Annotated in this window: 38 protein-coding genes and 4 pseudogenes; 19 read left to right on the top strand and 23 right to left on the bottom strand. The window is 60.0% G+C overall.

The window, feature by feature from the left end:
* The first annotated feature begins 134 nt into the window (after positions 1-134).
* From I6F37_RS34705 to I6F37_RS34670, 8 genes are all read left to right on the top strand, one after another.
* A complete protein-coding gene (locus tag I6F37_RS34705) occupies positions 135-518 on the top strand; it encodes a hypothetical protein (RefSeq protein ID WP_225130062.1) in 384 nt (127 codons plus the stop codon).
* 598 nt (positions 519-1,116) lie between these two features.
* The gene (locus I6F37_RS34700) at positions 1,117-2,979 is read left to right on the top strand and encodes a P-loop NTPase fold protein (RefSeq protein WP_225130064.1); all 1,863 of its coding nucleotides are present in this window, start codon (positions 1,117-1,119) and stop codon (positions 2,977-2,979) included.
* A gap of 208 nt (positions 2,980-3,187) precedes the next feature.
* Positions 3,188-3,826 carry a Qat anti-phage system associated protein QatB gene (qatB, locus tag I6F37_RS34695; RefSeq protein ID WP_225130066.1) on the top strand — a complete coding sequence of 213 codons (639 nt, stop codon included), beginning with the start codon at positions 3,188-3,190 and terminating at the stop codon, positions 3,824-3,826.
* Entirely contained in the window at positions 3,823-5,097 is a 1,275-nt protein-coding gene (gene qatC / locus I6F37_RS34690; RefSeq protein ID WP_225130068.1) for a Qat anti-phage system QueC-like protein QatC, read from the top strand. Before qatB ends, qatC begins: the two co-directional genes overlap by 4 nt.
* Positions 5,094-5,882, top strand: coding sequence for a Qat anti-phage system TatD family nuclease QatD (qatD, locus tag I6F37_RS34685; RefSeq protein WP_225130070.1), 789 nt, complete (start codon positions 5,094-5,096; stop codon positions 5,880-5,882). Before qatC ends, qatD begins: the two co-directional genes overlap by 4 nt.
* Positions 5,882-7,438, top strand: a complete 1,557-nt coding sequence (locus I6F37_RS34680) for a DUF2235 domain-containing protein (protein ID WP_225130072.1) — start codon at positions 5,882-5,884, stop codon at positions 7,436-7,438. The genes qatD and I6F37_RS34680 overlap by 1 nt, the downstream gene beginning before the upstream one ends.
* 59 nt (positions 7,439-7,497) lie before the next feature.
* Positions 7,498-7,671, top strand: coding sequence for a hypothetical protein (locus tag I6F37_RS34675; RefSeq protein WP_225130074.1), 174 nt, complete (start codon positions 7,498-7,500; stop codon positions 7,669-7,671).
* 29 nt (positions 7,672-7,700) lie between these two features.
* On the top strand, positions 7,701-7,970 hold the full coding sequence (locus I6F37_RS34670) for a DUF2235 domain-containing protein (protein ID WP_225130076.1): 270 nt from the start codon (positions 7,701-7,703) through the stop codon (positions 7,968-7,970).
* Between the two features lie 453 nt (positions 7,971-8,423).
* On the opposite strand, the gene I6F37_RS34665 is transcribed toward I6F37_RS34670, so the two are convergent.
* Complete coding sequence (locus I6F37_RS34665; RefSeq protein ID WP_225130077.1) at positions 8,424-10,229, bottom strand: S8 family serine peptidase; 1,806 nt, start codon at positions 10,227-10,229, stop codon at positions 8,424-8,426.
* A gap of 156 nt (positions 10,230-10,385) precedes the next feature.
* Between I6F37_RS34665 and I6F37_RS34660 the strand changes: the two genes are divergently transcribed.
* The 5 genes from I6F37_RS34660 to I6F37_RS34640 all read left to right on the top strand — a co-directional run bounded on the left by I6F37_RS34660 (position 10,386) and on the right by I6F37_RS34640 (position 27,163).
* On the top strand, positions 10,386-17,498 hold the full coding sequence (locus I6F37_RS34660) for a methyl-accepting chemotaxis protein (protein ID WP_225130080.1): 7,113 nt from the start codon (positions 10,386-10,388) through the stop codon (positions 17,496-17,498).
* A gap of 27 nt (positions 17,499-17,525) precedes the next feature.
* On the top strand, positions 17,526-24,188 hold the full coding sequence (locus I6F37_RS34655; protein WP_225130081.1) for a hypothetical protein: 6,663 nt from the start codon (positions 17,526-17,528) through the stop codon (positions 24,186-24,188).
* A gap of 83 nt (positions 24,189-24,271) precedes the next feature.
* Complete coding sequence (locus I6F37_RS34650; protein ID WP_225130083.1) at positions 24,272-26,107, top strand: hypothetical protein; 1,836 nt, start codon at positions 24,272-24,274, stop codon at positions 26,105-26,107.
* 23 nt (positions 26,108-26,130) lie between these two features.
* Positions 26,131-26,778: a hypothetical protein gene (locus I6F37_RS34645; protein ID WP_225130085.1), complete on the top strand. Its 648-nt coding sequence runs from the start codon at positions 26,131-26,133 to the stop codon at positions 26,776-26,778.
* 73 nt (positions 26,779-26,851) lie between these two features.
* Positions 26,852-27,163, top strand: coding sequence for a hypothetical protein (locus I6F37_RS34640; protein ID WP_225130087.1), 312 nt, complete (start codon positions 26,852-26,854; stop codon positions 27,161-27,163).
* A gap of 79 nt (positions 27,164-27,242) precedes the next feature.
* Here the strand turns inward: I6F37_RS34640 and I6F37_RS34635 are convergent.
* The 9 genes and pseudogenes from I6F37_RS34635 to I6F37_RS34595 form a co-directional block, all read right to left on the bottom strand.
* Positions 27,243-27,458: pseudogene (locus tag I6F37_RS34635) on the bottom strand (nucleotidyl transferase AbiEii/AbiGii toxin family protein); the annotation flags it as partial.
* Positions 27,448-28,039 (bottom strand): annotated as a pseudogene (locus I6F37_RS34630) (DUF6088 family protein). The pseudogenes I6F37_RS34630 and I6F37_RS34635, both read right to left, overlap by 11 nt.
* Before the next feature lie 472 nt (positions 28,040-28,511).
* Complete coding sequence (locus I6F37_RS34625; protein WP_225153944.1) at positions 28,512-29,093, bottom strand: DUF6036 family nucleotidyltransferase; 582 nt, start codon at positions 29,091-29,093, stop codon at positions 28,512-28,514.
* 50 nt (positions 29,094-29,143) lie between these two features.
* Entirely contained in the window at positions 29,144-29,530 is a 387-nt protein-coding gene (locus tag I6F37_RS34620; RefSeq protein WP_225130090.1) for a hypothetical protein, read from the bottom strand.
* Between the two features lie 1,389 nt (positions 29,531-30,919).
* Positions 30,920-31,246 carry a hypothetical protein gene (locus I6F37_RS34615; protein WP_225130092.1) on the bottom strand — a complete coding sequence of 109 codons (327 nt, stop codon included), beginning with the start codon at positions 31,244-31,246 and terminating at the stop codon, positions 30,920-30,922.
* Positions 31,247-31,287: 41 nt separating this feature from the next.
* Complete coding sequence (locus I6F37_RS34610; protein WP_225130094.1) at positions 31,288-31,761, bottom strand: hypothetical protein; 474 nt, start codon at positions 31,759-31,761, stop codon at positions 31,288-31,290.
* Between the two features lie 24 nt (positions 31,762-31,785).
* Positions 31,786-33,162 carry a hypothetical protein gene (locus I6F37_RS34605; protein WP_225130096.1) on the bottom strand — a complete coding sequence of 459 codons (1,377 nt, stop codon included), beginning with the start codon at positions 33,160-33,162 and terminating at the stop codon, positions 31,786-31,788.
* A gap of 621 nt (positions 33,163-33,783) precedes the next feature.
* On the bottom strand, positions 33,784-34,446 hold the full coding sequence (locus I6F37_RS34600; protein WP_225130098.1) for a hypothetical protein: 663 nt from the start codon (positions 34,444-34,446) through the stop codon (positions 33,784-33,786).
* 97 nt (positions 34,447-34,543) lie between these two features.
* On the bottom strand, positions 34,544-35,842 hold the full coding sequence (locus I6F37_RS34595; RefSeq protein WP_225130099.1) for an AAA family ATPase: 1,299 nt from the start codon (positions 35,840-35,842) through the stop codon (positions 34,544-34,546).
* Between the two features lie 324 nt (positions 35,843-36,166).
* Between I6F37_RS34595 and I6F37_RS34590 the strand changes: the two genes are divergently transcribed.
* Positions 36,167-37,525 carry a hypothetical protein gene (locus I6F37_RS34590; RefSeq protein WP_225130101.1) on the top strand — a complete coding sequence of 453 codons (1,359 nt, stop codon included), beginning with the start codon at positions 36,167-36,169 and terminating at the stop codon, positions 37,523-37,525.
* Positions 37,526-37,885: 360 nt separating this feature from the next.
* Here the strand turns inward: I6F37_RS34590 and I6F37_RS34585 are convergent.
* Positions 37,886-38,503: pseudogene (locus I6F37_RS34585) on the bottom strand (transposase); the annotation flags it as partial.
* Between the two features lie 529 nt (positions 38,504-39,032).
* Between I6F37_RS34585 and I6F37_RS34580 the strand changes: the two are divergent.
* Positions 39,033-39,227, top strand: a complete 195-nt coding sequence (locus I6F37_RS34580) for a hypothetical protein (RefSeq protein WP_225130102.1) — start codon at positions 39,033-39,035, stop codon at positions 39,225-39,227.
* 570 nt (positions 39,228-39,797) lie between these two features.
* Here I6F37_RS34580 and I6F37_RS34575 read toward each other — a convergent pair.
* A pseudogene (locus I6F37_RS34575) lies at positions 39,798-40,122 on the bottom strand (integrase core domain-containing protein); the annotation flags it as partial.
* A 191-nt stretch (positions 40,123-40,313) separates the two neighbouring features.
* Between I6F37_RS34575 and I6F37_RS34570 the strand changes: the two are divergent.
* Positions 40,314-40,739 (top strand): SET domain-containing protein, encoded by a 426-nt coding sequence (locus I6F37_RS34570; protein ID WP_225130104.1) that lies wholly within the window; start codon positions 40,314-40,316, stop codon positions 40,737-40,739.
* Positions 40,740-41,406: 667 nt separating this feature from the next.
* Here the strand turns inward: I6F37_RS34570 and I6F37_RS34565 are convergent.
* The gene (locus tag I6F37_RS34565) at positions 41,407-41,667 is read right to left on the bottom strand and encodes a hypothetical protein (protein WP_225130135.1); all 261 of its coding nucleotides are present in this window, start codon (positions 41,665-41,667) and stop codon (positions 41,407-41,409) included.
* A 926-nt stretch (positions 41,668-42,593) separates the two neighbouring features.
* Between I6F37_RS34565 and I6F37_RS34560 the strand changes: the two genes are divergently transcribed.
* Positions 42,594-42,821: a hypothetical protein gene (locus I6F37_RS34560; protein ID WP_225130106.1), complete on the top strand. Its 228-nt coding sequence runs from the start codon at positions 42,594-42,596 to the stop codon at positions 42,819-42,821.
* 238 nt (positions 42,822-43,059) lie between these two features.
* Here the strand turns inward: I6F37_RS34560 and I6F37_RS34555 are convergent, their stop codons facing one another.
* From I6F37_RS34555 to I6F37_RS34540, 4 genes are all read right to left on the bottom strand, one after another.
* On the bottom strand, positions 43,060-43,434 hold the full coding sequence (locus I6F37_RS34555; protein ID WP_249782217.1) for a tetraacyldisaccharide 4'-kinase: 375 nt from the start codon (positions 43,432-43,434) through the stop codon (positions 43,060-43,062).
* A gap of 468 nt (positions 43,435-43,902) precedes the next feature.
* A complete protein-coding gene (locus I6F37_RS34550; protein ID WP_225130107.1) occupies positions 43,903-45,075 on the bottom strand; it encodes a peptidogalycan biosysnthesis protein in 1,173 nt (390 codons plus the stop codon).
* Positions 45,072-45,845 carry a class I SAM-dependent methyltransferase gene (locus I6F37_RS34545; protein WP_225153942.1) on the bottom strand — a complete coding sequence of 258 codons (774 nt, stop codon included), beginning with the start codon at positions 45,843-45,845 and terminating at the stop codon, positions 45,072-45,074. Before I6F37_RS34545 ends, I6F37_RS34550 begins: the two co-directional genes overlap by 4 nt.
* A 119-nt stretch (positions 45,846-45,964) precedes the next feature.
* On the bottom strand, positions 45,965-46,288 hold the full coding sequence (locus tag I6F37_RS34540; RefSeq protein ID WP_225130111.1) for a hypothetical protein: 324 nt from the start codon (positions 46,286-46,288) through the stop codon (positions 45,965-45,967).
* A gap of 1,078 nt (positions 46,289-47,366) precedes the next feature.
* On the opposite strand from I6F37_RS34540, the gene glmS reads away from it, so the two are divergent.
* Entirely contained in the window at positions 47,367-49,199 is a 1,833-nt protein-coding gene (gene glmS, locus I6F37_RS34535; protein WP_225130113.1) for a glutamine--fructose-6-phosphate transaminase (isomerizing), read from the top strand.
* Positions 49,200-49,205: 6 nt separating this feature from the next.
* The gene (locus tag I6F37_RS34530; RefSeq protein ID WP_225130115.1) at positions 49,206-49,634 is read left to right on the top strand and encodes a hypothetical protein; all 429 of its coding nucleotides are present in this window, start codon (positions 49,206-49,208) and stop codon (positions 49,632-49,634) included.
* Between the two features lie 150 nt (positions 49,635-49,784).
* Here the strand turns inward: I6F37_RS34530 and I6F37_RS34525 are convergent, their stop codons facing one another.
* The 6 genes from I6F37_RS34525 to I6F37_RS34500 all read right to left on the bottom strand — a co-directional run bounded on the left by I6F37_RS34525 (position 49,785) and on the right by I6F37_RS34500 (position 57,504).
* The gene (locus I6F37_RS34525; RefSeq protein WP_225130131.1) at positions 49,785-50,447 is read right to left on the bottom strand and encodes an MIP/aquaporin family protein; all 663 of its coding nucleotides are present in this window, start codon (positions 50,445-50,447) and stop codon (positions 49,785-49,787) included.
* 140 nt (positions 50,448-50,587) lie between these two features.
* The gene (locus I6F37_RS34520) at positions 50,588-52,621 is read right to left on the bottom strand and encodes a methyl-accepting chemotaxis protein (RefSeq protein WP_225130117.1); all 2,034 of its coding nucleotides are present in this window, start codon (positions 52,619-52,621) and stop codon (positions 50,588-50,590) included.
* A 297-nt stretch (positions 52,622-52,918) separates the two neighbouring features.
* A complete protein-coding gene (locus tag I6F37_RS34515) occupies positions 52,919-54,178 on the bottom strand; it encodes a Glu/Leu/Phe/Val dehydrogenase (RefSeq protein ID WP_225130118.1) in 1,260 nt (419 codons plus the stop codon).
* Between the two features lie 418 nt (positions 54,179-54,596).
* Positions 54,597-55,994 carry an NAD(P)(+) transhydrogenase (Re/Si-specific) subunit beta gene (locus I6F37_RS34510; RefSeq protein ID WP_225130120.1) on the bottom strand — a complete coding sequence of 466 codons (1,398 nt, stop codon included), beginning with the start codon at positions 55,992-55,994 and terminating at the stop codon, positions 54,597-54,599.
* Positions 55,995-56,033: 39 nt separating this feature from the next.
* Positions 56,034-56,351: a proton-translocating transhydrogenase family protein gene (locus I6F37_RS34505; RefSeq protein WP_014492434.1), complete on the bottom strand. Its 318-nt coding sequence runs from the start codon at positions 56,349-56,351 to the stop codon at positions 56,034-56,036.
* Positions 56,352-56,373: 22 nt separating this feature from the next.
* The gene (locus tag I6F37_RS34500) at positions 56,374-57,504 is read right to left on the bottom strand and encodes a Re/Si-specific NAD(P)(+) transhydrogenase subunit alpha (protein WP_225130122.1); all 1,131 of its coding nucleotides are present in this window, start codon (positions 57,502-57,504) and stop codon (positions 56,374-56,376) included.
* Between the last annotated feature and the right edge of the window lie 167 nt (positions 57,505-57,671).

The raw sequence follows: 57,671 nt of genomic DNA, 5'->3' as shown, positions 1-57,671 counted from the left end.
TCCAATGGAGCCGGTGACCTCGTCTGAATGCCCAATCCGATCGCGCAGAAATACCGCAGATGAACGACCCTCTACGCTGATTATCATCATGGCCGCCATGCTAACGCAGGCCTGCTACTTGCTCGGGGCCAACATTGTCGTCACAGGAAATTTCCACCCAGTCGACTGCTGCAGCCGATCGGGATCTAACCTTCGTAGTGATTGAGCGTCATCGCGAGCTGTCGGCGCATTACGATGCGGCCTTGTCCGTATCGGCGAAGCTCGATGGGCCCGAGTTTGATGCCGCCGACGAAATCAGCAGTCAAAGGACCCATGCTCTCGCGGAGCATGCGAATGTGCTCATCCGTTCAACGCCAACCTCGATCGCGGGCGTTATTGCTCTGACCCGTTACGTCGGCAGCCTACGAGAGTGGGAACTTCCCGATGATGATGCATGGTATCGGGTTTTCTTAGGAGGACTGGCAGACGCGATCGATGGAATTGCGATGGCGCAGCGGCTTGGGCGAGACGGCGATTAACATGGCGCTCGCTTTCATCTTCCGCGGCATACTTTTCTGGGGGGCCATTGCTGCGCTTCTCTATTTCGTGTGGAATTTGCCCTTCTGAAGCCCGACGACTAGGGGCTCGCCAGAACCAGTGTCGAGGCAATGAGGAGCGGCGGCTTTTCAACCACGGTAATCGCCCACTACAATATCAGTTTCGGTCGCCCTGCCGAAGCTGATCCGTCTTGAAAAGCTCTCAGGACGTAGTCGCGGGGGCATACTCGGCCTTTGTGCTGGGGAGAACGCTCATCAGCCGCCCCTTCACTGAGCTCGACAAGCTTGCCCTGGCAGCCAAAGGCGGCCTCAGCTGGGAGCATTGGAGCTGGAGTCAATGGATTGGCTACCACTTGGACATCCGTCTTACTTTGGGATATGTGACGATTTTCTTGTCTGCACGATATGATTCCCTCAACCTTGACGCGTAAGAAGAAGGGTCGTGGTCGCGTTTTTCGGCAACCCTGCGGTACGATGTGCTGCATTTGGCGGCTCCGCCAGGCTCTCCCTGAGGCACGTCCGCTTTTTGTGAGGCCGGATCGCAAGGTGAGAGCTGCCATGACAACGCGCGAGATTGCTGATGTGGCCCGATAACGAAACCGAACGCGACTTCCTGAACTTCTCCGGCGTGGCTGACACGGTCGCCGAGATCATCGTCCAGGCCAAGAGCAGACCAATTTCCATCGGTGTCTCGGGGGCTTGGGGTATCGGCAAGTCGTCGATGATCAAGCTCACCCGCTCCGCGGTCACGGCCCGCGAAAAGAAGAGTGGCGCGAGCAAATACGTGTTCGTCGAGTTCAACGCATGGCTATACCAAGGCTACGATGATGCACGTGCGGCTCTTATGGACGTCATCGCCGATAGGCTTGAGGAAGAGGCCAAGACCCGTGCAACCGCGCTCGACAAGGTGAAGTCGCTCGCCAAGCGGATCAAGTGGTTGCGGGCTGCCAAGCTCCTCGCCACCTCGCTTTACTTCGGAGTACCTCCTGTCGGAGCCGCCGGCGAGATTTTCGAGCTCGGCAAGAAGGTTTTGGCCGAGGGCCTTGGGAAGGACACCGCCGCCGACGCCAAAAAAGCTGCAGCGGATGTGGCAAAAGAGGGTAGCGAGCTCCTGAAGCCGCAGGACGAAACGTCTCCACCGAAGGAAATTCAGGCGCTACGCGATGCCTTCGAACAAACGCTGGAGGAGCTCGGGATCACGCTAGTTGTGTTGATCGACGATCTTGATCGCTGTCTGCCCGAAACGACGATTTCGACGCTGGAGGCGATCCGCCTCTTCCTGTTCCTCAAAAACACCGCCTTCGTCATCGCGGCCGACAACGACATGATCAAGCACGCGGTGAAGAAGCATTTTGTCGGCGTCAACGACGACCTCCTAATCACCAACTATTTCGACAAGCTCATCCAGGTTCCGATCAGGGTGCCGCAGCTCGGCACCCAGGAGGTCCGCGCTTACATGATGCTCCTGTTTGTCGACAACAGCGAGCTCTCTGACGACCATAAGGAGAAGGTCCGGGTTGCTGTGATTGGGCAGCTCAGGCGGACTTGGCAGGGGAAAAAGGTCGATCGAGCCTTCCTTCAGAGTCTCGGAATTGCGTTCCCGGAATCTCTCGTCGGTCAGTTCGACACGGCCGAACGACTCGCTTCGCTGATGACGACCGCCTCCGGCATTCTCGGTAATCCGCGACTGATCAAGCGGTTCCTGAACGCTCTCTCGATCCGCTTGACGATCTCGAAAGCGCAGGGCGTCGGCGTTGATGAGGCCGTGCTGGCCAAACTGCTTTTGTTCGAGCGTATCGGCGACACTGCTGCTTACGCCGAGCTGGTCAAAAACGTCAGCATCGATACCGAGGGCAAGCCCACCTTTCTCAAGGAATGGGAAGAAGGCGCGGTTGCCGGCCGCGATCTGGATTTGAAGGCGCCGTGGACGGGCGAGTTCGTGAAAGAATGGTTGGCGCTCTCGCCGCCCCTGCACGATACCGATCTTCGTGGTGCACTCTACGTCAGCCGCGAATATGCACCGTTGATTACGCCCGAGGATCGCTTGTCGTCCGACGCGGCGGAGCTGCTCGCCGCATTGCTCGAACATCCGGAAATGGCGACCACTCTCAAGGATGGGCTCGCGCGGGTCGCACGCATCGAAACCACGGTGATGATGGACCGCTTGCTTGAACGCGCTAGAAAAGAGCAGGAATGGGGAGCACCGCCGATATTGAACGCATGTATTGCCTTGGTTGAAGCGGATCCAGTCCAGGGTTCAAGGCTGGCGGCGTTCTTGGCTGATCGCCCTGCCCAGCAAATTCAGCCAAGCATCGTTCCCAAGATTGCCGATCGCGCGTGGTCAGCGACAATTCTCGATGCATGGAGTTCGTCGCCCGCGATCTCGAGGACGGTTAAGAACGCGATCAAGAAGACGAGGGACAATGGGAACGTCGCAGTCTAGCGATGGGCCCGGTCCGGGCGTACCGATGGTACCGCCCTGGACGCCCGCCGCGCCACAGGATCCGGTACCACCTCTCGCTCCACCGCCTCCTTCCGACGACCCCGACGCGCCGCCGGCGGAAGGTACTTCGTCGCCCCCGCCGTTAGCTCCGCCGGCTGTCCTCACGCCGCCGCGACTTGCGCCCGAAAAGCGCTTCGGTGGCGTCCGCATGAGCCTTGGCAATTTTGCGCGATCCGGAGACGATCGCGATCTAAGGCGGGGACTTGGGCACTACGTCCGTAGCGGCTACGGCGGCTCCAATGTTACGACCAGTCGATTCGGTGGCACGGCGCAGACGGCAGGAGCGCTCAGCCATGCGCTGTACTCAACCGCCAACGGCGCCGCGGATGCGCCGGTCGACGCGACCGCTCTGGCCGGGCGTTCCGCCGAGGACATCGCGACCGCAATCATAGAAGCGGTCAGGCCCGTCGACGGAACACAGGACGCGGAAGCCGAACGGGCGGCGATACACGACGCCATGTCCGACCTGCTTGCCCAATATCCGGACGCCGACCTGCTCAATCTGTCGAACATCGAGCGCGACTTCGTCATCGAAAGGTTCTCTGCAATAGATGTAGCGCGCCGCTTCGAACTCGATGTCGGCAAGCATTTGCTCGAGAAGGCGGCGACCGCCACAGTCGCGATGGCGCGGTTGAAGCAAATGCGTACTTATATCGTCGAGGCCGTTGCCGCATCCTTTCGCAAGCTGAAGGACCACGGACGGACGCTGACCGCCGGACGAGTCGCCCGCATTGTTCAGGACGCGCTTCGAGATACGTTCGAAGTCTTCGAAGGGTACGAAGAATGAAGCTGCTGTGCGCACCGGCCGACGTCGGCCGGCTGAACGAACAAGGAGCTCTTAGGGTCATTCTCTTCGGCCAGGCCGGCGCTGACGACCGTGGCAGCGCCGGTGCCGCTGTTCGTAACGAGATCCGGAGGGAGCGGCTTGCCCCGGCTCGGAGAGCCTGGGATCTGCTATCGATCGCCATGTCGATCATGGCGGCAGACGCCGCCGGCTTGCGGACCGAAAGTCCGGATGGGTGGACTCGCGAGTTCGAGTTGGAGATTGCAGTCGCCGAGCCCGCGTTCTGGAATGGACTGGCCGGCCTGCTTGCGGACGCGTTGGCCTTTCTAACGACGGACCGCTGGCAATTTCACTTCATCGCCGGCGGTCGCACACCGGTTCCGCCCGAACGGATCGTTAGGCCCCCGGAAAACGCCGTCGTGCTTCTTTCGGGCGGTCTCGACAGCCTGAGCGGTGCGATCGATCTTGGCGCCGATGGGGATCGGCTTGTCGCGATCAGCAAGATAGTCCGCGGAGACGCGGAAAAGCAGCTTCACTTCGCGTCCTTGATCGGTGGCGGATTGAAACATTTTCAGTTGAATGACAACGCGGTGGTGCCGGGGGTCGAGGATACGTCGCAGAGGGCCCGATCGATCATATTTCTGGCCTTCGGCGTCCTGGTCGCCACCGCCCTGAAGCCATATCGACCCGGCGGCGACCTGCCGCTCTACATTTGCGAGAATGGCTTCATCGCCGTTAACCCGCCGCTGACGGGAAGCCGCATCGGCAGCTTGAGCACGCGTACCGCCCACCCCTACTTTCTGGCGCAATTTCAAAGCATCTTGAACGCAGCAAACCTTGGTGTGAGAATCCGCACTCCCTACGCCGCCAAAACCAAGGGGGAGATGCTGAAGGAATGCGAAGATCAGCCGCTGCTGCGCAGGCTGGCGGCGAGCTCGACGAGTTGCGGACGATTTCAGCGCTACAACTACCATCATTGCGGCCGCTGCGTCCCATGCCAGGTGCGGCGAGCGGCGTTCCTGGCATGGGGGCGCGCCGATTCGACCGAATACGTGTTTGAAGAACTGGGACGAGACGACCCGGATCACGCCGGGTTCGATGACGTGCGATCGGTCGGAATGGCGCTGGCCGCCGCGAAAGATGGTGGTTTCGACGCTTGGCTGGGAAGCGCCCTTTCATGGCGCGGCCTTGACGAGCGCGAGGCGCTCAAGGATATGCTACGACGAGGACTGGCAGAGCTCGGGGCCCTGCATGCGAAACACGGTGTCAAGTGATCGATTTCCACGCTCATCTCGATCTCTATCCGGATGCGGTCGCAACTACAAAGGAATGCATCGATCGCAGACTTTTTGTCCTGTCCGTGACGACGACCCCATCGGCCTGGTCGGGCACGGCTGCCCTCGCGAAAGACGCAGCGCGCATCCGCACCGCACTCGGCTTGCATCCGCAGCTCGCAAACGACCGTCAGGGAGAATTGGCACTATTCGAGGACCTTCTTCCTAGGTCGAGGTACGTCGGCGAGATCGGCTTGGATGGAGGTCCTGAACTCAAAAGCACCTGGACGGTCCAGCATCGCGTGTTCACGCAGATCCTGCGCATGTGCGATGCCGCTGGCGGGCGCATTCTGACAATCCACAGCCGACGTGCGGCCACACCCGTGTTGGAGGCGCTCGCCTCCAACGCCAATGCCGGCGTGGCCGTGCTGCACTGGTTCTCGGGGTCCAAGAACGAGCTTGCGCGCGCCATCGACCAGGGATGCTGGTTCAGCGTGGGACCGGCGATGCTGGCGAGCGAGAAAGGTCGCGCGATAACGGCGGCGATGCCACCGAGCCAGGTGCTCACGGAAACGGATGGACCCTTCGCACAAGTCGACGGTCGTCCACTGTCGCCCTGGGATGCGGCAATGGCGGAGGGAACGCTCGCCGCTATCTGGGGCGTCAGCGAGGACGACGTTCGGGATCGATTGATGGAGAACCTAAGACGCCTGACCAGCGCGGCCCCACCGGTTGAGCCGGATGCCACCCGCGCGGCACCAGGGAGTAGAGTGGGGAGGATATAGTGGGCAAGAACGTCGTCGTATTTTCGGATGGTACCGGTCAGGACGGGGGTGCTCGTCCAGAGCAGCGCATCAGCAACATCTACAAGATGTACCGGATCTCGCGCGACCACGCCGACACAGCCATCGATCCGTCGAAACAAGTGGTGTTCTACGATGCTGGGCTGGGCACCGATATCGGCGCCACCGCCCTCACTGCTCCTGTCCGCTTCGTCCAGAAACTGCTCGGCTCTGTGACGGGCGCTGGCATCAAGCGCAACATCGCCGACTGCTACGAATTCATCATCAATCACTACGAAGAGGGCGACCGGATCTTTCTATTCGGCTTCAGCCGTGGCGCCTACACGGTACGTAGTTTGGCAAACTTGCTGATGCTGTGCGGAGTGCCCACCGAGACCCCTGGTGGTCCGCTCATGCGGCACCGCAAGGCCGCCAAGGACATCGCCTGGGAGGCCGTCGATACCGTGCTGGAGCACGGCGCGGGCCATCCAAGAGCTGAATTTGAGTACGAGCGGCTCGAACTGGCGCGACGGTTTCAGCTCAAGTACCGGTCCGGCGATGGCACTGATTCCAACGTGGCTCCATACTTCATCGGTGTGTTCGACACCGTCGCCGCCTTGGGGGCCAGTGGCATGCGCTACCTGGTTATTCAGGCCGGCCTCGCGGCCGGCGTCTCCGCCGTCGCCTTCGCTGCCGGCTTCCTTCCGTCCATGCTGTTCGCTGTGCTGTACAGCGCCTTGTTCGGCACGAACTTCATGCTGGTCGGCTTTGTTGCGCAAGTCGCCATTGTTGGCGCAGCCCTTGGCGCGTTCTGGTACTGGCAAACCAAGGCCGATACCAAGACGATCAGCGATTATCCAAAGCCTGGGGAGTTCCGATCCCACAAGGCCGTATGGAAGGGAGAAAACTTCGATCGTCTGCTGAGCAAACACGTCGCTTTCGCTCGCTCGGCGAACGCGATCGACGAAACCCGGAAGGACTTCGACCGCGTCGCATGGGGCGGAGGCGATGAAGGCTCTCCCCACTTTCCGGGGCATGAGCGGCTCCGCCAATGGTGGTTCGCCGGTAACCATTCGGACGTCGGGGGCTCCTATCCGGAGCCGGAATCTCGGCTATCTGACGTCGCGCTCGAATGGATGTGCCACGAGGCCGTTTCGGTTCCGAACGGACTCCTGACCGGGCCCATTTTCGTGGGTGGCGTCAAGATGCCGAACACCGGCGACTTTGGCCCCGCATTGAACGTCTACCCTGCGGCCGACGGCGTGCAGCATTGCGAGGTCGCCGGCATGCGCGACACGATTGACGGCTACGCCGCCAAACTTCCGAAATGGTCGTGGCTGCAGAAGTACGTCGCACGCCAAAACTGGGAGACCAAGATCCGCAATATCGACCCGGCGGCCAAGGTCCATCCCACCGTCGGGGCGCGCTTCGACCTGCCCAGCGTCCTTCAATGCACGCGGGTCGGCGCCTATCGTCCCGATGCACTCGCAAACCACAACGCCTTCAAGCAGTACTATCACCAGGTCGGAACTGCGGCGAACTCAACGCCACCCAGCTGAAATCCCGCGCGAACCCCTTGAACCAATCGCTGGTGGGCCTATCGGATAAGGACCGCACAATGCCGATCGAGGGCGGTCTGAGCATTCTCGACGACAACCACCGGGTCTATTCCCTCACCTTCATGCAAAGCGTTCCGGAGGCGGAGTTGAACAAGCACGGGATCGAACGCCCCAAAGTGATTCAGGACGTCTGGGTTGCGACGCATCGGGACGGCGAGACATTAGATAGCTAGCCGGAGCGGCGAGTTGCACCCGGCGTTTGATGGCCAGGACTTTGGCGAGAGGACCACATCGTAATCCGGCTCGCCAACATCACCAAACTGAACTCGCGATCTACGCCAAGCATGCGATTTCGATCGACGAGAACCGTGCGGATTTCAGAAGTTTCCCGTGGTCCCCGACGGCGGAAAAAGCGGGCGAACGCGACGTCCACGGCAACCTGTATTTCGAGCAGGTATGTTTCCCGGGCGTGCACGCCGATATCGGCGGCGGCTATTTGGAAAACGAAGCCGCGTGTCGGATGTGGCCCTGAACTGGATGGTTGCCGGCGCATCGCTTATCCCGGACGGGCTCAAGCATGACAAAAGCGTCCTGCAGCTTTCGCCGGACCCGGCCGGCCCCCAGCCCAACAACCAGGCCGGTGGATTGCTCAAGGCCGGCATGCGTCGCCTCCCCGTGGATCCGAACACGGGCGAGTCCACCGCCAATGCACACCCGTCAATGCACGCTTGGCGGCAGGGTCGGTCCTGCTGTACGACTGGACGGGAAACTATCGCCCGACAACATGAGCGTACACGTCGACTTCAAGCATTACTTCGATCAGATCAGGCCGCACCGCCGAGACTTGGTCGCTGACGATATCGAGCTCAAATGGGAGAAGGCCAACTATGGCGGTCGTCTATAGCTTTTTGGCTGTGTTCGGCGCCGCACGCTCGAGCGTGCCGCAAGGTCGAATTCGCTCCGTCGCGCCAAATTCGTGTTGCGATCAACTTCCTACCGGTGCTTTCGCTGCGGTCACGGAATTCAGCGCATTGACGCGTCCGCGCCCCCAAATGTTCGGCAATGGCGCAGGCGGGGCGTCGGCGTGGTCACCGAGCAGCTTGGCGACCTGATCTTGCTTGAGCGTGGGCTTCACCTGCAGCATCGCCGCAACCACGCCGGCAACATGCGGAGCCGCCATACTGGTACCCTGCTTGGCCGTAAATGGCTTGCCAGCAACATCGAACTCCGGGTGCGGCTCGGCGTTGATGGCCTTCGCCGAAATGATCAACTGACCGGGCGCGCACAGGGTGGGAAATTGACGGTCGTCCAACGTCGGTCCCTGGCTCGAGAACGCCGCGGGCTTGTGCAGATCTGCGGACGGTCTCGTAACGTATGCTCCAACCGAGATGGCCTTGAGCGCGGTCGCCGGAATCGTACCGGTACTCGCGGCGCTCGTTTGCGACGAGGTGAACGCGGTTGCCGGAGTCCCCTTGCGTCCTTTCGGGGCACGCAGATAACCATGATAAACGCCAGCGTCGGCACCGGTCCCCACGGTGACACCCGACAAGGTAATCGACCATGTCCCAGGAGCAATCCGCAGACCGTCCCGACGAATGGCGATGCTGATCCGGTTCTTGTTGTGGGCAGGAACGGCAATGGCGGATGCGAGACTAACGGTCGAGCGGCCGAGCGTGCGCCGCACCGAGCCCCCGCCGGCCGCGAGCGACATTGAAACGCCCGAAGGATCGGTGAGAACGACATCGAACCTTTCCGCAGTCGACTTCAGACCGTACCAGATTTCGATGTCCAGCTCCTTGGCCATCTGCCTGTCATAGATGCGGAAAGTGATCCGATCCGTGGCGCCGCGCGCGATCCTGCCCCGAACGTGCTTGTTCTTGTTTCCATCGTTGCCGGCCGAGATGACGATGGCGCGCCCCTCGGCCCCGAGCGCAGCATCAATCGCCCTTTCATCCAGGCTACGACCGTCGCGCGCGCCCAGCGGTTGGCCCAAACTGAGATTGATAACGGAGGGACAATTGCGCGCTCTCGCTCGTTCCTGGATGTATTCGATCCCCTGCCGTATCAGCGCAAAGTTGAACTTGGTGGCGACAACGATCAGATCCGCGGCCGGAGCCATTCCGACGAAAGCTGCCGCCGGGCTGCCGGGCGAAACGGCGCCGTTGCCAGCGGCAATTCCCATGACATGGCTTCCGTGTGGATCGTCGGGCACGTCCTTGGTGCGCAGCCGCCGTCCACCCGTTCTCAACGCGTCATTTATGGCGGTTTCGGTGAATTCCACGCCACTGCGAGCCGTACCGTCAACGTTGTTTCCGGGGGAACCTTCCGAGGGAAAGCGGGGCGGACGACCCGGTCGTGCCGGCACGGGTTCGAGGCGCTGGTCCCAGATCGAAAGGATTCGGGTCTTGCCATCGGGTTTGCGAAAGCTCGCATGCGTGTAATCGATGCCAGTGTCGACGATGCCGATGATCACCCCCTTCCCCACTTCGCTTCCGATCACGGGCTGCAGCACGTCGGCCTTGATGTCGGATCGGCTAACGTCGAATGGCGAGTATAGCGTGCGCGCGAGCTCTATGTATTCGATGCCCAGGCGGTGGACCTCGGGCAGGCTCGACAGGGGCATCTCGGCAGAGATGATGCCGCCGGCCGTCGCGTGCAGCCGCATTCCCAAGGCCACAAGTTCATCAAGATCGCCATGCCATTCGAACGTGACCGGCACCCGTGTCGTCGCCCGCTCGTGTGCGGGCGTGTCGTCGTACATCCATTGCAGATGCGGATCGATGATCGTCATGTCGCTTCTCGCAATCGGTGGAGGGTAAGACACGTTCGATATTGACCGATCAAGCGTTCTACGGCAAGTTGCAAGAGGGTCACGGACCATTTCGTCCGACCGCATTTCTAGACTTCCTATTTTCGGGCACGACGTTTTTGCTTAGGGGATTGGACCATGGCGGGCGTCGCTGGGCCGGCTAGAATTTCCTTTATCGCCATTCGCGCGATGGAAGACAGGTCGGATGGCCCGCTTGAGGCCGTCGTCATCGGCACCAACGATCTGGACGGAACCGACTGGCGCTACGTTTGCTACGATCTTGCGGTCTTCAAAAACCTTCTCAGGGATCGTGACAACCCGTTCGCCCCGAAGAACCCGCTCTACGCGGCGAATGCCCGTTATCACGACGGCAGCGACGCGAACGACGCGCATCTAGGTCACGTCGCCGTCGATGACGATCAAGACCCAACCCCGCCAACATCTGCGATCGAACTTCGCGGCATCGCTCTGTTCACGGCATATCGCGCGCCGACCAACTATGCGGCGGAGAAGGATCCGGTCAAGCGGCAGCAGAAAGCCTGGGACGTCTTCGACGAAGGTCCGCTCGCCCGCTTCGATACGATCGCCCTGGCCCGCACGCTGGCCGACAATCCGGCGCCGCGATGGCAGGTTTCGAAGCTCGTCATTACGCCGGCGACCGGAAAACCCGGCAGCTTCAAAGCGCTCGCGATCAGGCTTCAAGTTCGCCTCGCGTTGAACGGCCACTGGATCAGGCCGAAAGTCGCCACCTCAGGCGACCGCTATGACAGCCGCTTTCACGTGGGCCTCGATTTGGTCCAGGCGACAACGACACAATCCTTGTGGAAAATCGCCGCCGCGCCGAGAGGCGCGCTTTGCCGGCTTATCCAGATCGCGCTCACGATCGGGCCATGGGATCGTGGAGAACCCGCGCTCAGCATCATTCCACTACGCTATGCAAATAGCGATTTCATCGACGCGATCGTCAAACCCGATGACGGCAATCTCTCCACCGATCAGGTCGACGTAATACCCCTGTTCGTCGATCAGGGCATTCCCAGTCAACCGCCCAACCGTCCGCGCCGCGAATTCGGGCTTCGTGCGGTCGAGCACCAATTCAACAAGGACACGGGCTCCCATGACATCATCCGTGTCGCTTTGCGCTTCGAGCTAACCCTTTGGAACTATAGCGGCAAGATCGGCAGTATCCTCAAGCGGTTCTTTTCCAAACCCGAGCTCCTGCCGGTCAAAGGCCGGGTCCGCTTCTCCCAAGAGCAACGCGTCGGTGACATCGGCGCCCGCGGCCTCAAGCCGTTCTTACCGGTGCAATGGATCGTCGCCGCCCGCCTCGATCCGCTCAACGTCGACCCTAAAGCGGACCCAAAGCTTCAGCGACCCGATCAGATAACCGATTTCGTCATCGACGCGTTCGATGTCGTCATCGACGATGAGCATGACAGTCTGCGTAAGGTCCGTGACGGGACGCCACTAAGCGTCATGCCCGCGCTGGCCAAACGCAAGTCGGAACGCGGAATGCCGTGGCACGCAGTCGGGTTGCTGCGCGAGAATTCCGCCTGGCGCCGTGTCATCGTGCCGACCACCGGCACCGTCAAGGATGCGGCCGATAAGCGGCGTCAAACGGCTTTCCTGTCCTTCGAGCCGCGGTTCATCCCCGATATGTGGCAGGGGGTCACCGCATTCGAGCTCGTCGAGAAAGGCAAGTCGGACGAGGATCCGCGCTTCGCCTCGCCCTGTACGGCGACGTTCGCTCGTATGATCGCAACGGAGGGCACGGCGCCGGTCTGCAAGGCGCGCATCTCCGCGCCGTTCGTCGCCGCGAGCACCGATGTCCAACCCGGCGCGTGCACGGACGGACCGGCATGGCAGCCCGCTATCACGCAGACCGACGATCTCGGCACGGTGCCGACGATCAAGTTTGGCTTCTCGCTCGAAAGCACCGATGGCTCCGAGATAGCGCTCGGCGCGCTGGGCTTCTCGCTTCTGAAAGCCCCGGACCTCACGATGGTCACCAAGGCCGATCTGACCGGGCTTCTTGCCCGATCCGGTGGTGACGAGCTGCCAGATGCGCAATTGCAGGCGGTCGTTAAATTCCCGATCGAGTGCGTTAAGCCAATCGGCCAGGACGACCTGCCTCCTCAGATCCGCAGGCAGTTGCTCGGTCGCCCGACGCCCATTTCGGATGACCCTGACGAGCCGCTCCTGCTCGAACTGGACTACCGCAGCGGCTCCGAGCAACCCGATGACGAAAAGCTCATTCAGGCCTTGGTCGCCACGGAATCACTCGCGCCCGGTGAAAATCAGTCGGTCTCCCTTTCGCTGCGCGCGATCAGATCGACGACGACGACCAGCGCAGCTCCAAAGCGGCTCGCCTTGGTGATCGACCCGACCCCGTTCCGGGTCGCCGCCGTGGAGTATGTCGAGCCTGCTCGGGCCGCCACCGATCAGAGCAACGAAGTCGCGATATGGAGCGACGAAGGTGACGTGTCCTGGCGCGTGCTTGATCCTTCCGAGGCGGTACGGATGGTACTGCCGCCTCAGGTCATCGGCGAGGCGATGGAGAAGAACGCAACCGCAATCGCCGGCGCACCGAAAGATGTCGAACCAGGCCGCCCGGCGGCCGCGCGGTTTGGTGCGCACGGACGCCTCGAGGTCGACCCCACCTTTGCGGACACCAACTTCCGCGAGCCAGGCTGGAACCTCCGTCGTAACATGGGCTATCCGACCATGCGGACGCCGGGCTCCCGCTTGAAGGAGCTTCGGCTCGAGCTGCTCTACGGTTTGACGACCCGGATCAGCACCACCGACAAGAGCACCGACGCCTTCGTCACCGAGATCGGCGCAACGATCGGAGCGCCTGTATCTCCCGTGTCCGATACGGCGAGCGCGTCTCGCGCGACACTGAAGAGCCATCTTCAACTCGCGAGCCTCGTGTTGCGGGCCCAGCGCAGGCGACTTGCCGTCGACAAGCTCTGGAGCGGTCGCCCCGATGCCGAGCTGAAGATCGAGGACGGCGTAAGTTTCAGGCTACGCACCGGAGGATCGGACCCGGCACATGGACCCGCGACCCCTCTTCGCTGGCCTGTACAAGGCGAAATCCCGGCAGATACCGGTGGTCTGATCGAATCCAAGAAGCTCGCGCAGACGTTTTCGACCAGCCAGGACGACCGGGAGAGTTTTCCCGGCGGGGTCGCCTGGGCTTTCGAGAGCGCCAATATCCTGATGAAGGTCTACAGCCGACCGGACGCGGACGGGGGTTCGACGAAAGGCGTCCACCTCTCCGCGCACGGCGGCTATGGCGGCCAGCGGGCGCTGTTCGACGAGAAGAAGACCGTTGTCGAGACCGAGACCGGCCAGGGCCGCGTCCACCGTTACAAGCTCGAGCGCATCGGACGCATCGGCGGCCTCTGGAATCGAGCCAAACACGTCATCATCTATGAGCGGTCCGTCGTACCTTCCGCGCAATTCTTCAATTTCGACCCGATCGGCCTGTTGCAGGACGAACACGCCGGACGCCCGATCCTTCGCAAGGTCGAGGAGTACGTCGAGCTGCTGCAGCCGGTGCGCCGCTATCCCGAGGACGGCAAATCGATCGCGGCCGCCGGATTTCTCGTGGGCGTGGAGTTCAAGTCGGGCAAAATCCGTGTCGATAGCCGCTGGGGCGGCGATGTGCGCCGCGAAGGCTGGCAAGTGCCTCTGTGGAACAAGGCCTTCGCGAGCCTCCCGCCGGTGTTGGCCCCCACCAGGCTAGGCGATCGCCCGATCAATCCGGACGATCCCTCGCTGATCTATCCAAAGCCGCAGATTCGTTTCCTGCTGGCGGGAGAAGGCGGCGGCGAAATTTCCGTCGAGGTCGACGAGCCGGAAAAGCTCGTCTTCTACACTTCCGTGGTCGACGGCGAAAGCGGCGACGACACCGATGCATGGCGATCGGTGCGCGATATCGATTTCATCGATCTACCGCCGCCGGCCGCGGGCCGCATGAAGCCCAACAGCGCCAATCTCACCGACGCCATGATGCCGTCAGAGCCGGCGCACGCACCTGGTTTCGAGCGGATGACCATCGGCCTGGTCCGTGCGAAGGAGCCGGCTGTCCTCACCCACGGCCGGGCTCCGAGCGGCCCCGGCACGATACTCAAGAACATAACAATCGCCCGCGCCGCACCACGGGCCGCCGTCGGCGCCCCAAGCCCACTGACGACTTTCGGGCAGTCACTGACGCAACACAGTTCCGACCTGCGGGCGGCCATCGATGCCAAAGTCGGCCAAGCGCTCGGCGTCCTCGAGAAACTGGACCCCGAGAAGCCTCTCACCGCTGTCAAAAACGACGCCGTCGCAGCCATCGGCGCCGCACTCAGCCATCCGAGTTTCGTCGGCGATCTCAGGGCCGCGACTTCCGATGTCAAGAACTCGCTCAAGTCAATCGATCTGAGCAAGATCGACCCAAAATCGCCCTGCGCCTCGCTCGCAGACCGCCTGAACGATGCTGCCCAAGGACAGGTCGAACGTCTGCGTAAGATCGCCGGCGAGGCGATCGATTCCACACTTGATGGGGGCCTGAGGCCGATCCGCAACATCGCTGGCATCGTTCGCGACGTGAGCGTGTTCCTCGACAGCGAGGATGCATGGCTATCGCCGGATGAACGCGCCGACCTGATCGACAAGCTGTCAGGACTGCAGAACCGGATCGCCACCATCGCGGACGAAAGGAGAGCGGACATCGAGCTGCTGTCAAAGCGGGTGACGGCGGATCTCGAGGCCATTAAGGCAGTAGCCGGCGCCTCACTCGGTGAAGCGCAAGACGTGGCAATTCCGGCCGCACTCGGCAAGATCCACGATACGTTCAAGACGCTGAAGGACGACGTCGGCGCGGCAACGGTGGTCAACGATTTGATCGCGGCGTCCGCACGCGCGACGCTTGACGAGCTTCGCAAGCAAGCGCAGCAAATCGACACTGAACTTTCGCATATCGACGATACGGCAGCGCTCATGGCAGCGCGCCGCATCCTGCCGGCCATCCACGACACGTTGGGGCAGGCAATCACGCTCGCCGACGGTCTTACTCACGTCGGTGCTGCGATCAGTGACGACGTGAGGACGGCTCTCGCCTCCTACGAGGCGTCGCTCAAGCAGTTTGAGGACGCATTGAAAGCCCGTCTCGGCACCGCCGGCGGATCACTCCAAGCGCTCGCCACCAAACTCGATCAAATCATCGCCGAGGCGCAGAATGCCGCGCGCGGCCTCGTCGTGTTTCTCGAAGACACGATCGACGCGGGCCTTGCCGAGGCAACCAGCATCTTCGATCGGATAGCCGATGCGATCATTGCCCTCTCGGCTCCCGAAGATCCCGACGACGATGCCGATTCCACCGGCGCTATCCATCGGGCGCTGACGGCGATAGCTGACACCAGCGGGTTGATCGAGAAGGCCGTGGTTGCGCAGGGCGAAATTGTCGCAACCGTTCTACGGAAGACACTCGACGCGCTCGCTGCCGGCATCACCGCCGCGATCGTTGACGTGGGGAAGGAACTCAAGGATGCCTGCGCGGTATTCGACAATTTTATAGGAGAGATACGGAAGGACGCGCAGAAGGTCGCCGATTGGCTGCAGAACGCCCTCGACGTGGACGGTTACAAGAAACGGTTGGACGATGCGGTAAAGCAAGCCATCAACGATGCCCAGGGGTCCATCGAAGACCTGAAGCGGCGTGCCGCGGAAGAAGCCGAACGCGTCACGCGCGAGGTCGAAAATCGTGCACGACAGATTTCCGGCGCGGTCCAGGAGACTTTGCGCGATGCGCTGGGAACAGATCCAGTAAAATTAGCCGATCAGGCCAATCGGCTCTATCAGGAAGGCAGCGATACCTTACGGCTCCTTCGTGCCGTCGGCGACCCTCCACAAACGGATCGGCTCGGCTTCAATCGACCAGAAGTCGCCTACGTGCTCGCCGAGGCCAACAAGGTCGTCGACATGACCCCGGCGATTGCGCTGGTCAACCGGGTTTCGGATACGCTTGCGGCGGCCGATAAGGCCGGCAAGGCGGTCGGTGACATGCTTCAGTCGTTCGGCGTGCGGCTGCCCTCGAGCGGCGTTGCCGAGCAGTTCATTCCCGACAAACTGAAGCAATTGTCCGTCGCGGATCTCATACCGAATATGGGCGGTATCGATTTCCGCGGCCTGCTTCAAAGATTTGCCTTCCCGGATCTTGACGACTCCAAGGCCATCAAGGTTCAGCACGGTTTCGACAACGTCCAGATGCGCGCCTGGCTTCAGACCGACATCGACGTCCCCTTCACCGAGCCCGCGCCCCTCCTGTCGTTCGGCCCCGTTGAGATCGTCGTCGACGAAGCCAAGTTCAATGCCAAGGCGCGGATGTCAGTGGGCCGCGACGGGACCCAAAAGACATTCAATGGCCGCATCTTCGGCGACTGGAGAGTCGTGACCGGCGGACAGGACATCCTCACCTTCCGTCAGACTGGCTTGTATTTCGACGACTCCGGCAAGATCGATTTCAAGATCGACCCGGAACGGGTAGAACTCGCCGACGCGCTCGCGTTCCTGACTGATTTTCTCGCCGCTTCCGGCGAGGGGGACGGGCTGGTCATTGAACCGCTGATGCGCGGCGGAGTGCCCGCCGGCATCGCCGCCACGCTCGACATCGACCTGCCGGACCTGCAGCTCGGCGTGTTCGGAATCTCGAACCTTTCGTTGCACATTCTGTTCGGCATCGCCGCGGTTCCTCAGTTCGAGTTGATGTGCGAACTGTCGGTCGCCACCAAGACAATGCCATTCACGCTGAGCGTCTGGATCCTGAACGGCGGCGGATTCCTGACGCAGCGGCTATCGTTCCTCCCGGTCGCCAAACCTCACCCGATCCTGACCTATTCGCTCGAGGTAGGTATCGTCGCCGGCGTTGGACTAGGCTTCAACTTTGGCGTCGTCTCGGGTGGCGTCTGGCTTCAGGTCGGCTGCTCAATAACGATGACGTGGTCGACCGGCGCCGGTGGCAACACCACTGCAATTTCAGTCTTCATACTCGCGCGCGGCAACGTCGACGTCGCAGGCCTGATCACGGCGGCCATTTCGTTGTTGCTGGAGGTCACCTACGACGGCGCGCTGATGATCGGGTCCGGAACGCTCCGGCTCAGTTTCAAGATCAGCGTCTTCTACACGCTGCGTGTCTCCCAGCACGTCGAATATCAATTCGCCGGCGAGAAGAAGCAGTCTGAAGGCTATTCCGATTCTTACGCTTGATTTTGTCGTACCAAGGACCGTTCGTCGATGGCTTCCGATCCGCGCAATCTCAGAATAAAGGTCCAGGCGGATCGTCTGCCAGACGTGAGCAACAAGGCTCAGATCTCGCTACGGGTAAGCGCCGTCATCGATGGATCCGACGGAGCGCTTCTGACGGACGCGATCGGTGAGATCCTGCCCTGGAAGTGGCGCCTGGCGGATGGCAGCGGGACCTGGAATCCGCACGACGTCACCGCCTGGCGATTCTGGCGCATCGTCGACGTGACCGGAGTTCCTACCATCCAGGATCTGGATGCCGGAACCATCGTCACGGCGGCCGCCAACGCGCCGGCGGATTTCGATCTTCCCGGCGCCGACGGAAGCAGGCGCTTTCACCGCCGGCTCGAGGAGGAAATCACCTCGATCGTCAACACGAGTGGCCTCGAAGCTGCCCTGTGCATGCCGGCGGGTACGGCAGAGGTGACTGGGCGCACGGTGTTTGGGCTTGTCGAAAGCTTGACGGGATTGCCGAACCCGGTTCCGGTTGCCAACAAGGTGTTCACCGTATTCACGATCGACCCCGCGCCTGACAAGAGCACCACTTTCATCGCGGCACCGTTGTTCGGTCCGACCGGCGGCGGTACCTACACGCTCGATCCGGCCGGTCCCACCGTGATGTCGGATCAAAACGGCGACTTCTGTCGCGTCGACCTTGTACCTACGCCTGGTCCTGGTTCCGCGCCCATGTTCGCGGACGGGTCCGTCGACATGCGACCGAGCTTGTCATGGGATGATCTCAGTCCGTCCGGCGATCCCCAGCGGCTCATCGACATGGAGACCATGCTGATCAAGAGGCCAGCCGTCGGGCACGGCTTGACCGATGAGGACTGGGCCGCCTCCCTCTCACGACGGATCGCCGAAGTCGTTGATCCGTGGGCCCGTGTGTTCGGCGTGCTGGATGCCACCGTGACGAGCGAAATCACGAAGGTGGCGGGCGGCGACGAGCTGCGACGCGCGCTTGCCCGGGATCTCGCCTCACAACCGACGCCAAAGTTTCTCGTGGCGCTTGATTCGATTTCATGGTGGGTCGTGGGCAGGCGCAGCGCCGCTTCCGCGATTGCGCTGCCACCCGGCTTCTCGATACTGGAAGGCCTCTCCCTCCGCCAAGCCGACTTCTGGAATCTCACAGCGGCCCTGATCCTGGGCGCCGCCGAACGTGACCCCGGAAGCGTCAGCAACAATCCGCGCCGCGCCCGCTTTGCTTCCATCAATTCACGCAGGTTGAAGGGGCTGCTCGGCTTGCCGCTCGATCCGCCCGGCTCGGCCATCGCCCCCGAAATCGAGAGCATCGAGTCAGACGATGGCCTGCGGAAGTTCGTGGCACGCAATTGGCTCGGCGGACCGGATCTTTCGTCCGACGGTCCTCATCCGCTGCTGATCGCTGCGCCTCGCGTGATCGGCGCACGGACATTGACTTTTCCCCCCGACGCTCAAGCGTTCGGCCCTGGAGCCACCCAACCAGTTTCGGGCGCCGTGCTGGATCTCGGGCCAGCCGCTTCCGCGGCCCCCATCGCGCCGGCGGCACCGACGAAAGTGGCGTTCGATCTCGCTCTCACGCCACCTGCAGGCGATTTCAAGCTAGTCGTCGCGTTCCTGACGGCACCAGGTCGCCCGATCCCACCCGAAATTCGTATCGCCGGGACGGCGGCGTCTGCCACGTTGGACGTTGCCATTTTTCAGGATGGCGCCTCCGTCATCGCAACGACGCTCGCGCGTGGAGCGACGATCCGCGTCGAGATCGCGATCATCCGACCTGACGCAAATGCGGCGGTCACCGTCACGCTATCGGCCGGCGGTTCCACGCCTGTGCCGGCCGACCGTCTGCTCGGGGCAGCCTTCTATCTGTCGATGAAGGCAGAGGTTTCAGACATTCCGGACGTTGCCATCGTCATGCCCGACGCGACTGCAACGCCGCTACGTACCGCGTTGGACCGCATCACGACCGGACCCGGCCTTCGCGCCGATCTCGCATTGGCCGTGATCGGGCCGTACATTCCTGGACTGACGGCCGGACGATTGACATGGGACGCGCCCCAGCCCCAGAACGAGCAAGATGCGGCTGCGGAGCTTCCACTCGACGAGCGGCTGATAGCCAGCGTTGCCGCCCTCGTCGGCGCCGAGCGTGCCGACGGCAGCCGTCCCGCCGCGTCATTGTATGATCTGATCATCGGTGCAGCACTCACCGACGCGGGACTCGCGGCTGCCAATCCCGGGAGTGATGAGGAGAAACTTGCCAATTTGCTGAAAGCCGTCGTCGAGGCCGCTCGCCGCGATGCCGTTCGTCTCGCCGGCCGCCTCGTGCCATCAGCCACAGACGAGTCAGGAGGCGGCGATGATTCCAGCCGCCGCCTCACCGTCGATTCGCCTCCACTGGTTTTCCGCTTCGACCAGCTCCAGAGCATTGCCGGTGCCGCCGACCTTTGGACCCGGCTGTCTGGTGTGGGAGCCCTGATGGCCCGTACCGACACCTTGAGCGATCCGATCCAAGCGTGGCGTAGCCTCAACGTTGCCACGCTGCATGCCCCCGACACTTCGTCGCAAGGTTCGGCGCGAGCTGCGCTCAGTGAAGCCAATGCGGTGATGGTCCGTAATCTTGCCTGGGCCGGCGGAGCTATCGTCGATCCGGTCCCGCTGCAGGTCGGAGAGATCGGCGGCATACGCGCTGCCTTGCTTTCATACGACAATCGCTCGCCGGTGGCCGAGATGGCCACCGATGCCGCGCTAGACAACGTTCCATCCTCGTACGCGCGCCGCATCGAAGCCTATCGCTTTCCGCCGACCACGGGCGATGGCGCCACCGACTATCGCCTGTTCGCGCTATCATTCGGCTATGCCTTCCACGTCGTCCCATACGTCATCGGTCACGGCGGGACCCTACCTCCGATCTTGCGGAATGATCCCAATGATCCATTGACGATCCGGCCGATTGAAACGATCGTGCCGCTCAAGGGACAGGTCAAGATCGCAACAAACACGGATGCGGTGCGTCGGTCAGCGCTCTACCGACGAACACGTCCAATCGGCGCGCCAAGGCTTGCGGGCGACCGATCCAAAGCGATTCCCGACGGCGTCGTGCCGCTCGCCGGTGAACTACCGATACGGCCAGCCCCCGTGACCATCGGAGGCGATGTGCAAGGACGTTTCTTCCTCGATCGGCAAGGACGTGCCGGCGTCCTCGAAGTCCGCGCCGGTCCCGACCCGGGTTTGCGGATCGACATCGGCCGCATGGAGTGGCCTGAAACAAACGAAGCGCGTAAGCTGTCCATCACGTTCCGGGGCCGCTCGGGGCCGAGCGAAGCCATCACCGACCTGCTGACATTGACGCACGACGTTGGCAGAAGCGGAGCGATCCGGGTCGAAGCGTTCACGACCGTAACGACGATCGCCGCGGGAGTTGACGAGCCCGAATGGGCCGAGGATGAGTTTGATTTTGCGGCGGCAACGCAAGACTTGCAGCTGCCCGCCAGCGACATCGCGCAATGGCGAGACGTCCTGATCATTATCGCGACGGACAAGGACGTCGACATCGAACCCCCGATCGTCACACCGATCGTCAGTCAGCTCGACAGTACGGGAAACTTCGCAAGCGTCGCTGTCGGTAAGCCGCGAATTGCGCCGGAATCGGGCCATCAGATGCGCGCGACCTACGTGCTCGACGGCATCCAGGTCGGCGCCGCGACGGGCGCTCGCCAGATGACGATCCGATTGCAACGACCGACGGTGGAATTTGGTACTTACGGGCGATGGGTCAACCCTCCCCTGTTCGACGATCGAGTTGTGGCCAACCGACCGGTCGTTGCCAAGGCGCTCGACGCCGCGCTCGGCGTAGCAACGAGCCCAAACAAGACCAAGGACGATCGGTCCCTCGATGATCCGGCCGTGACACAGTTGTACGGTGAACTGGTATGCATCTTTCCAACTTTTCGGAAGTTCAAGATGGCAGCAGTCGGAGCTGCCTGGACCTCCCTCGAGGACGTGCTCGGCTTCGATGGCTCTGGCCGTCGCCATGTCGCGCCGATGCCGTCCATGACCATCAAGGTCGATCCAAACGGGCGGGAAGGTCTGACCGGCGATACTGCCACACTCTTGCCGGGTCGTATCTACGAGTTGCGCGTCTATGCAGGATTGCCGGACAAGCAAGACAAGCTTTGCCCTTTCACGCGCGACCAGCGGCTTTCGGCCGCCGTTAAGGCCACGCTCAGACACTGTCCGATCGACGCGAAGATGCGGCTGGCGGGCCCCCTGGTGCTGACGCTCGAAGTTGCGACCGAAGCCGTGCCCGAGATCTTGGGAACACAGCCGCTGAACATCGACCTGCGCCGCGCCCCCGAATATGCCGAGCAGGCATGGATTTCATTGACGGCGGCGTTCACAGGAAGAACGTCGACGTATCCGGCTTTGCGCTATTGCCATCTCGCTGCGCTCGAATCGCAACGCTGGAGCTGGCGCGGCAGGCCGCAGGACGACCAATGGTACCGGTTGGCCACGACCGGAGCTGAGGCAATCGACCAACCCCGGTATCGGGAGCTGTTCGACACATCGTTCTCGGACCGTCGCAACGATGACGTTGGCGAAATCTTCGAACGTCGCATCGAGCGTGCCCATGTCTATGGCGGATTGAGGCGGCGCAGCGATCCTGCCCCAAGCAACCCCATTCCGCGCCTGTTCGACAAGAGCCTCGACTGGCGTGGCGGCATGAATTTGTGGCGCTTCGGTCTTCGCATCGTAAGCCGCTACAAGGCTATGCGGCCTGGACGGCCGGAATTCATGCGCTCCAGTCATCGGGGGCCCAACGGCAGCGCGATCTGGCAGAACAAGGTGCTGGCCGATCGTTCCAACGACCGTCGTCCCAAACGTCCGGGTCTGGCGATCGTTCTGCCACTGACCGAACGCGCCATGGCGTGGGGAACCGTTCCTCCGCTCCTGGCCTTGTTTAACGAACCGCTCTATCCGAATTTCCATGTCGGAGATGGCATCGACGCCATGGTCGAAATGGCCCGGCATCCGATGACACGAGCCGAACGAAAAACGCGTGTCGCGACGATCGATAAGCTTTTGAATCCATCGGACGGCACCCCTCCGCCGACCGGAGAAGCGCTCGACAGATTGGTTGCGGAACGAGCCGCCCTCCAACGCAATATCGACGCCGGCACCGACGGGCCGACAGATGCCCTCAAATACTGGCAGGAGCACGGCCCGGACTCGATCCGGAGCGCAACCGGCTCCGGCGGCGCGATCATACCGCTGCGTATCGACGGCCCCATCGGCTACACTTTCGACCTCGCAACAGAGGCCGGGCGTTTCGATCACGCCGGTTTAATGATTACACCCGTCAAACCCGACATTGTTCCCTGGTCGTTCGTGAAACTGAAGTTTCGTCGTTTCGAGGCTCCGGAGAGCATCGACCCTGCGACCGCCCTCACCGGCCAGGGCCTGGCTCCAGCATCGTACAATAAATTCTATTGCGAACCGCGCCTTCTGGCGATGAACGATGGGTCCAACCGCTTCCGGCTGTCCAACAGCCGCAAGATTATGCGGGACTTTGCGCCGGAAGACTTCAAAGACCTCAAGGACGTCGTCGGCAAGGGCATCTTCCCCGCCGAGCACGAAGGGCTCGCGATCGACATTGCCAGCACGGAAGACCTGGACGGCTCGGCGATCCGGTTTCAATTCACTGACGACAGCGACAGCGAGTTCGTTCGTATCACATTCAGCGTGAAGGACGACGGCGCAAAACGGAGCATTGCTTTCCAATTCTTCACGCAGTTAGGCGATGCCGGCACCTGGACGCTGGACGTCCCGGCCGGCGGCGACGTGCGGTTACGTCTGATCGTGTCGGCCCGGGACAAACCGGAGAAAGGCGAAACGTACAAGCCGGCCGGTGACATCGCGGTGCGCGCCCGAATCGCACGCGATACGACGGATGAGATTCTGTCACCGAGCGAAAATCGCTGGCTATCGGTGGCGTGCCTGCCGCTGACCAGTGCAATCGAGGTTCCCATCAATCAGCCCCTCACGATGGTCATGAAGGCGACGGGAGCTCAGGCGGCCGTTTCGCCGGCAAGGCTTTCTACGTTTACACCATCGCTGTGGTGGCAGTTTGCCGAGCCCATGTCTCTGTTCGACGCCGTCATCGACGGAGTTGCGTCGACGGTGTCGACGGATGATCTCATCGCCTCGGTGACGGGGACCATAGTCTCAATCGAGCGCAAGCCCACGGCGCAAGGACCGTTGCAGAAACTGCAATCGCTCGCGCCAGCGGCGGATCAGCAGGCGGGAGAGCTCGAGGAAGTCCTCGTGCTGGTGCTGACACGCAACATCCACGATGCGCTCGATCGCGTTCGGGAGCGCCCGGTCGCGGTCAAGCTCTGGGACGGGACGTCCACATCGCTGAACCTCGTCAAACCAGACTGGCCAACATTCGAGGATCCGAACGAGGGGCCAAAGCTCGGCGATGGCGGGCAGATCCGCTTCCTGCGCATTCTGCGTCCAAAGACGCGCGCGATGGGCGGCTATCTCGAGACCGCGCCGTCGTTTCCGTTGGATTTCTTTCAGTACGAAACGATCGAAGGAGACCTCGACATGAATCCTCCGGACGCCAAAGGAATGGTGCTCGGAATGTCGATGCCGATTCCGTGGAAGCACGTGTGACGCGTCCAGGCATTCGTCAATCGTGACTTACGAGACTAGTGGCAGAATGCTCATCATCGGGGGACCAAATGGTTGAGGGGGACGTGGAAAGGCTCGCCAAAATTATTTTGGGAGAAACGAGCGGATTGACCGCAAAGGGAACGGACTCAGCAAAATCGTTGGAACGCCTCTGGTCGGTCGTCGCCGGCATTGCAGTAACTGCGCGCTGGAACGGGCTTCAGGATCAAATGAAAATCGCCGGCAACATGCTGTCTGCCGACGAAGCGGCGAACTACACGATCATGAAGGCCGTTGCCGAAAAGATCTCGCAGAACCGCTACGACGGTGCCGTCGCATTGCCCAAGCAAGCAACGCTCTGGCAGATCGACCGAAATGGCGCGCCATCGAAGGACGTCGGCACGCCGCCCGACTGGATCTACAAGACCGGCACAACCGAGGGCCTCGAATTCGAGGACAAATCAGGCCTGACGTACCGCCTCTATGGAACGAGCGAAGAGGCTCCCGGCAAACTTGGCCTCACCTCGTCGTATAGCCTAACTGGCCTGGCGCCGCGATCATGGAGCGTTCCCAAGCCGGTGAGGATAGCCGCATGGTGGCTCGGTTCGATCGCGGCCTTGATCTTCGTTTTCGGTGGCATCTCGGCCATATGGTCGGGACAGAGCGACGGCAATGCAGGGAGCCAACTCCGAAATCTCGACATCCAGTACCGTGTGCTCGACAAGCTGGCCGACAATTGCATCTCGGATGCAGCTCTGCTTCCCAACTGGAAGCGGAGCGTTTGCAGCTTCCTTGATGCCGGCGGCAAGTACGTGAAGCCAGCCGCAGTTGCCCCTGCCGCGCCTCCGCCGGCCGCCCCACCGGCCGCTCAAGTGCCGCCGGCCGCCCCATCGCCTGCGCCGGCCGCTCCCGCCCAGCCGATCGTTCCGTACGGACCGAAGGTCGGAATGGCTCTCGCTACGATCCGGAGCTGCCTCGACCATGGGCCTTCCGCGCCGGACACAAATGCTGCTTCACCGTCGAAGAAGCCGCCAGAAACAGATGGCGCGGCCGCAACGGACGCGACGTTGTCGTGCGAACTTGTGGTGCGTAGCGCAGTCGATGCCGGCATTATCGCGGTCACGCCGAATACGTCCATTTGGTCCGGCATCGCGAATGCGCTTCTCGGACTGCGAGACACTCCCGGCACGCGGTCGATCATCGTGCAATTTCTGGCGATGACCCTCGGTATTGCCGGACTCGCCATCGCGCTCGGCCTGGGGACCAAGGGGCGCATGGTCGGCATCTGGGTCGACGAGCGTAACCGCGTATCCCTGGCGCGGGCGCAGGTGACGCTCTGGACCATCGTTGCACTTGGCGGCTTCGCCACCGCGGCGCTTTTCAATGTTGGCCTTGGCGGACCAGGTACGTTCCCACAGGTCCCGGCATCCATCGCCGCCGCACTCGGGATCGCCTTTGCCTCACCGATGATCTCCGCGTTAATCCTGAATACGAAGGCATTCGGAATGGCCGGCTCGCCGTCGGATCAGATCACGACGATCGGTGGGAGGCCAAAGAACAGTAACGACCAGTCCGATCGTGGCCTGCTGACGGGGTCGAGTGACTCTTCGGCCGTCGAAGTCCGTTCGGACCCGACGATGGCGTCTCTTGCCGACGTCTTCGTGGGTGAACACGTGGCCGACTCGGGCGACGTCGATATTTCCCGGCTGCAGAATGTCGTGCTCACCGTCACCCTGGTCCTGGGCTATTTCGCGATGCTCGTCGAGCAACTCCGCGGAATCGCACCAGACGTGCTGCTGACTGGAATCCAGAGCCTGCCCGACCCCGGAGGTGCCTTCACGTCGGTGCTGCTGATCAGTCACGCGACTTACCTAGGGACGAAAGCCTACAAGGGGAGCGGGAAAGGCGACACAGCTCACTAGCGTTCACCATTGAGGACCCTGCTATGCCCGACTCGAATGCAGCAGCACTGATAGGTCTGGCTTTGACCGCGGCCGGTTTTGCCTTCGGCCTCTATCAGTATCGGATGAATAGTGAGCAGGCGAACTTGACCCGGCAGCGCGATCGCGCGCTGGCGGCATCCGACCAAACAAAGGAATTCTTCGAAGATGGGGACGTGCGTTTCGTCATGCGCCTTTTGGACTACGGCAACGCCCAGTTTTGGAAGGAAGACACGCTGAAGGGCCAGACCTTCGACGTCCGTGACCTGCCCACCGCGCTCGCCGTCCACTGGAAGCCAACTGAAGAAATCGAAAAGAAAACATTCACGGACCAAAATCTGGCCGTCCGCTCCGCTTTCGATAACTTTTTACTCTGGCTGGAGCGGATCGAACATCTCATTCGCTACGACGTTATCGGGACCATCGGCTTCGGCGAGCTCTTCTCGTATTGGCTGGTCCTGCTCGGCGAAATCCCGCAACCCGGTGACAGGATCAATCATCTCTCCAATGAGGGGCGTGCCGCGCTTTGGGAGTACATTCGAGCCTATGAGTTCAATTCTGTCGTTCGCCTTTTCGCGCGCTACGGTCGCGCCGGCCCCGTCGGAAGAGATGGATTCCTTCCCCGCAAAACGACCTCGAAAGAGAACGTCTGAACACGGCACGCCGTACACGCCCTCCACTCCCGTCATTGCCTAGAACGATTTACCTAGAGGAGAAGCAGCAACAATGCCAAACATAAGCCTGAGCGGGAAAGCCATTGATGGCGATCCAGATAGGTACTGGATTAATTTATTCGCCGCAGATAGCACCTGGCAGTCCGGCGAACCTGGGAATGCGACCAACGTATCGACGACGAAACAGGGCAAGTGGCTATCCAAGCCAATCCCCGACAAGGGCGTGTATGCAAACGACACAGCCGGCAAGGTCGTGTTCTTCTTTCGCAACCTCGACCCGTCGACGGTGAAGATGGGAGATCGGGGTCAGGGGCACGCCTATGAAACAGCCCGTGCGATCGATTGGCACGTGGATAGCCTGTAGCTCCGGCGCGCCGGCGTCTCGACGGCCTAGGCTGACCTCCCGCTCAGGCGCTTGCCTCGAAAGGTTATCGTCCGAATGTCGAAAAACGGCGGATCGCACCGTAAGCCTTTGATAGCGAAGTTTCGCCTTTGAAGACAAGATGTTCGCCCAAAGGCGAGAAAAGAGTGCGTTCAGGCACCAGACAACCCAGACATCCTTTTCGAGTAAGATGTGCCGGACGACCTGAGTTGGACGCGGCAACGCCGAGCGCCTCTTGGCGCTCGGCGCCAGCCAGGTTTAGAACTCTATCCGACACGGAGTTCGCTTACCGGCTTGGCAAGCCAAGTCGGAAAGGAAGAAGCAGCGGACTTCAGCTCCTTCAGTTCGGTCAGGGTCAATTTCTGACTGACGGATCTCAACGCTCGTTCTGCCGTCTGTGGTCCCACCCAGGCAAGCGCACGCACTACATCACCTGCACGTCGGTTCGCCAGGGCAAGCTGCCAACGCGGTGCATGCCTGAGCTCCACGACTTGCTTACCAAGGCGGAGCCTGCGGGAAGGACCAGAGGTCAGATAAACCTGACGGACAGGTACTTGCGTCGTCAAACCAAGATGATTGGCCGCCACCGCGCCGCTGGAAACGATGATTTCGCCGCTGCGAACCTTGATTTCCTCGACGACTTTCTCGACTGACGGGGCTCTAATTCCGAAACGGCTTTCAACTGGACGCAAATATATCCCTCGTCTCGCGCGCAGAAGTCTTCCTCGCTCGAAGACGCGACAGAGCTTGATCGACGGCGGCACGCTTTCCAAGATGCAAAAGCGCCTTGGCAGCGATCGGCGCGCCTTCGGGCAATTCTTTGGTGGCTTCCAAAATCCGGGTGCTCAGGTGGGTCATGGCTCACGCTCCGGTGTCAGAAATATAAGAGAACTTCTGACACAAATTTATTAGATCTCTCTTTTTCCAGCAGGACGATTTCCTGCCTCTTCCCTTCCGGCGCATCGAGCGCGATCGCATTTTCGCGAGAATTACCCAGAAGAAGAGCGCGCCGCAAAGATGAACCGCAAGCGGGTCAACACCTGACATCCCATAACTGGTCGTCGTGCGCGCAGCGCATCGCCGCAGCGAAATGGCACCCGGGCCGCGTGAGCATAGCGACCCTCGGCGAAAGCGGAGGGACACGCGGGCCGAGTGCAGCGACAAGACCGGACTCTTGTGGCACCCGTCTGACGCGGCAGTGATAGCGGCGGCGGCTTGCCGCCGGGCCGCTTCAGCGAGTGCCCGGCGAGGAGCTCCTCAGCCCTTGCGCGAGGATCGTTAGACGCAGCCGAGAGGTTTGCCGCAACATGTAGGATCGCAGCCACGGCCGCTAGGATCCCGGCGAATTGCTTGCTGCAGCGTCTGCTTTGGGCTCGTCCGGAAGGCCGCGTACGAAGCTTATGGCTCGTTCCTGAAGTTCGGCCTCCAGCTTTGTCGCCTTGATACGCTCAACGACGAGATCGCGATTGAATGGCCGCGCCTTATGGTAACCCTCCACGAACTCCTTGTCCTTTTCCGACAAGCGAGCGAGCTTGGATACAATAATGTCTTCAGGACATGGTGCGACGGCAAGAACCTTCCTGTCGTCAACATCGACAGTTTTGGTAATCGCGCGTTTATTCCAATCCCCAGGAAGCCGTGCGGTATTCTCGTCGACACCGTCGATATAGAAGCCGTGCTCCCGATGGAATGTAGAGCCCTCGCCGTAGAGAGCATTGATCTCTTCTGAGGCCTCGGGATCATCTTCGGGATCCAGCTCCTTCTGCTGGATTTCCCATATTTTCGCGTTTTCCGGATAGGCGTCGATCTCACCAGAAGTGCGCAGGACGACGGGCGCATCAGGCCATGAAAGCAAGATGCTCTGGCTGCCAATGATGAAGACCTTGTCGGTTTTAAACAGCCGGGCGATCACCCTGACTGTCTCGACAAGATCTTCAATAGTTCGAACAAACGAGTTTTGTGTCACGCCGCCATCCGCGGAAGTGCCGCGGTCTGATGGATCGCAGATCTCTCTGCAATCCGCTTCGCCGCCTTCCAGATACGACGGCGCAGAGTGTCGTCCTCAAAATTGATACCTTCCGCCAAAACGAAAGGTGAGGACAGACGCAAACGCGTCATCTCTTCGTCGCGGCTCGTCAGACGGCGGCGTACCGTAGATGGAGGAAAGCCGAGCATGTCCGACCACTCGCGAACGAAAGTGTAGCCTTCGAAACGTTGCGAGTTATGGGCCAAAGAATCCTTGGCCCTTTCGACCAGCGACGGGTCGCGACCGATCTGCCGCGCGATAAGCCGATGCATGATCAGCTTCGCGGTGTCGTTCACGTATTCCCGGTTGATCCGGACGCTCATGGCTCTCGACCAGTACCTACTTCTCAGGACGGAAAATAGGGCATCTACCCTTAAAAATCCAGCTACTCACCAATCCCCTTGGACGGGGTATGTTCCCTATCCGTTCAAGTTAGCAGTTCCCATAAGCCCGGGCAACGGGGCGGACAGCTCGAACGAGAGCCAAGATTAACGGACCGACCCGCAAGCACCCCTCCAAGGTTTTGTAGAAAATAGCAAGCGAAATCAATATGTTATTCATTATGCAGCCTGTTCCACAACGGCTAATGGCCGATACCTCGGCGGCGCCCCCAGCATTTCTTGGCATTCCCCATCCTGCTCATCCAGGCCTGCAACCAGCCCCGCCAAACGCCACGGCGTGGCTGTGCTGCCGCCCCTGGAACCACCCCCCGCCCCAGCCCAACACGCTGTCGTTTGAGGAGCTTTTGGAAGCCCACCGATTGTAAAGGGGTCATCGGACTTGGATTTTCCGTCCACCTCCGGAAGCAGCTTGAGCAACGGCAGAGCCCCCCAAGCCTCCCCCGACTGGAAACCAGGGCTTGCACCAACAATCGGGACGGCGAGAGTTGTGGTGGAAAAGCTCGTTACCTGCTGAGAGCCGCCTGAAACCGTTTGATGACGCGCTCGAACATGTCACGGACACTTCAAGTGTCTCCTTGGCACCCAATACGTATCCGTTTCGAACACGCTTGAAGGTCATAGTGCCTTTCGAATTCCAAAGCACGCAAGAGCCCGACAAGTTTAGTGATACTGATCTGGCAAATCTCTTTGCGCCCTTAGTTCACGGGCACAAATAGCTGTATCGCCGGAGGCCAGTTCCGTCCGTCTATCACGCATCTCCATCCAAGAGCGAATAGGTCGTGCTACGGCCGCCAGCAGGGTCTTTCACGAGTATCCCCTTGGCAACGAGGTCTTCGATGTCGCGTAGGGCAGTGTCCTATGAGGACTTGGTCAGCTTGGCCCACTTTGATGAGTTGAGCTTGCCCTCGAAGCCCTCAAACAGACGCTCGATCATGGTGCGCTGGCGGTCATTGAAGCTTTGATCGGCATGCTTCTTCCAGAAGCGGGCCTTCCTGAGAACCGATCCAAGAATGACGTCGGCGCGATCGAAGGCGCGATCAAGGCAATCGAGAAACCACTCTAGCCATTCCGTTATGTCGAGATCGCCCTTCTGCGTGGCTTCCAGGATAACGAGGCGCTGAGATATCCGTCATGGCCTCGACGACGCGCTATCGACGATTTTTGCGACGGTCCCGGTGGCCCAATTCAAGCGACGGGCCTTTAGCTTGGAAGGGTGTCGGCCGCGCAACATTACAATGGCTATTCGGACATTTGTAGCCGACCTACACCATTGGACGCATGAGGTTTTCTCTCCTCGTCCGAACACCGCCCTCACTTTCGGCGTCGAAAACCGCGAACTTGTCGCTCCACCTCGCTCTTTGAGGAACCATTATCAAACCGCGCAACGGCGCGGCCGAGGCGATTTTCCTCGCGAAACTCGATTTTCTTATTTTTGTAGCCGCCCCACACGCGACGGCCCCCAAACGCCGCCCAGCCGCTACGTCCGGCTAGCCTTCCACTCCCCGGATCAGCAAATTCGTAGACAGCCTCGATCACGATCGGCACGATCTCTTCGATTTGAGGTGCATGGTGACGAGCGCGTTTATCTGCCTTTTGCTGAAACTCGCTACGTTTCGCTTTCGTGTCCAATTGCTGCATAGGACCAACTCTCCCCTTCGATTAAATCATTTCAAAAGCGACTATTGGCGCTGTCCGCCGCTTGTCTGCTCTAGAATTTCATACAGGAATGTGATCACACGCTCGGCGACTTCCACCACGTCAACGCTCGTGCTGTCAACTTCAATGCGAGCTGCGCCCATTTCGAAAACCCCGTCCTGAAAAACGGCTTCTTCAAAAACAGCTCCGTAAATCGCCATCTGTTTGGAGTTTGTGACAATCCGCGATTTTCTGCCAGTTAACTGACCATGCTTAATTGCGAACACGGCATCGCGAACGATGCGATAATCCTCATTTTGCGCTGCAAGAACGTCCCGAAACTCATCGTCTTTATCCGGTACGGACACGCCAGCGGCCACCAAGGCTGCATGAAGAATTCCGACAAATGCATCGAGCGTAAGCAAGATGTTCACGGCCGAGGCCAGCCGACCGGGTTTCTCCCTGAGCAAATCAATATTTCGGCCGACAACCACGCTCAGGAAATATTCTGGCTTCACAATTACTCCTTGCCGTTTCGGCGCTCATGAACCCGGCGCAACGACCAACTCCGCGATGTCCCGCAGCGACCCCATATCAAGCTTGAATGCTTGCATGGGAGCGGGAGTGGACCGCGTGATGACAACTCGGAATTCCCACTGATATGCAAACCGAAAGTGCTTCGCGCACTGGATTGCTTCATCTTGAACGGCAGCGAATTCGACCGGGTCATCTGAAACTGAAAGCGGGTCGTAGTAGTACGCCGGTATGAGACGCACGCGTTCCACGCCTGACACCTGTGCCGCCACTGCTTTCGCAAATCTCTCGATGAAGCTGTCGAGGTCATTTATTGCCACACAAGCGTCGCTCTGGAAATCCATAAACAAGCGATAGTCGTAAACGGAAGCGCAGCACCAACAATAATAATCGCTAGTAGAAAACTCTAGCTTTCGCCCGTCACGATACCAACTCATCGTCAGTTCATTGTCCTGACGTGCTAAGCCCTCGGCGCCTGCGAAATATGAGGCAGGCCGGACAAGCAGTTCGCCTCTTTCATACAGGGCGCGCATGTGCTCGGCCTTTCCAAATTTGAAGAGCATCTTTGGCGCATTAAAATAGCTTTCGCGAGAATACTGGGAAGCATCCACCCAATCCGCCCTACGACACCAGCTTTCGTCGGCTAAGCGCCTGATTTTTTCCGGCGGGTTAGCTGATTTCTCACCGTCAAGTAATCCGCGAATGAGAAATTCCTCGGCCAATTCAGTATAGAGAGACAGGAAATCAATATTGCGGGTCGGCGAATGCATTCCATCCCGCCTTGGCTTTATCAAGGTGTATTTCCCGTCATCACCGAGCGTGATAACGTTTGCTATTACATCATGCAGTCGTTGCTCCAATTCCTCTCGGCTGAGAGCCTGCATGTATCGATTGGCACGATAATGAAATCTCTTAATCTCCAGAATAGCAACCAAACTGATTGGTCGAGGGAAACGTAGAACGTGCTCGTGCCGTCCGACGCTTGCCTTCTTTGGAGTTGCGAACGCATCCAGCATCGTCGCAAGTACTCCACGCAGTTTGAGCGCCTCCTCCACCGGCATCATTACATCGGCCCACCCCGCCGTCGCGGTCGCGCATTGAACTATTACCTCACTGCCGTGAAGGACCATGCCGTGGGCTTTGGTGAGTTGAGCCAATAGCGGCATGTAATCGTACGTTACGAAACATTCGTTCGGGTCCAACGTGATCGAATAAGGAAGTCGCGAAAGCCATTCAAAGAGCTTCAGCGCATCCAAGACAGGCATCTTCAGATCGGCGCGCTGTACGGCATTCGTGGCGCACTGGATCACAAGGTCTTCGGCGTCCAAAATTGCGCCGTGGACCTTCGTCAGTTGAGCCAGTCGAGGCATCAATTCAAGGGTCATGAAGTGTCCTGACAAGGCAAAGACGACCGGACGCGCAGACTACCAGTTGCCTCGCTTCTGGCGTTCAGCGAAGCTCATAGTCGCTAACTGGGGGAAACGATTATGCACAACTTTGCAAGCTACATGGCAGAGAGCCAGCTCCTGACGCTGGCAACGCTTATTCTGATGGTCGTGCCCTTTTCTACCAACCTTGGTACTTTGCCGTTGCTATCTCGATTGGAGTGCTGGTCGCATCTTGGATCGTACGTGCCGCATTCATGTCCTTCGCGGCGAGAGGGACCGATCGCGGTACGGGTCCTGCCAGCTAGGCCCCTTCGTCCAGCAGTGAGTGGATAAGCTCGAACAGCCCGCACGCCAACCACGCCAAGAGCAGCGCCAGCGAAAGACAAAACCGTCCGTTTGCGCAGATGGACGTCAGCGAGGGTGAGTGCACCACCACGGTCTTAACTGCTCGTGGCTATGAGCCTGACATGGAAAGCAATCCGATGATCTGGCTTCATGTTGAAGTTGACCCGGTGATTTTCCTGCTGCTGCTTTCGGCAGTCAGGGTTCACCTTCGATAAGGTATACGGGGCCGGGAGACCGGCCCCGTTTCTTTTGACTTGCATTCGGCGAATGTGATTACGCGACCTCTTGAGCCTTCAAGGCCTCGCGCACCGCCACTCCGAGCGGGGTCGGAATGTATCGGATGCCCTTGTAGCTTCCTTCAAAAAAGTACTCGCGCCGTCGCACAACCAGCGCGTCAATGGGCGAGGCGAGATGTGGGAAGAGGGGTTTGAGCCTGCGCGAAAGGGCGATGGTCTCTGGCCGAATGCTGTACCGCGCGTCGCCGTGAGACATGCTGCATGAGTCGTCTCCGTACAGCAGGCCAAGTCGGATGTGCTTAGGCACGGTTTGAACGATCTTTACCAGCCGCTCAATCAACTGCGGATCGAAGTCGCCTGCCGCCGCCGGGGGCGCTTCAGGCTTCAGTCCGCCGGTAAAATGATGGATCGACGCGTTTGGAGCGGCGCTCTCGACAGCAATGCAGATCGAACTCGCTAAGGCGGGATCGTCAAAATGTACCGTTACCAGTTCCATGATGGCCCTCCAGTTCTTGGTAGGCCAACTGAATATCAAACGATGAATGCCTTCAAGCGATTTTTGGATCAATTTTGGCACTTCAGGGGGCGAGAAACGGCATCCTGTCTCGGCCAGCCAAGGTGCGGCGCGCGCCCCTATATTGATTTCTCGTTCCGACGCCCAATCTGCTCCAGTCATCCAGCCCCCGATCTGTTGCTCCACTTCCAGTTAATCCCTAAAGGGATTTAACTGGAGCGGAGCAGATCAGGTGCGCCAGTCGCTCCGGTTCTGCTCCGGTCAACTGGAGCAGCCAGCGCCCCTAGTCGTCGTCGGCCACCTCAATGAACTTCTTCGGCTTGCGGCGCTCATCAGGCCGCTCGACCTCGACCAAGGCGCCCGTCTCGCGCCATGTCTTGAGCAGCGCCACGACTTTAGCCCGGTCCTGCTTGTCGGTAAGGCTGAGACCCAGCGTTTTCGCGACTGCGATGCCAACCCAGCCGTCCGCCCGTTGGTCGGCCCGCCACTGGCCCTGCTTGATCGCCAGCGCGCACCGCTCAAAATCCGACGCCGTAACCCCGGCCAGCAGGTCAGGCCGCTCCCAGCGCGTCGCAACGCCGATATCGTCGCCCTTCAGATGATCGAACGGATTGCCGCTGACCCGGCTCAACGGGTTGTTGTCGAGATCGACCGAAACCAGCTCAAACCAATCCCGCTTGTCGGCTGGCTCGGTTAGGTTGGCCTTGTCGGCATAGGCTGAGAAATACAATCCATGATGATCGACGCCTGCGTTCTTAGCTTCAGCTTCGGTCATGCTATTGAGCACGCGGGCGGAGCGGCAACCGTCCGTCAGCGCGACGCCGCCGCGCGCGCTCTGCACCGTAACCTCCTGCTCGCCCTTCCGAACGTGGTGGACCAACTCAACGGCGCAATTGCCCTTGTCGGCGACTTTGTCCCATTCCTTCACCACCATGTCGATGGCGTTATTGTCGTTCTCCGGAACCTTATGCGACGAAATGAACGGATCGACGATCACCACGTCGATGCCGCGCTCTTCGATCTCTGCAATCAGCGCGTCCACGACTGGCGTGCAGATCACGGTGTCGCGGCCTTCCGTTTTGGCGATGACGAGGGGGCGTTCGCGGCCGTGATCGACAAACAGCCGATCACCAAGATGATGTTCAGAGAGTTCAAACTGCTTAGCGGTGGTTTGTATGCGGCGCGTCGTTTCCATGGCAGGGTCTTCGAGGTTGAAGTGCCAGACGCGAAGCTGCTCTGAAGCCGTGCCGAGTAACGCCTGGCCTGAGACCATCGAGAGCATTTCGGTAATGATGAGCGACGATTTGCCGAGAGCGCCCGGCGCAACCGTGGCGCTGACATATTCACTTCGCCGCGCGACGAACCAACCATGACCGGGGTTTCGATGGATGATGCCTTGCGAGTGCATCAATTCAAGCCCCTCCTGGCGACCGCACATGTCGCACGTCGCGTCCTCCTTCAGATCGGTCGCAGCCGCAAAGGATTCCTGCACTGTCCCACCGCGACACGCGCCAAGATGGCCGGGATCCGATTCACCCTCTGCCGCCAGAATTAAGACCTTCTTGGCAAGGCATGCCTTCATCGGAGGGGTCCGCCTCGGTTCGGGCACCATCCAGACGCATCGTCCAGAACACTTCGCAGCTCAGTACACACTTTAGTAGGCCCTATGATGCTACTCCACGAAATAGAATCTGTTGGTGCCAGCTCCGACTCACCCAGCCAGTGTTTCGGAAAAATGCAATCCGGCGATCCTTGGCGCGTGCCTCGGGTGAGTGTGGCAGTCGGATTGGCCATTTTGGCTCACTCAAGTCTCCAAGCGCGTCAGCTTGTCGACAGCTGATCCTAATAGAGGGAGAACAGAGAGCGGATCTGCTCAGGATTGCGAACCGACCCAAAGGGAGGGGATATGGACCCATTTAACAGCATCAACCCATTCGACCGGGCTGCTTACAACGACGCGGTGACACAACCGCAACAGCAGCAAGCGGAGTTTGAGCCGTACTTGGATGAAGTCCCGCAGCTTGATACCACTGCCGTCGCAGGGGTTCCTGTTTCTCCAGATCGCTACTATCCTCATCTGCCTGACGAAGACCGTAGACTTACCGAGGCGTTGGAACTTGGGGCCAGCGGTCCTCATCCCGAAGACGCAGTCACCAGAGGCGTCGGGCACGTCGCTGCGCAGCACAACGCGCGGGAGGCTTCGAGTTGGCCGAGCGAGCTGACTGCGGAAGGTCACGATCAGGATTCGCTGCGAGGGATGATCGGCGAATCCGTCCTAGCATCGTCTCTCAAGCCAACCGCGCACGATCACCAAGCACCGGATCTCGGAGAAGCCGTTCGTCACTTCAACTGGAGCGACGGCTACCAGCCGGCTCCGAACGAGCTGACCGGGAGCGCCCCCCTTTCAAGTCACGCGCCCCTCATGGGTGAGGATTACAGCGGGCAGTTGAGGCCTGCGAAGAGGCAGAGGACGCTAAGCCATGCGGAACTGGATGCCATTGAGCGCCAGCTGAGCGAGCCGGGCAATTCAATGGCTCGTGTGCTGATGGAAAACGCCGGCGCACCGTCGCCTTTCGGGCCAGCGGTCGGTTCACCATTGATCCTTCCTGAGGAAGGTTACGATCAGGATCAGCTGTGGGCGATGGTGCAAGACGCCGGCCCATCATCGTCTCTCGAGCCAACCGCGCGCCATGAGCAGACCCTGAATTTAGGAGCGGTTGTCCATCCCTTCAACTTCAGGCAGGGCAACCAGCACGCGTCGGCTGCGCTTGACGGTAGCGGCATCCCGCCGAGTCAGGACAGCCGACCAAACAGCTTTATCGTTCACAATGACCGCTACACGGCGCTATTCGTGCCCGCGGCGGCGATGAGGCCAAGCACCCCACTCAATGCGCCAGGCCCTGCCATTCCTCTCGGATCTCGACAGGAATACGTTCCGCAGCCCAGCGCACAGCCAGCGAATCGAGTCTCACCAGCGCTGCTTGGACGTTCGATGCAGCAAGCCGCCCCGGCGTCCTCCAGGGCTGACAGGACATCCCCGGCGGCCCGCGAAATTTATGCTGCATCATTCGCTGTTCCCGAGAATTTTTCGCACGGCACCCAACCCGCCTCGGACACGATGCGTTCGAAGCTCGGCCGCTGGGGCCTCTTGCCGGACGCGGCGCAGCCGGAAAAGCAATACAACATTCGCGGCGAGCTCTACACCGCCCTCCTGGGGCCGGGGGGGCCCAATGACGTTCGGCTCATCCATCACCCACGAGAGTAGACGCCGCGCACACTCCCGACGCTAGCAGCCCGTCCACATAGGTCCGGTATTGGGCTTGTTAATGGGCCATAGCTTGCTCCAGCGACGATTGCGTGCTTGGCTCGGGACCGGCTGTGCGGGAGAGCGCTACTCGGCCCGATTAACTTGCGCCATCATCGCTGTGCGGCTCCTCGGCGAGCCGCATAGCCATCGCCCTTTGATCTTTGCCGAGAGCCGGGACCAAGCTGCGAAGAACACCTACGGTGTTATTGCCGTTGCGTTTTACAGCATTGCCATTAATCAGGGCCTCCTCAAGTCCCGAGACAGGGGAAATCCTCGGAGTAAAGAGGCTGCTTCCGGCGCCCTGTTGAACACGCGTGACTGCTTTTCGTCCTCGAGCCGGGCCTCGAGATGGAGGCCATCAGCGCGGATGTAGACGTAGCGTTTCGCCGACGCGCTTCTGGCACGCGGTGTGCTCGTCGAGCTAGCCATCCCTAGGCGACCGATCGCCGAGGCCGACAATCCGGCAGCATCCTTGCCGAGCAGCGCAGCCAGCGCTTCCGAGGCGTCGCCAGTCGAGATCCCCTTCAGGTAAAGGATAGGCAGCAGCGTCTCGATCAACTTCGAACGGCGTATGTAGGGTGGAAGGATCATCGACGGTGAGAACCGGATGCGGTCGGGAATCGGAGGCGACCCCCTGGCGATCGCGCACGCGCGGCTGGCGGATAGCGACCGGACCGATACTGGTCGTCACCTCCCCCTCTGGCAGGTGACCGTGCCGGGCGATGCGCTGGTGGCCGGCCGCGGTCCTTCAAATCGGGATGCTTGCCGAGATAGTCCGCGACCTCGGCTTCGATCGCCTGAGCGAGATGGACGTGCCCAGTTGCGCAAGACTTTTGTGAGTTGATCGGCGACGGTTCCTGGCGGAATCAACTTGATAATGTTGTCTTTGGATAGGGCATATCGGTCCTTCGGTGAAGAAGTGGAGGCGTCAAGCACCCACGATATGCCGCCTTTTCGATTCCCGCCGTCACCAACTTTCGGCGATCTCGACCGAAACTGCTACCTCCATCTAAGTCATATCGTTCATCATGTGTGAACGCCTTCACGTCGCACTTGATCCGAGACAAGTCGTAGACCAAAGCTCGTTTACGCAAGCCGGCGAGGCGTTTCGGACTTCCTGCCGGCCTAAATTGACGATCGCAGCACCAAATCTATGCCTTAGCTGATCCAAGCCTTCACGGCCGATCCGGCCACCCGGCCGGGGTCATAGGCCCGTCTGGCCTCGGGCGAGGGATCAATTTCACGAGGCGTTTGCTTGTCCCCGTCTGCGGCGGTGAGGATAGATGAACGCCGCATCGAAAGATGCCTCGGCCAGTGGCACAGGGCGTGCAGTGCGTTTGTTGCGTGGGAAATTTCAGTGTCCCGGCTCAGGCATAAAGGGCGCGGCGTATTTTCGTGACACGAGTGTCGTCTTTCCTTGGGACACCCGACGCGATTTCGTAACAGGTCAATGTAGGAGGAACTGTTGATCCACGAATTACCTCCGCAACAGTCCAGGTTCCTCGTTCGAAGGGGGACCACCGGCTGGATGGTTTATGATCGAGAACGCAAGGGGCCGGCGCTGTTAAAGGACCACAGCTTGGCCGAGAAGCTGTCCAAGGAACGGGCCGAACAAATAAGGCAGGCACTGGTCGATGGTTCGATTAACTGCTGGCCGTGATCCCTTGAGGTGAGCCTTATTTAGGAAAATGAAAGTCTATCCTGCGTTCAGCTCCGCTCTGGGGTCTCCACGCGGAGAACATAGCCATTCGTTCATGCCCCCCAGCCGGGCCTGGTGAGTTTGGCGATGATCTTGAGAAAATCGGCCTACGAACAGCTGGGGCGTCGGACAAACCCACAGGCTTGTCCTTGCTTTCTGGCAGCATCAGCCGTTTTGCAAAGGCCTGTCCGTCACCCGCTAAGCACCAGACCGAGATGCTGGACCATGGAGTCCAGCCGCGCCGTGCGTCGCGCGGATGACGCCAATATCCCGTCGGCGAAACGCTCAGTGAAGATCTGGCGTCCGCACGACGGCGTCGCAGCGGAAGCGTTCGATGATCACCACGAGCTCTACGAACGCGGCGCCAGCGACAGATCGGTCACGCGTCGGCGTTTTTGGATACGCCGTGGAATCGTCCCGCACCTGCCACTCAACTTTCATCCAGCAGCGCTTACAGTCTCGGGTTGATGCAGCGAGGCCGACCTTTGGACCATCCGGGCTGGATGCGCCGACGTGGTTTTGCAGCAAAATCGGCGATCTGCTGCCGATGGCGCCATGGGGCCGTTCTTCGTTGTAGTCTCCACTTTTTCTTGGGCGTCCGCAAGGCTGAGGAACCGGTGCGTGTTGAGGCATTCGACCCGGAAGGCGCAGTCTTCGATGAACGCGTTGTCGGTTGGCTTACCGGGCTGGAGAAGTCCAGCGTGACACCGCGTTGGTAGGTCCAGAGGTCCAGATCGCGCGACACGAACTCGCTGCCTTCATCGACGCGGATCGTTGCCGGGAACCCCAATTCCTTGCAGGCGCTTTCCAGGATCGCCACGACGTCGCTGCCGCGGAAGGTGAACCGTGGCGCCAGTCCTGCAGCATCTCCTCGTGGAGCGACAGCCGAGATCCTCATCGGTAGCAGCCGCTACCGAAAGGGATGCACAGATTGAAAAAAAATCGAGGTTGTGACCGAGACGCGATTAAACGACCCCACCAATTTATGCAGGAGATTGCACGGCTCAGGTTAGTTAGCTTGCAGGGTGCTAGCGACTTTGGGGAGATATGTCAGTGTTGATCGTTGAAACTATTTTGAAGCCAGACCAGTTTGGCGGTATTGGACTTTTCTCCGCTACTCTTTTGCCTAAAGGTGCATTGATTTGGATTCATAACCCAATCGTTGACATTGCCGTGACACCTGAACAGTACGCAACTTTACCTCGAACATTTCAAGCTTTACTTGATAAGCACGCCTATCCAAGAGACCTCGACGTTGATGATGGTGTTTTAGAGTACAATGCTGACAACGCTCGTTTCATGAATCACAGCAATCAACCAAACACATACCAAGACGATCATTGCCGAATTTTCACAGCCCGAGACGTACAGCCGGGTGAAGAACTAACTTGCGATTACTTGTCTTTCGATCCAAGGTGCGACTTATCGTGGGTTAAAGTGCTATCGCCGAATGTTGGTGCCGGAGCGGGCTAGGCGACAGTGGATTGAGTCGGGTCTGCGACTTCGATTCCCGTTGGCTAATTTAACGCGGGAGAGTTGCGTCAACTGGTTGTGGCCATCGACGCGACGCAGCTTTTCTCGGCGGCCTCGGCGAGCTTGAGGATCGTAGCGAGCCTTGTTCGAAAGACATCCCTTGAACGGTGCGCCGGAACGCGCTGGCCAACGCGCTTTCAATGAGGTTGGTAGTCCCCTCATGTGGAGTCCTCTAAATGTGTAGCGCCAGTCAAAGACTTCGTTACCGGCGCGCTTTTCCGCGAATGTCGGCAACGAGTCCTGGCAGTGACAACACTGGGCTGCTGTTATGTTCTCCTGTGATTTTCCGGGGTAATTGATGAGGCGCTTCATGAAGAAGTAGATCCTGGAAAGCGAACGCTTAGCCCGAATACTTCGATGACGCCATTGACGAGAGCGGCCCTGTTCGGGTGATCGACGTATTTCTCGATTCGCTCGGTTTGGCTGAGATGCGCTTCGAGGTTGCGGAGCCAGCGGGCAGCGTCGCGCCCCCACTTTGCTCCTCGAACTCTGCCAAGAGATGGACTTATTGGCAACGACGAGGCGCCGCCACCGATGGCAGCAAGTTCAATGCCGTGAACAGCCGGGACAGGAACTTCACGTGCACGAAGATGGAGCGACGGCGTGCTCAGTTGGAGGAGAGCGTCGCGCGCTGAGTCAATTCGACGCGACCAAGCGCCAGGAGCCGGTGGAGGCGCTGGCCGCGAAGGAGACAAGGCTTGCCCAGAAGCTGACAAAGCTGACAAGCTTGTTGGCTACGAGGAAGCGCCTGCTGCTTGGTGATCTTCGCGGTCAGGGCCAGACCTAAATCGTAGGCGGCAGTTCCGCTTATGGCAACAATTCTCGTGCCATCAGCAGATCTCTCAGCAACGATCTGCTGGCCCCACACGGGAATTCCTTTGCTGCTGCTCAAGGCGGAGAGTGGCGCCGGAACGGTTAGGCAGCGCCTTAAGCGACGAAGAAGTATCGAGCTCGAGCAATCCGGCAACGGAGGCCTCAGGTGATCTTCCTTGAGCTATTTCAGCTAGGGGACTGGTTTGAGGTACAACCTTGTTCACCTCACGGATCTCGGCGGCGGTAGCTGACCCTAAAATGCTCGATCCGCGTGGTCGGAATCATGGAATTGCTCCGGAAGCATTGCTGGAGCGGAGACACCACCGGGTGATGCAGCGGGAGAGGAAGTCACGGCCCTTATCGACGTGATACCAAGTAAACGACCTCAATGGCGCCTAACGACAAACGCGCAGCCCCGCTGGAATTCGGAGCCGCCGGCTCGCATCCTAACCCGACATAATCCGATCATCTGAACGATGCTTGGCAGCCTTGCCGCCGTCTCACGGGAGCACCCGATCACGCCTAAGCCTGATCAACGAAAGGTGTGATCTCTCGCTTGCGCAGAGCAAGCACCGCCCCCCGACCGGCCTTTCGAACCGGTTCACTGCTCCGTGGTATCTCCGCCTACGCACCTCTTGATGAAACTCCTCCTGGACTCCCCAACGACCTTCTGATCGATCGCCTGCTTCAGGCAGTCGCGTCGATCCGCGTTGCATCGAATCGTGCTTGCACTCCGAGGTAAGTCATTTCGCTTTGTGGTTGGAATTTTCGTCGCGGTCCGGCGCCCTTAAGTTGTTTGACGAAGTCTTGCTGAAACACAGTGCCGCTAAACTTCCTGTTAGGTAATTAGCCCTGTTCTTTTTTATCGCACAGACAATCAAGTCAACCAAACGGCCATTGAGCTTTGGAATTGGCGCAGTCTGTGAACGGGCTCATATCGAAGAGCCATCTGACGGGCGACGATCACCTCGAAAATCCGCGGTGGAATATCTGTCAATTCAAAGTCAATCGATGGGGGTGATCATGCCCATCATACTGGACTTGCTCTATCGCGAATATTGCCGCGCCCGTCTCGCTGAAATGCGCAAGCAGCTTCTGATCGCAGCTGAACGCTTTGAAGCACTCGAAGCGGACTACCTTATTTCGGATCAGAGTGACGACGAGAGGGCGGCGGCATACCGCAAGACCGATCGCGGCGCGCCGCATTGAAGCAGCCAAGACCGGCAATCTCTCCCGCGTGGTAGTGGCCAAGCAATTCAACAGTCTGGGAGACAGCGATGAACACACCCGAATGCTATACCTTCACGGTGACCTGCGTCTCGTGCCTGACCATCATAGGAATGATGGTCGTTGGGGTGTGGTGAGCATGACTGTCTGCTGAAGCGGTAGCTTTAGCGAGTGCGAAACGAAGTTGGTCGGCACGCCTCGCTTTGCCCACCGGACGAGATCAGCGTCTGGAAAAACGCCGCTCGCGGGCCTTGTAGAGATGGTCGCTGATCAGTTGCCGCAGCTTGGCCCGGTCGTCGAATTCGAGCTGGACAGCGAATGGGACGATGCCGGTAGGGCACGCCATCGCTGCGATGCAGGCGCGCAAGATCATTTTCGTCGTCACCAGCGTGAGCTGCTCGCGCTGTGCCTCCGCTGCAAGCGCGGCGAGTTCCTCGCGCGAGAACATGTGATGATTGTCGAAGCGGCGCGTGCGCGCGACTTCGATGCCGCTGGCCTCCAATGTGCGGAGGAAGTGCTGGGGATCGCCGATTCCGGCGAAGGCGAAGACCCGCTCGCCGAGCAGCTGCGCGAGCGAGGCCGCATCCGGCTTCAGGCGCGCGCGCAGCTTGGGCTCGTTGCGTTTGGCGACCTCGGCGGCGACATCGTTGGCGGCGAGTCTGGCTCTCGTCTTGCCAAATTCATAAAAAGGTCCGGCCGCGCCGACGTCCTCTCGAGAGGAAGCACTGCTTGAAGCCGGAAAACTCGCTTAGGCTGGATTCCATCAACTCGCCACGCGGGAGTGTCGTCGGGACTGCCGTGCTCTACCCAGTTTCGTTCGGAAATCTCGCGAATTTTCGTGCCACAAAAGCGCTCGCTGCCGACCCTCGAGACCCGGAGTCAGCCGTCATGACGTCATCGGGCACCGTATCCCAGAATGTGCGCAGCAGTTTTTGCTTGAGTGTGCCTTCGTCGTGCTCCGGCTTGAAGAACCAGCGCGGCATCTTCAGTCGAAGTCCTGGCGTTAGGCCGAGGGGCACCGTACCCGACCAAAGACCTCGGCGAATCTTGCTCAATCTCGCAGTTACTCACCCAGCAAACGCTCGACCAACTCCCAATCCCTGCAAAGATGGCCTGCGAACTGATTCTGATATTGTCTGATCATACGCAGATTGTGCCGCTTGACGTCGGAGCCGCAGATGTGCTGTTCACCAACGCACTTGATGACGATCGCCTGCGGCTCGATCTTTGCCCCTCGGTTCACTTTCGCACGTAACGAGGAGGTAGAAAGCCGCAATGTTGTGAGACCGCGCGCCGCAGCGTAATCGAGGGGCTCGTAATAGCATAAGACGAAATATCTGTAATCCTTGAGATCGCGACTGTAGTCTGCCCCGAAGTAGCGCAAGTGAAGTGCCGTTCCAAAGCGATAGAAAACAGCAAGCCCGGTTATCTCGTTGTTGCACTCGGAAATTGCTGCGGCACCGAACTGCGACACACCCGCCTTTCTCTGCCCGGCGAGTATCCTTTCCATCCAGTCGCGACCCTGGGTGCTTCCGTGTCGAGACCTGTTTTGGGTTATGAGATCAGCGACTATGGAGTCATCGAGTTCTTCGGCTGAGGCCCATCCGATCTTCCCCCCGGCTCGCCGGAACGCCGCGACTTCAGACTTGCTTTGATTACGATCATGCGCGCACGAGGCCGCCATCATCCCGGCTACCCCTGTATCCGGCACTTCTAGATACGCTTCGGCAGAATGCAAAACGACCGTACCCCCAATGTGCTCCGCGAATTCCACCGCCGCCGGGTAGGGCATGTACGGCACTACAACGCCGGCATATCCCCGCTCCTGAGCATAGTTTAGAGCGCTGCGTCCCAACTCGCCTAAAGCCTCATACCTTCGCCTGCCCTGAATGCAGGGTATCTCGTTGTGGGTGTTGCGCCGACCACCCAGCCAGAGAAAACTTTGTTGCCAAGGGCCGGGAATTCCAGCCATGCAATCTGGCAGGAAGAACAAACCAGGTGATTGGTCTCCCTCCCAAAGCGTGCACGCAGCCACGACTCCGGCCGCCCCGCGGACCGCAAGCACGTCCGTTGCGCCGAGCGAATGTTCGAGCGCTCGCAGCCACCGGTAGCTGTTATAAAAATTGTTATCACCGACGAGGGCATCCCATTCATGCTCGTCAAAGCCGCATAGACCTTCCGCGACCGCTGAGGAGAACGGGACTAACAACTTGCTCCTGAATGGTACAAACGTCATGGGTGTCGCCCCGCATGGCGTGGGACACGGACGCCTTCAATGATGATCGCGTGCGGGCTTTGGAGATATGCATGTAGCTCCGTGGGAAGCTGATCTATACGGGCGCATGTGGGCACAAACAGTTCTCTCCATTTCAATGATCGGAACCCGGCTTGTGCTAATGAACTCTCCAAAGAGGGAGCGGGCCAATGCCATGCAAATACGCCGCCTTGTTCTCCATTTTTGCAGAACTCGACCTTAATACGCCCACCTTCTAAATATGGGTTCTCAGGATCGTCTACGACGAGCCTGAAGCCACAGGGTTCGTACCAGTTTGGATGTGGATTGTAAGCTGGATGAGTGGACAACGATATCAAGCGCCCGCCAGGACGCAACAGTTCGGCCATTTCGGCGCACATGCTGTCCAGCTCACTTTTGGTGGCGGCATAGGGCAGCACATAGGATGCAAGTACCAAGTCGAATTGGGCTGCCATGTTGGCATGGAGATGAGTGACGAAGGAGAGATTGATCCCCTCTTTTTCTGCGCGACGCCGCGCGTAGTTTAGCATGCCTGGCGCCGGATCATATCCTACAACAGAGGCTGCTCCGCGTTGCTTAAGTATTCGCGAATATGCCCCCGCGCCGCACCCAAAACCGAGGATGGAGAAGCCATCAACGTCACCCATCACCTCTAGTACGCTCGGCACTTCGATGTATTTTTGAAGGGGCCATTCAGTCATATTCTCGTGCAGACTTGCAAATTCATCGAATTGGGCCGCGCTGTCGGACACGGACGCGCCTCTCGAGGCGCCGTCCCCGTGTTGGCACGAACCCAGTGTTTTTTCTTCGGGTGACGGGCAAGAACCGCCGGACAACGCAACTTTGGCTGGGAACGGTGAGGATGCGAGACTCATGCTTCGATCCGTTCTGACCAGACCGAAACTGTCTTAGATCTGTCGAGATATTTTTCGTAGAGTTCTTCGAGCATTTTCTTGCCGACGACGGCGAGCTCAGCTTGATAGGCTTTGCGATCGGTCACCTCAATGCGCTCGATATAGTCCCACGGCCCGCCTGATATGCCGACGCCGGTTTCCGTGATGCGGTGCGTCGAATAGCTGACGATAGTCTTCAATTTACTGGCGACGACATAGTCGACCTCGCGTTCGAAGCGTTCATACTCCGCTGCGCTGACACCCGGCTTCAGTGCGGCAAATACAAATCGGACAACAGCCATTTTCGATCCTTCTCGTGTCGCGGCATATCAAAATCCAAGTGGCCAGCTCTGAGCCAAGAGAGTCGGCAACGATCGCCTCAGTGCATTCCAGGGCGCACTTGCGCTGGCCCCTTAGCTGATGGACATCGCTCGGCGAAAATGCTCACACCAAACGCGCAGAGCGCCTCGTGCCCTAAGGGAACACATCGGTGAGGGTGCTCCGAGAACATGAGCGATGGTGGGCACGCGTTCGATGATTGCCGATTGCCGTCCGTGATGCTCGGCGCACTCCTAAGCATCGCTACCACTCTCAGGGCGTGAATAAGGGCCAAGTGCTGTACAGCACGAACGACAAAGGCAATCGCGCCGCACCCGGCGGGCTTTCAATTCACGGCCTGTCGATGGCCTTGATGTGATTAGCCGAGCAAGGGCCATATGAACTCCGGGCTGCGCTATCTGCCAGACGGCCACATTGAAACGAGTTTGCGCAGGACCTCAGCAAAGTGCGTGCCACAAACGGCTTATGCCACTTGCGTAGCAGGCGGACAAAACAACCACTTCACGCCGTACGGCGGAATACTTGCGGTCTTGTCGAATTTCGCACATGCACGTCTTGATCCACACACGGCTGAATATGATCAGCCGGCGACTGCGCGGCAGCGCCCTCTTCGCGGGCTTCCACCACGCCGATAAAATAACAAGGCGAAATGGGTGGACCGAATGTATCACACGATGAATGTGAATTCCTCTCGGCTACTCACCACACCGGAGCGATGTTAGATCGGGCAACGAGGTCGATGGGGAATGTCAGTATCTGGCCGAGTGAGCGAACATTCTGGGCCCCGCGGCTCCATTTAGGCGCCGAGCCATCGTCAGCAGAAGTCCCCCGGAATGCTTGATCAGCGTGATGATATACGTCTAGCAGCGTGTCCGGGAACCGGCCCAAATAGCTTGTAAAGTCGTTCGGTACTGGCATGCAAATTGCCAGCTCCGTGGCTAGCCAAATGGGGGGATTCATTGACCTGCCAACCCCTCTAGCTTGCCGCCTGACTCGAAAGACGATGTGGTTCAACGCTAGTTGCGGAGCATATTGACCTGCATGTGCGGAATTGTCGGCATTGTGGGACGCCGTCCGGTCTCCGAGCAATTAATCGTTTCCCTGAAGCAGCTAGAATATTGTGGCTATGACTCTGCAGGCGTGGCAACGCTGGAAGGCGGTCATTTCTACCGACAGCGTGCCGAGGGCAAGCTCAAGGCGTTAGAGAACCGCCTGCGCGCCGCGCCGGTGTGGGGGCATACCGGCATCGGGCATACCCGCTGGACCAGCCACAGAAAGGCGAGCGCGAAGAACGCCCATCTGCATGCGACTGACAATGTGTCGGTCGTTCATAACGGCGTAATCGAAAATTATCCTGAGCTGCGCGCCGAGTTGGAACGAAAGGGTGCACAATTCGCCTCCGAGACGGATACAGAGGTAGTCGCTCACATAGTCGAATCCCATTTGATCAAGGGCTATTCGCCTCAGGACGCGGTGAAGGCTTCGCTGCCCAAACTGGGTGGTCCGTTCGCGCTGGTTTTTCTGTTCAAGGGCTACGACGATTTATTGATCGGGGCCTGCAATGGGTCGCCGCTTGCTATCGGCCATGGCGACGGAGAAATGTATCTGGCGTCGGATGAGATTGCACTTGCGCCTTTCACGGAGCGCATTACCCATTTGGAAGACGGCGACTGGGCCGTTCTGACCCGCAACTCCTTCACGATCTACGACATGCAAGGCGTCATTGCCCATCGCGAGGTACTGAAATGCAGAGCCTCGCCGGCTCTCATCCGAAAGGCAAATTATCGTCCTTTCATGCTCAAGGAGATCCACAGGCAACCGAAAGTCGCCGGCCATACGCTGGCGCGCTATGTCGACGCGTCGGCCGATCGCGTCGCATTCCCTCAGACGCTGCCATTCGACTTCAATGACATTGGCCGAATATTGATCACCGGCTGCGGCACCGCACGCCATGCCGGCCACATCGGCAAATACTGGTTCGAGCGGCTGGCCCGCATCCCCGTCGAGGTCGATGTCGCTTCCGAATTACGCTACCGGGAACCGCCCTTGCGCGAGCGCGATCTCGCCATCCTCATTTCGCAATCCGGCGAGACGGCTGATACGCTGGCTGCGCTGCGTTTTGCCAAATCTCAGGGACTGCGCACGCTCTCCGTAGTCAACGTGCCGAGCTCGACAATTGCGCGAGAGAGCGAGACCGTGCTGCAGACGCTGGCCGGCCCCGAAATGGGCGTCCCCTCGACCAAAGCCTTCTCGTGCCAGTTGATCGTGCTCGCGGCTCTTGCGATCGCCAACGGGAGAGCGCGTGGTGAATTATCCCGGGCCACCGAGGCCACGCTCGTACAGGAGTTGCTCGAAGTTCCTCGCCTGATGACAGCTGCACTTGCAACCGAACCGCAAATCGAGAAGCTCGCGCGGGAGGTCGCCAAGTCGCGTGGCGTGCTATGTCTCGGTCGCGGCAGCTCCTTTCCGCTGGCGCTGGAAGGAGCGCTGAAGCTGAAAGAAATCGCCTATATCCACGCCGACGGCTATGCTGCGGGCGAGCTTAAACACGGTCCGCTTGCGTTGATAAGCGATGGTGTGCCTGTCGTGGTGATCGCCCCTTCCGACTCGCTGTTCCAAAAGACGGTCTCAAACATGCAGGAAGTTGCAGCAAGAGGTGGCAACATCATCCTAATAACCGATCCAAAGGGAGCCGAGGCGGCCTCTGTGAACTCGCTCGCGACCATCGTATTGCCTGACATGGGGGCAAGCTTTACTCCGATAGTTTATGACATTCCGATGCAGCTCTTGGCGTATCATACTGGGTTGCTGATGGGCACAGATGTTGACCAGCCACGCAATCTCGCTAGGTCTAAGTCGGTCATTGTCGAATAGGTTGCCTTGATTATCGCCGACCCGACGCTCACCACCAGAATATCGGCGTACTTCGAGCGGGTTGGTGACATCGGTCAAGTTGCGTCGAGCGCGCCGCAGCTTGACTCTCCCTTTGAACCTAAGCTGAACTGCAAGACGCCGGCCTTGGGCGATACCCCGCTCAGCACTTTACGTGACGCAATCAGCATCGCGCCAACCCTTCTTGGCGTGACCATCCCGCATAACGACCAACGCTTCATGGCATCGGGGCGCCGTCTTTCAAACGGCGCTCAAGATCTTCCGGTTTTCTTCCCAAATGCAGGAACTTGCCGGCGCCGCGGCTGTGGCGTGCTCATCTGGGCGGCGACGACCTCCCCGTCATTCATTGGCTGCACGATCGACCTGTTGGTAAGTGTGAGGAGCAGCCAGAGCGCAAGTTCAAGAAGACAGAATTGACGTGCCGACTGACGTCAATGAGATTGTCGATCACGTCAGCTGCGCCGGACCCTTTCGCTTCATTCTGCGTGTGCAGTGTTTTGCGAAAAGATCATGCTCAAACAATTACCTAAAGCGCAATGACGATTTCTTCCTAATCTCATCGCCCTTTCAGGCGGTGTTCCTAAATAACCATGCAGCGAGCGTTGTGGCCGCAAGGGCCCCAATCAGTTGCGCGATGATGAAGGGAACAACGCTACTCGGAGCGATACCGGCAAAGGTGTCGGACAGCGATCGTGCGATCGTCACCGCGGGATTGGCGAACGAAGTGGATGCGGTGAACCAGTAGGCGGACGTTACGTACAAGCCAACGGCGTAAGGAACCACAGCGGGAGTTCGGCTCGCGCAGCCGAAGATCGTGACGAGCAAACCGAACGTTGCGGCGGCTTCTGCGATCCACTGTCCTGCTCCGGTTCGTTGTGTGAGCGAGACTTGCCAGAGCGGAATATCGAACATCAAATGTGCCGCAAAGACCCCCGTGAGCGAACCGGCAATCTGCGCGAGAATATAGGCCCACAGGGCTCGCCACGTCAGTTCGCCTCGCAAGGTCAAGGCCAGACTCAGCGCGGGATTGAAGTGCGCTCCCGACAGCGGCCCGAAGACCAGGATCAGGACGACCAGGATCGCACCAGTGGAGATGGTGTTGCAGAGAAGCGCGAGCGCGACGTTGCCGCCGGCGAGCCGCTGCGCCATGATACCGGACCCGACCACGGCAGCGAGAAGGAACGCCGTGCCGAGCCCCTCCGACACAATGCGTCGTCCCATGGACGGCATCAGAATTGTCCGAGCGGCGCATTTCGTAGGACCGATCTCCTCAAGTCCGCTCTTTCGCGCCATTTCATCTCGCCGGTCATCGGGTTGCATTGAGTGTTCCTGCACAAGGGACATTTTGGCTGCTCGACCGCTTGGGCCGCTCACGCTCGTCGCAAGGATGCAATGAAGCGGCTCAATTCAGCGGTCAACTCAGAACTGCTCTTGGACAGCGCCTGCGCCGACTGCAGGACGCCGCCTGCCGCTGTATCCGTGGTTGCGGCGCCATGGGCGACCTGGCTCATTCCGCTCGCAACCTCCGAGGTTCGCGCGGCGGTCTGCTGGATGTTGTGCGCAATCTCGCGCGTTGCCAACAGCTGCTGTTCAACAGACTCCGACACAGCACCCGAAATCTGCGAGATGCGGTCGATCGTTGCGCTAATGGAAACGATTTCAATCACCGATTTGCGGGCGACCGACTGCATCGCGCCGATTTGCGCAGCAATCTGCGAGGTGGCATCAGAAGTCTGATCCGCCAAAGCCTTGACTTCCTGCGCGACCACCGCAAAGCCGGTGCCGTATTCGCCCGCACGTGCGGCTTCAATCGTGGCGTTGAGCGCAAGCAAGTTGGTCTGGCGTGCCACTTGCGCAATGAGCCGAACGACGTCGCCGATCCGTTCGGCCGCATCAGTGAGCTCGGAGATCTGCCTGTCAGTCTGCGCCGCCTGGCGGACCGCCTCCAGCGCAATCTTCGAGGATTCCTGCACCTGCCGCCCAATTTCGGAGGCAGAGGTCATCATCTGTTCCGTCGCGGCAGCAATGAGCTGGATATTGGAAGAGGCGCTGTCGGATGCTGCCGAGACGTGGCTCGAAACGCCGGTCGTGTGCTTGGCCGACTGAGTGAGGCCAAGAGCCGCACTTTCAAGCTGGCGGGAGGCGTTAGCCACCGTCTGAATGACGTTACCGACGGCCGCCTCGAACGCATCAGCAAGCCGCTCTAGCTCCGCGCGGCTTCGCTCGCCCTGCAGGCGGTCGCGTTCCAACTGTTCGGCAAGGTCGCGCTCAGCCTTCAGGCGCATGCCCTGCTTGAAGTCCTCGACCGCCCGTCCCATGTCCCCGATCTCATCTTTACGATCAAGACCCGGCAGAACAATCTCGAACTGACCGGCACCAAGCTGACGCATCGCCACCGTCATACGTGAAATGGCACCGCCAATGCGACGGCCGAACAGCAGCGCAAACGTCGCGACCAGGCCCATCGCCCCAACCACCAGCCAAAACAGGAGATCGCGGGCATTTGCCGCGCGCAAGCCAGCCGCGGCGCTTCGGCGATCGGCTTCTGCAATTGCCTGTGCCAATGCCGGTCGATGGCTGCCATAAACCTTGGCAATATCCTCCATCTCCTCGTTCAGCGACTGCTGGACCAACATGAAGGCAGAAAATGCGGCTTGATAGGACTTGAGAAGCCTCTCAAGTTCGGGGCGAATACCCGGTGAGAGATCTGAGGTGGCCAGCAGCCCGGCGAATTCGGCGCCAGACTTGTCAAAATCCTGGCCGTATTTTTCTTCGCCGTGCAGCATGAAATCCTTTTCATACCCGCGCATCCTCTCCATGAGAACGGTCAACCTTGGCTGGTCGAGCTCGGCAAGCCGCCCTTCCAGCTGAAGCTCGGCCGTGCGCAGCCCGCCCTGGAGCCCCTCCTCGGCGTTAAAACCAAGCGCGCGCTCGGCCGAGACGATGTTCTGAAAGCGAGCGGCGTAGAGGTCGATCCCGCTCCGCAGTCCGGAAGAGCTCTTGAGAGGATCGCCCTCAGGCAATCGCGCCGCAATGCCTTCGATGTCGCCGAGCATCGCCATTTCGTGCTTGAGCAGCTCGGCATGGCGCTCAATCATTGCCTCGTCGCGCCGACGCAGGAATTCGGTCGTCACATGTTGCGATTCCAGAAAGCTCTGGGAGAGCGCCGCAAACCGGTCACGAACGCGAGCGGCCTCGTCCGCATCACCCTGGACCTGCGCCGCGTGGTTCAACCCGACCAGGCAGATCGCGCCGGTCGCAATGACCGCGATGATGCCAAGCAGGCCGATCTTTAATCGCAAGGAGGCACTGAATGTTCGGCTGGCCGGAATCTGCAGCTTGAGCAAGCGCCACAATGGGGTGCGTTTGAACGAGAGCGCGCGAAGTGTGAGAGCTGAGAACAATGCTTTCTTTCCTTAAATGGCGCATGGCTTGCCAATCCTGCGGCCGATGAAAAACTGTAAGACGTGAGACTATCACTCAACGCTAAACATGCCGCTGCCGTTTGTCGGCGACGGCCCAGCTAAGTCTAGGGCGAACTGGCAGACAGACCGATCTGCCAGTGGATTGGGTGCATTTGTGCTCGCCAAGGAGACCATCAGGACGAGCGCACAGGTCAGTTGGGGCTCATCATTCAAGTGGCTCGTTAGCGGCAGCATAGGGGGCCTACGGCGGCTCCACGCGAGGGAAGAACTAGGTTTTTACGGGAACAGGCCGCGTGTTTCCTTGGCACCGCGAACACGCTCGACGCCTATTGCCATGGCCGCGGTGCGATTGAACAGATTTTCGCCTTTGCTTCGCGCCAGGACACGCTCGAAAGCACGATCCAGGAGTTGATACTCCCGGCGCATGACTTCCTCCTCCTCCCAGAACAATCGCTGAAGGTCCTGCACCCATTCAAAGTAACTGACGACAACACCTCCCGAATTGCAGAGAATATCGGGAATGACGAACACCTCGTCCTGGCGTCCTTCCAGAATTCGGTCAGCTTCCGGCGTGGTCGGTCCGTTGGCGCCTTCGGCAAGGATCCGGCAGCGCAGTTTAGCGGCCATTCCAGCGTCGATGACCCGTTCGACGGCAGCCGGAACAAGCACGTCGCACGGCACGGTCAGGATCTCTGCAGGATCCAGAGCGAGCTCATTGGAGTAGCCATCAAGGCTTCCTTGCGAGGCTGCGTGCCGGACCAGTTGTGGTATGTCGAGCCCACGAGGGCGGTAGAGCGCGCCGGTGTGATCGCTGACCGCGATCACTTTCACTCCCATGTTATGCAGCTCAAGCGCGGCGATCGAACCGACGTTTCCAAATCCTTGAACAACCGCCGTTGAGCCATTGAGACGGATTTTGAGCTCGTCTGCAGCGCGCCTGACCAGATGAGCCACACCCCGGCCTGTCGCTTCACGACGGCCGAGCGTTCCACCAGCGCTGACGGGCTTGCCCGTCACGATCTCGGTGACGGTTTGGCCCTGGTACATCGAATAAGTATCCATGAACCAGGCCATGATCTGCTCGTTCGTACCGAGGTCAGGAGCCATAACATCGGTGTGTGGCCCAACGAAGGGGATCATTTCCTGCATATAACGGCGCGAAAGCGCCTCAAGCTCGCGCTTCGACAAGGTCGAGGGGTCGACATTGATGCCGCCCTTGGCCCCGCCATACGGCAATCCGACCAGGGCACATTTCCAGCTCATCCAAATGGCGAGCGCTGCAACTTCGCCGAGGTCGACTGTGGGCGCGAACCTGGTGCCCCCTTTTGTCGGGCCAAGCGTCAAATGATGCTGTACCCGGTAGCCCTCGAACACCGCGGTGGTGCCATCATCCCGGTGAATTGGACACGATACTGTGACAGATCGCTTCGGCAACAACAGGCGCGGTCTCGCATCATCCGGTATGCTCAGGTAATTCGCGATCACCTCGAATTGCTTTACGGCCATCTCAAACACTGGCCCACGATATGCAGTCACGCTAGCTCCTCAAGCTGGATATGAAAAATTGAACGCTCATGCGTCGGGACGCTTTGGGCCCTGAACAGGTGATGCGATTTCGGGACGTGGAGATGGTCGCCGTTACCGCAAGAGCGCAGCTTGCGCTCACGCCGAATAGAGGACCAATGCCACGAAAGCGAGATTGACGAGGGCGGCCACGATCGCCAGCAACCAAGTGGTCGCAGGCGAAATGTCTGGAGTATCTTGCGAGTCTGGGATCCAAAGGGGCGGCGGCGGCATCTCAATGTCTCCGAAAGCTTGCATTACAGCGAATCGAGCAAGCAAGATGAAATTGCCTCATGGCCATCAGGCGAGCCAGTTGTTCAAATCTATGGCGCGGCCGCGCTGATCTTGATCAAGAGTAGAGAGGCTCTGAACCATGTTTAGCTCGTGGCGTTCACATCGCCTTGACGATGTTCTCGGTAACCTTCTTGGCGTCGCCGAGCAGCATCATGGTGTTGTCGCGGTAGAACAACGGGTTGTCGATGCCCGCGTAACCCGAAGCCAGCGAGCGCTTGATGAACATCACCGTTCCGGCCTTCCAGACCTGCAGCACCGGCATGCCGTAGATCGGCGAGGACTTGTCCTCTTCGGCCGCCGGATTGGTCACGTCGTTGGCGCCGATCACGAAGGCGATGTCGGCCTGCGCGAACTCGGAGTTGATGTCCTCGAGCTCGAACACCTCGTCATAGGGCACGTTGGCTTCGGCCAGCAGCACGTTCATGTGGCCGGGCATGCGGCCCGCGACCGGGTGAATGGCGTATTTCACCTCGACGCCTTCCTTCTTCAGGATGTCGGCCATCTCGCGCAGCGCGTGCTGGGCCTGCGCCACCGCCATGCCGTAGCCGGGCACGATGATGACCTTGGAGGCGTTCTTCATGATGAAGGCGGCATCGTCGGCCGAGCCGAGCTTGGCGGGCTTCTGCTCGCCCGTACCGCCGCCGGCCGCAGCGGTCTCACCGCCAAAGCCGCCGAGGATGACCGAGATGAAGGACCGGTTCATCGCATGGCACATGATGTAGGACAGGATCGCGCCCGAGGAGCCGACCAGCGCGCCGGTGATGATCAGCGCGGAATTGCCGAGCGTGAAGCCGATGCCCGCGGCCGCCCAACCCGAATAGGAGTTCAGCATCGAGATCACGACCGGCATGTCGGCGCCGCCGATCGGGATGATCATGAGCACGCCGAGCAGAAGCGCCAGGATGACGTTGAGCCAGAAGAACACCAGGCTGCCGGTGACGACGAGGCCGACGATGCAGGCGACCAGCGCCACCGCGAGGGCGACGTTGATCACGTGGCGGGCCGGCAGGATGATCGGAGCGCCGCTCATGCGCGCCGAGAGCTTGAGGAATGCGATCACCGAGCCGGTGAAGGTCAGCGCGCCGATGGCGACGCCGAGCGACATTTCGACCAGGCTCTGGGTGTGGATATTGCCGGGCGTACCGATGTCGAAAGCCTCGGGCGCGTAGAACGCGCCGGCGGCGACCAGCACCGCGGCCATGCCGACCAGCGAGTGGAAGGCGGCAACCAGCTCCGGCATCGACGTCATCGGCACGCGCCGGGCGATCACCGCGCCGATCGCGGCGCCGATCGCGATGCCGACGATCACCAGCACCCAGGCGAGCCCGTCGGCCGGCGGATGGTTGGCAAGCGTGGTGGCGACCGCGATCGCCATGCCGATCATGCCGAACAAATTGCCCTGGCGCGATGAAGCCGGGCTCGACAACCCGCGCAGCGACAGGATGAACAGCACTCCCGCCACGAGATACAGAAATGCAGAGAGGTTGGCGCTCATCTCAGGTCCCCATTGATCCCATCAGCCCGAGGTGGCCGCTTACTTCGACTTCTTCTTGTACATCGCCAGCATGCGCTGGGTGACAAGGAAGCCGCCGAAGATGTTGATGCAGGCAAAGATCAGCGCGACAAAGCCGAAGGCACGGGCCCAGCCCGAGCCGCTCGAGACATTCGCGACGCCGCCGGCAAGCAGCGCGCCGACCACGATCACCGAGGAGATCGCGTTGGTCACGCTCATCAGCGGCGTGTGCAGCGCCGGCGTCACCGACCACACCACGAAATAGCCGACGAAGACGGCGAGAACGAAGATCGACAGCCGGAAGATGAAGGGGTCGACGACCTGTGCAGCATGCTCCATGGCGGCTCTCCTTAAACCCGATTTAAGATGATTTGGGCTGGAAGTTCGGGTGGATGACGGCGCCGTCTTTCGTCAGCGCCGTGGCCTTGACCAGCTCATCGTCCCAGTTCACGGCGAGCTTCTTCTCTTTCTTGTCGACCATGGTCTCGATGAAGGAGAACAGGTTGCGGGCATAGAGGCTGGAGGCCGAGGCCGCGACGCGGCCGGCGACGTTGGTGTAGCCGACGATCTTGATGCCATCGAGGTCGACGACCTCACCGGCCTTGGCACCCTCGACATTGCCGCCGCGCTCGACGGCGAGATCGACCAGTACCGACCCCGGCTTCATCGACTTGACCATGTCGGCGCTGACGAGCTTCGGCGCCGGCCGGCCCGGGATCAGCGCGGTGGTGATCACGATGTCCTGCTTCTTGATGTGTTCGGCGGTGAGCGCGGCCTGCTTGGCCTGGTACTCCCTAGACATTTCCTTGGCGTAACCACCAGCGGTCTGCGCGTTCTTGAACTCCTCGTCCTCGACGGCGAGGAATTTCGCACCGAGCGATTCCACCTGCTCCTTCGTCGCGGGCCGGACGTCGGTCGCGGTGACCACCGCGCCGAGGCGGCGCGCGGTCGCGATCGCCTGGAGGCCCGCAACGCCGACGCCCATCACGAACACCTTGGCAGCGGGCACGGTGCCGGCCGCGGTCATCATCATCGGAAAGGCGCGGCCGAACGCCTCGGCGCCCTCGATCACGGCGCGGTAACCGGCGAGGTTGGCCTGCGAGGACAGCACGTCCATCACCTGCGCGCGGGTGATGCGCGGCATCAGTTCCATCGCGAAGGCGGAGACGCCGGCATCGGCTATCGTCTTCAGCGCGGCCTCGTTGCCGTAAGGGTCCATGATGGCGATGACGAGCGCGCCGCGCTTGTACTGCGCCAGCTCGGACGCCTCGGGACGCTTCACCTTGATGATGATATCGGCGTCCTTGAGCGCGTCAGTGCTGACGGTGGCGCCGGCCGCGGTGAATTCGGAATCCGGCAGGCCCGACTTGATGCCGGCGCCCGCCTCCACGGCGATTTCGGCGCCCAGCGCCCTAAACTTCTTCACCGTATCAGGCGAAGCGGCGACACGCGGCTCCGACGGATCGATTTCCTTGGCAACGGCGATCTTCATGACACCTCCCGGCGAGCGCCGCCTGTCTTCGTAGCAGTATTCCGAGCGCACCGGCCTGCAGAACGCCCGAATTGGTTCGTAGTGATGACTTGTTCGCACTGGATATAAGGCTCGTTTGGCAGACTCTATCAGATGCCCTGCGCCGTTCTTTGGCTGTCTCTTATACA

The organism is Bradyrhizobium sp. NBAIM08 (genome assembly GCF_020193935.1).
In the GTDB taxonomy this organism is placed as follows: Bacteria; Pseudomonadota; Alphaproteobacteria; order Rhizobiales; family Xanthobacteraceae; genus Bradyrhizobium; species Bradyrhizobium yuanmingense.
The sequence above is the reverse complement of the archived record's forward strand: the minus strand, read 5'-3'. Positions and strand labels throughout refer to the sequence as shown.

Excerpts from the sequence above, each read along its gene's own strand:
- I6F37_RS34590 (WP_225130101.1), top strand. The coding sequence starts at position 36,167 with ATGGACCCATTTAACAGCATCAACCCATTCGACCGGGCTGCTTACAAC.
- glmS (WP_225130113.1), top strand. The coding sequence starts at position 47,367 with ATGTGCGGAATTGTCGGCATTGTGGGACGCCGTCCGGTCTCCGAGCAA.
- I6F37_RS34595 (WP_225130099.1), bottom strand. The coding sequence starts at position 35,842 with ATGAAGGCATGCCTTGCCAAGAAGGTCTTAATTCTGGCGGCAGAGGGT.
- I6F37_RS34645 (WP_225130085.1), top strand. The coding sequence starts at position 26,131 with ATGCCCGACTCGAATGCAGCAGCACTGATAGGTCTGGCTTTGACCGCG.
- I6F37_RS34550 (WP_225130107.1), bottom strand. The coding sequence starts at position 45,075 with ATGACGTTTGTACCATTCAGGAGCAAGTTGTTAGTCCCGTTCTCCTCA.
- I6F37_RS34540 (WP_225130111.1), bottom strand. The coding sequence starts at position 46,288 with ATGGCTGTTGTCCGATTTGTATTTGCCGCACTGAAGCCGGGTGTCAGC.
- I6F37_RS34665 (WP_225130077.1), bottom strand. The coding sequence starts at position 10,229 with ATGACGATCATCGATCCGCATCTGCAATGGATGTACGACGACACGCCC.
- I6F37_RS34570 (WP_225130104.1), top strand. The coding sequence starts at position 40,314 with ATGTCAGTGTTGATCGTTGAAACTATTTTGAAGCCAGACCAGTTTGGC.
- I6F37_RS34670 (WP_225130076.1), top strand. The coding sequence starts at position 7,701 with ATGGCCAGGACTTTGGCGAGAGGACCACATCGTAATCCGGCTCGCCAA.
- I6F37_RS34505 (WP_014492434.1), bottom strand. The coding sequence starts at position 56,351 with ATGGAGCATGCTGCACAGGTCGTCGACCCCTTCATCTTCCGGCTGTCG.
- I6F37_RS34655 (WP_225130081.1), top strand. The coding sequence starts at position 17,526 with ATGGCTTCCGATCCGCGCAATCTCAGAATAAAGGTCCAGGCGGATCGT.
- I6F37_RS34510 (WP_225130120.1), bottom strand. The coding sequence starts at position 55,994 with ATGAGCGCCAACCTCTCTGCATTTCTGTATCTCGTGGCGGGAGTGCTG.
- I6F37_RS34675 (WP_225130074.1), top strand. The coding sequence starts at position 7,498 with ATGCCGATCGAGGGCGGTCTGAGCATTCTCGACGACAACCACCGGGTC.
- I6F37_RS34660 (WP_225130080.1), top strand. The coding sequence starts at position 10,386 with ATGGCGGGCGTCGCTGGGCCGGCTAGAATTTCCTTTATCGCCATTCGC.
- qatC (WP_225130068.1), top strand. The coding sequence starts at position 3,823 with ATGAAGCTGCTGTGCGCACCGGCCGACGTCGGCCGGCTGAACGAACAA.
- I6F37_RS34620 (WP_225130090.1), bottom strand. The coding sequence starts at position 29,530 with ATGAGCGTCCGGATCAACCGGGAATACGTGAACGACACCGCGAAGCTG.
- qatB (WP_225130066.1), top strand. The coding sequence starts at position 3,188 with ATGAGCCTTGGCAATTTTGCGCGATCCGGAGACGATCGCGATCTAAGG.
- I6F37_RS34605 (WP_225130096.1), bottom strand. The coding sequence starts at position 33,162 with ATGACCCTTGAATTGATGCCTCGACTGGCTCAACTGACGAAGGTCCAC.
- I6F37_RS34640 (WP_225130087.1), top strand. The coding sequence starts at position 26,852 with ATGCCAAACATAAGCCTGAGCGGGAAAGCCATTGATGGCGATCCAGAT.
- I6F37_RS34500 (WP_225130122.1), bottom strand. The coding sequence starts at position 57,504 with ATGAAGATCGCCGTTGCCAAGGAAATCGATCCGTCGGAGCCGCGTGTC.
- I6F37_RS34525 (WP_225130131.1), bottom strand. The coding sequence starts at position 50,447 with ATGCCGTCCATGGGACGACGCATTGTGTCGGAGGGGCTCGGCACGGCG.
- I6F37_RS34615 (WP_225130092.1), bottom strand. The coding sequence starts at position 31,246 with ATGCAGCAATTGGACACGAAAGCGAAACGTAGCGAGTTTCAGCAAAAG.
- I6F37_RS34700 (WP_225130064.1), top strand. The coding sequence starts at position 1,117 with ATGTGGCCCGATAACGAAACCGAACGCGACTTCCTGAACTTCTCCGGC.